At 67.5% G+C, this 57,671-nt stretch carries 44 protein-coding genes and 1 pseudogene (2 of these 45 cut by a window edge); 31 read left to right on the plus strand and 14 right to left on the minus strand.

The window, feature by feature from the left end:
* The 20 genes and pseudogenes from WHX56_RS15295 to WHX56_RS30485 all read left to right on the plus strand — a co-directional run.
* Positions 1–853 carry the 3' portion of a thiolase gene (locus WHX56_RS15295; protein ID WP_287756058.1) on the plus strand. It extends 320 nt beyond the left edge of the window, so only the last 853 of its 1,173 coding nucleotides appear in the window; the start codon falls outside the window, past its left edge; the stop codon is at positions 851–853.
* A gap of 32 nt (positions 854–885) precedes the next feature.
* On the plus strand, positions 886–1,572 hold the full coding sequence (locus tag WHX56_RS15300; protein ID WP_287756057.1) for a 3-oxoacid CoA-transferase subunit A: 687 nt from the start codon (positions 886–888) through the stop codon (positions 1,570–1,572).
* A complete protein-coding gene (locus WHX56_RS15305) occupies positions 1,562–2,230 on the plus strand; it encodes a 3-oxoacid CoA-transferase subunit B (RefSeq protein ID WP_338878277.1) in 669 nt (222 codons plus the stop codon). Before WHX56_RS15300 ends, WHX56_RS15305 begins: the two co-directional genes overlap by 11 nt.
* A 33-nt stretch (positions 2,231–2,263) precedes the next feature.
* Complete coding sequence (locus tag WHX56_RS15310) at positions 2,264–3,808, plus strand: acyl-CoA carboxylase subunit beta (protein WP_129240542.1); 1,545 nt, start codon at positions 2,264–2,266, stop codon at positions 3,806–3,808.
* A 10-nt stretch (positions 3,809–3,818) separates the two neighbouring features.
* Entirely contained in the window at positions 3,819–5,186 is a 1,368-nt protein-coding gene (locus WHX56_RS15315) for an acetyl-CoA carboxylase biotin carboxylase subunit (RefSeq protein WP_338878278.1), read from the plus strand.
* The gene (locus WHX56_RS15320) at positions 5,183–5,395 is read left to right on the plus strand and encodes an acetyl-CoA carboxylase biotin carboxyl carrier protein subunit (protein WP_129240540.1); all 213 of its coding nucleotides are present in this window, start codon (positions 5,183–5,185) and stop codon (positions 5,393–5,395) included. The genes WHX56_RS15315 and WHX56_RS15320 overlap by 4 nt, the downstream gene beginning before the upstream one ends.
* 40 nt (positions 5,396–5,435) lie before the next feature.
* Positions 5,436–6,464, plus strand: coding sequence for a tripartite tricarboxylate transporter substrate binding protein (locus WHX56_RS15325; protein WP_338878279.1), 1,029 nt, complete (start codon positions 5,436–5,438; stop codon positions 6,462–6,464).
* Positions 6,465–6,529: 65 nt separating this feature from the next.
* Positions 6,530–7,459, plus strand: a complete 930-nt coding sequence (locus WHX56_RS15330) for an SDR family oxidoreductase (RefSeq protein ID WP_129240538.1) — start codon at positions 6,530–6,532, stop codon at positions 7,457–7,459.
* 50 nt (positions 7,460–7,509) lie between these two features.
* A complete protein-coding gene (locus tag WHX56_RS15335; protein ID WP_129240537.1) occupies positions 7,510–8,358 on the plus strand; it encodes a MaoC/PaaZ C-terminal domain-containing protein in 849 nt (282 codons plus the stop codon).
* Positions 8,359–8,436: 78 nt separating this feature from the next.
* Positions 8,437–9,825 carry a multidrug transporter subunit MdtD gene (gene mdtD, locus WHX56_RS15340; RefSeq protein ID WP_422393592.1) on the plus strand — a complete coding sequence of 463 codons (1,389 nt, stop codon included), beginning with the start codon at positions 8,437–8,439 and terminating at the stop codon, positions 9,823–9,825.
* 257 nt (positions 9,826–10,082) lie between these two features.
* Entirely contained in the window at positions 10,083–10,349 is a 267-nt protein-coding gene (locus WHX56_RS15345; RefSeq protein ID WP_129240535.1) for a hypothetical protein, read from the plus strand.
* Complete coding sequence (locus tag WHX56_RS15350; RefSeq protein WP_422393593.1) at positions 10,346–11,755, plus strand: pilus assembly protein TadG-related protein; 1,410 nt, start codon at positions 10,346–10,348, stop codon at positions 11,753–11,755. The genes WHX56_RS15345 and WHX56_RS15350 overlap by 4 nt, the downstream gene beginning before the upstream one ends.
* Positions 11,752–12,363, plus strand: a complete 612-nt coding sequence (locus WHX56_RS15355) for a pilus assembly protein (protein ID WP_338878280.1) — start codon at positions 11,752–11,754, stop codon at positions 12,361–12,363. The genes WHX56_RS15350 and WHX56_RS15355 overlap by 4 nt, the downstream gene beginning before the upstream one ends.
* An 11-nt stretch (positions 12,364–12,374) precedes the next feature.
* Complete coding sequence (locus tag WHX56_RS15360; protein ID WP_338878281.1) at positions 12,375–13,148, plus strand: hypothetical protein; 774 nt, start codon at positions 12,375–12,377, stop codon at positions 13,146–13,148.
* A complete protein-coding gene (gene cpaB, locus WHX56_RS15365; RefSeq protein ID WP_338878282.1) occupies positions 13,145–14,002 on the plus strand; it encodes a Flp pilus assembly protein CpaB in 858 nt (285 codons plus the stop codon). The genes WHX56_RS15360 and cpaB overlap by 4 nt, the downstream gene beginning before the upstream one ends.
* Positions 13,999–15,363 carry a type II and III secretion system protein family protein gene (locus WHX56_RS15370; RefSeq protein WP_338878283.1) on the plus strand — a complete coding sequence of 455 codons (1,365 nt, stop codon included), beginning with the start codon at positions 13,999–14,001 and terminating at the stop codon, positions 15,361–15,363. The genes cpaB and WHX56_RS15370 overlap by 4 nt, the downstream gene beginning before the upstream one ends.
* Before the next feature lie 4 nt (positions 15,364–15,367).
* A complete protein-coding gene (locus tag WHX56_RS15375; protein ID WP_338878284.1) occupies positions 15,368–17,056 on the plus strand; it encodes an ATPase, T2SS/T4P/T4SS family in 1,689 nt (562 codons plus the stop codon).
* Complete coding sequence (locus WHX56_RS15380; RefSeq protein ID WP_338878285.1) at positions 17,053–17,898, plus strand: type II secretion system F family protein; 846 nt, start codon at positions 17,053–17,055, stop codon at positions 17,896–17,898. Before WHX56_RS15375 ends, WHX56_RS15380 begins: the two co-directional genes overlap by 4 nt.
* A gap of 12 nt (positions 17,899–17,910) precedes the next feature.
* Complete coding sequence (locus WHX56_RS15385) at positions 17,911–18,783, plus strand: type II secretion system F family protein (RefSeq protein ID WP_338878286.1); 873 nt, start codon at positions 17,911–17,913, stop codon at positions 18,781–18,783.
* A 65-nt stretch (positions 18,784–18,848) separates the two neighbouring features.
* Positions 18,849–19,010, plus strand: a pseudogene (locus WHX56_RS30485) (DUF192 domain-containing protein); the annotation flags it as partial.
* A 9-nt stretch (positions 19,011–19,019) separates the two neighbouring features.
* Here WHX56_RS30485 and WHX56_RS15390 read toward each other — a convergent pair.
* Positions 19,020–19,823 carry a BPSS1780 family membrane protein gene (locus WHX56_RS15390; RefSeq protein WP_338878287.1) on the minus strand — a complete coding sequence of 268 codons (804 nt, stop codon included), beginning with the start codon at positions 19,821–19,823 and terminating at the stop codon, positions 19,020–19,022.
* A 63-nt stretch (positions 19,824–19,886) separates the two neighbouring features.
* Complete coding sequence (locus WHX56_RS15395; protein WP_338878288.1) at positions 19,887–20,855, minus strand: homoserine kinase; 969 nt, start codon at positions 20,853–20,855, stop codon at positions 19,887–19,889.
* 214 nt (positions 20,856–21,069) lie between these two features.
* Here WHX56_RS15395 and dusA point away from each other — a divergent pair, with 214 nt between their 5' ends.
* Complete coding sequence (gene dusA, locus WHX56_RS15400; protein WP_244235006.1) at positions 21,070–22,050, plus strand: tRNA dihydrouridine(20/20a) synthase DusA; 981 nt, start codon at positions 21,070–21,072, stop codon at positions 22,048–22,050.
* A gap of 28 nt (positions 22,051–22,078) precedes the next feature.
* Here the strand turns inward: dusA and WHX56_RS15405 are convergent, their stop codons facing one another.
* Positions 22,079–22,537 carry a CBS domain-containing protein gene (locus WHX56_RS15405; RefSeq protein WP_129240525.1) on the minus strand — a complete coding sequence of 153 codons (459 nt, stop codon included), beginning with the start codon at positions 22,535–22,537 and terminating at the stop codon, positions 22,079–22,081.
* Between the two features lie 38 nt (positions 22,538–22,575).
* Positions 22,576–23,886 carry a YihY family inner membrane protein gene (locus WHX56_RS15410; protein WP_338878289.1) on the minus strand — a complete coding sequence of 437 codons (1,311 nt, stop codon included), beginning with the start codon at positions 23,884–23,886 and terminating at the stop codon, positions 22,576–22,578.
* Between the two features lie 17 nt (positions 23,887–23,903).
* Here WHX56_RS15410 and WHX56_RS15415 point away from each other — a divergent pair, with 17 nt between their 5' ends.
* The 3 genes from WHX56_RS15415 (at position 23,904) to WHX56_RS15425 (ending at position 26,672) form a co-directional block, all read left to right on the plus strand.
* A complete protein-coding gene (locus WHX56_RS15415; protein WP_129240523.1) occupies positions 23,904–24,275 on the plus strand; it encodes a DUF2069 domain-containing protein in 372 nt (123 codons plus the stop codon).
* Positions 24,272–25,753 (plus strand): protein adenylyltransferase SelO, encoded by a 1,482-nt coding sequence (locus tag WHX56_RS15420; protein WP_338878290.1) that lies wholly within the window; start codon positions 24,272–24,274, stop codon positions 25,751–25,753. Before WHX56_RS15415 ends, WHX56_RS15420 begins: the two co-directional genes overlap by 4 nt.
* 199 nt (positions 25,754–25,952) lie before the next feature.
* Complete coding sequence (locus tag WHX56_RS15425; RefSeq protein WP_129240521.1) at positions 25,953–26,672, plus strand: response regulator transcription factor; 720 nt, start codon at positions 25,953–25,955, stop codon at positions 26,670–26,672.
* A 14-nt stretch (positions 26,673–26,686) separates the two neighbouring features.
* On the opposite strand, the gene WHX56_RS15430 is transcribed toward WHX56_RS15425, so the two are convergent.
* Complete coding sequence (locus WHX56_RS15430; protein WP_338878291.1) at positions 26,687–28,222, minus strand: HAMP domain-containing sensor histidine kinase; 1,536 nt, start codon at positions 28,220–28,222, stop codon at positions 26,687–26,689.
* Entirely contained in the window at positions 28,219–30,192 is a 1,974-nt protein-coding gene (locus tag WHX56_RS15435; protein WP_338878292.1) for a bifunctional diguanylate cyclase/phosphodiesterase, read from the minus strand. The genes WHX56_RS15430 and WHX56_RS15435 overlap by 4 nt, the downstream gene beginning before the upstream one ends.
* A 523-nt stretch (positions 30,193–30,715) precedes the next feature.
* Between WHX56_RS15435 and WHX56_RS15440 the strand changes: the two genes are divergently transcribed.
* The 3 genes from WHX56_RS15440 to WHX56_RS15450 are packed head-to-tail and all read left to right on the plus strand — an operon-like array spanning position 30,716 to position 34,079.
* Positions 30,716–32,098 (plus strand): putative bifunctional diguanylate cyclase/phosphodiesterase, encoded by a 1,383-nt coding sequence (locus WHX56_RS15440; protein ID WP_129240519.1) that lies wholly within the window; start codon positions 30,716–30,718, stop codon positions 32,096–32,098.
* 36 nt (positions 32,099–32,134) lie between these two features.
* Positions 32,135–33,202: a chorismate synthase gene (aroC, locus tag WHX56_RS15445; RefSeq protein WP_129240518.1), complete on the plus strand. Its 1,068-nt coding sequence runs from the start codon at positions 32,135–32,137 to the stop codon at positions 33,200–33,202.
* 34 nt (positions 33,203–33,236) lie between these two features.
* Entirely contained in the window at positions 33,237–34,079 is an 843-nt protein-coding gene (locus tag WHX56_RS15450; protein WP_287756241.1) for a M48 family metallopeptidase, read from the plus strand.
* A 13-nt stretch (positions 34,080–34,092) separates the two neighbouring features.
* Here the strand turns inward: WHX56_RS15450 and WHX56_RS15455 are convergent, their stop codons facing one another.
* The 8 genes from WHX56_RS15455 to WHX56_RS15490 form a co-directional block, all read right to left on the minus strand.
* Positions 34,093–36,057 (minus strand): bifunctional diguanylate cyclase/phosphodiesterase, encoded by a 1,965-nt coding sequence (locus WHX56_RS15455; protein WP_129240517.1) that lies wholly within the window; start codon positions 36,055–36,057, stop codon positions 34,093–34,095.
* 17 nt (positions 36,058–36,074) lie between these two features.
* Positions 36,075–36,758: a transglutaminase-like cysteine peptidase gene (locus WHX56_RS15460; RefSeq protein WP_208742366.1), complete on the minus strand. Its 684-nt coding sequence runs from the start codon at positions 36,756–36,758 to the stop codon at positions 36,075–36,077.
* Positions 36,759–36,863: 105 nt separating this feature from the next.
* Positions 36,864–47,147, minus strand: a complete 10,284-nt coding sequence (locus WHX56_RS15465; RefSeq protein WP_338878293.1) for a retention module-containing protein — start codon at positions 47,145–47,147, stop codon at positions 36,864–36,866.
* An 84-nt stretch (positions 47,148–47,231) separates the two neighbouring features.
* On the minus strand, positions 47,232–47,888 hold the full coding sequence (locus WHX56_RS15470; RefSeq protein ID WP_338878294.1) for a response regulator transcription factor: 657 nt from the start codon (positions 47,886–47,888) through the stop codon (positions 47,232–47,234).
* A gap of 19 nt (positions 47,889–47,907) precedes the next feature.
* Positions 47,908–49,329, minus strand: a complete 1,422-nt coding sequence (locus tag WHX56_RS15475) for an HlyD family type I secretion periplasmic adaptor subunit (protein WP_338878295.1) — start codon at positions 49,327–49,329, stop codon at positions 47,908–47,910.
* Positions 49,330–49,336: 7 nt separating this feature from the next.
* Positions 49,337–51,502 carry a type I secretion system permease/ATPase gene (locus WHX56_RS15480; protein ID WP_422393594.1) on the minus strand — a complete coding sequence of 722 codons (2,166 nt, stop codon included), beginning with the start codon at positions 51,500–51,502 and terminating at the stop codon, positions 49,337–49,339.
* A complete protein-coding gene (locus WHX56_RS15485; RefSeq protein WP_129240511.1) occupies positions 51,486–51,701 on the minus strand; it encodes a hypothetical protein in 216 nt (71 codons plus the stop codon). Before WHX56_RS15485 ends, WHX56_RS15480 begins: the two co-directional genes overlap by 17 nt.
* A gap of 25 nt (positions 51,702–51,726) precedes the next feature.
* Positions 51,727–53,220, minus strand: coding sequence for a TolC family outer membrane protein (locus WHX56_RS15490; RefSeq protein ID WP_338878297.1), 1,494 nt, complete (start codon positions 53,218–53,220; stop codon positions 51,727–51,729).
* 529 nt (positions 53,221–53,749) lie between these two features.
* Between WHX56_RS15490 and leuC the strand changes: the two genes are divergently transcribed.
* From leuC to asd, 4 genes are all read left to right on the plus strand, one after another.
* Positions 53,750–55,153 (plus strand): 3-isopropylmalate dehydratase large subunit, encoded by a 1,404-nt coding sequence (gene leuC, locus WHX56_RS15495; protein ID WP_129240509.1) that lies wholly within the window; start codon positions 53,750–53,752, stop codon positions 55,151–55,153.
* Between the two features lie 23 nt (positions 55,154–55,176).
* Positions 55,177–55,827 carry a 3-isopropylmalate dehydratase small subunit gene (leuD, locus tag WHX56_RS15500; RefSeq protein ID WP_129240508.1) on the plus strand — a complete coding sequence of 217 codons (651 nt, stop codon included), beginning with the start codon at positions 55,177–55,179 and terminating at the stop codon, positions 55,825–55,827.
* Between the two features lie 30 nt (positions 55,828–55,857).
* Positions 55,858–56,934, plus strand: a complete 1,077-nt coding sequence (leuB, locus tag WHX56_RS15505; RefSeq protein WP_129240507.1) for a 3-isopropylmalate dehydrogenase — start codon at positions 55,858–55,860, stop codon at positions 56,932–56,934.
* Between the two features lie 205 nt (positions 56,935–57,139).
* Positions 57,140–57,671, plus strand: the 5' end (the start) of a protein-coding gene (gene asd / locus WHX56_RS15510; RefSeq protein WP_338878298.1) for an aspartate-semialdehyde dehydrogenase. 599 nt of this gene lie beyond the right edge of the window; the window shows 532 of its 1,131 coding nt (coding positions 1–532); its start codon is at positions 57,140–57,142; its stop codon lies off the right edge, out of view.

Genomic DNA, 57,671 nt, shown 5'->3' on the forward strand with positions numbered 1-57,671 from the left:
CCTGGTCTGTTATGGCAGCACGCAGCGCACGGCCAGGTTCAACCGCGCCGACCTGACCCGGGTGCGGAAGTTCCTGGATCCCCAGCCCCACGAAACGCCCTACGATCCGCCCATGCCGGCGGCCGCCTACGCGCTGGCGGCAAGCCGCCACATGCACCAGTACGGCACGACGCGCAAGCAGTTGTCGGAAGTGGCGGTCGCGGCGCGCAAGTGGGCGCAACTGAATCCCGAAGCCACGATGAGGGATCCCTTGTCGCTGGAGGACGTGGCCGGCGCGCGCCCGGTGTGCGATCCCTTTACGGTGCGCGACTGCTGCATGGTGAGCGACGGCGCGGGCGCATTCGTGATGACCCGGTCGGATCGGGCGCGGGACTGCGCCAAGCCGCCCGTTTACGTGCTGGGCAACGCCACCGCCGTGTGGAACCGCCAGGTGTCGTCCATGCACGACCTGACGGTCACGGCCGCGCTGGAGTCGGGCAGGCGCTGCTACGAGATGGCCGGCGTGGGCGCGAAGGACATGGATCTGGCCATGCTGTACGACGCTTTCACCATCAACACGATCCTGTTCCTGGAAGACCTGGGCTTCTGCGGCAAAGGCGAGGGCGGGGCCTTCGTCGACGATGGCGCGATCGCGCCGGGGGGGCGCCTGGCGGTCAACACCAACGGCGGCGGCCTGTCTTGCGTGCATCCCGGCATGTATGGCGTGTTCCTCATGGTCGAGGCGGTGCGGCAACTGCGCGGCGAGTGCGGCGCGCGCCAGTTGAAGGACCCGAACCTGGCGCTGGTGCACGGCAACGGCGGCACCTTGTCCAGCCAGTCCACCGCGATCCTCGGTTCGCGGCAGTCGCTGTAGGCGCGGTCCGGATCATTGTCCAGGGGAAATCCATGTTGAACAAAATCGTGCCCTCCTTGGAGGCGGCCGTCGCCGGGGTGGCGGACGGCTCCACGCTGCTGATCGGCGGCTTCGGCGCGTCGGGCGTGCCGACGGAACTGCTGCAGGCCTTGCTGGAGACGGGGGCGCGCGAGCTGACCATCGTCAACAACAACGCGGGCAACGGAGAGCCGGGCTTGAGCCAGTTGATCCGCGCCGGCAGGGTCCGGAAGGTGGTCTGTTCCTTCGCCCGTTCGTCGAACCCGAAGAAGCCGAACGCGGCCGCGTTCGGCGAATGGTATGCCGCCGGCCGCATCGAACTCGAGGTCGTGCCGCAAGGCACGCTGGCCGAGCGCCTGCGCGCGGCCGGCGCGGGAATCGGCCCTTTCTTCACGCCCACCGCCTATGGCACCCGCCTGGCGGAGGGGAAGGAAACCCGCAGCATCGACGGCCGCGGTTATGTGCTGGAACAGCCGCTGCCGGGCGACGTGGCGTTCGTAAAGGCCCAGTACGGCGATCGCGCGGGCAATCTGACCTACCGCTACGCCAGCCGCAATTTCGGCCCGGTGATGTGCATGGCCGCCCGGCTGGCGGTTGCCCAGGTCGACGAGGTCGTGCCCTTGGGAAGCCTGGCGCCGGAGCACGTGATGACGCCGGGAATTTTCGTGCAACGCATCGTCGAGTGCCGCAATGCCAATTGAAACCTTATCGCGCGAACGTATGGCGCAGATCGTCGCCGGCGACATCCCGCCCGCTTCCTACGTCAATCTGGGCATCGGCATGCCGACGCTGGTGGCGGATTACCTGTCTCCCGAGCGCGGCGTGGTCCTGCACAGCGAGAACGGCATCCTGGGCATGAAGGGCCTGGAGCCCGGCCAGGAGGTCGACGGCGATCTGCTCAATGCCAGCAAGGATCCCGTCGCGCTGGACACCGGGGCGTCCATCACCGATCACGTCGTGTCGTTCGCCATGATGCGCGGCGGCCACATCGACCTGACGGTGCTGGGCGCGTTCCAGGTGTCGGCCGACGGCGACCTGGCCAACTGGGATACCGGGCGCGAGGACTCGATCCCGGCGGTGGGCGGCGCCATGGACCTGGTGGCGGGGGCCAAGCGCATCTTCGTGATGATGCAGCACGTGGACCGGGACGGGCGGCCGAAGATCGTGCCTGAATGCACCTATCCGCTGACCGGCAAGGCCGTGGTCGACCGCATCTACAGCGACCTCGCCATCATCGACGTGGCGCCGGACGGCTTGCGCGTGCGGGCGATGGCGCGGGGCCTGGATTTCGCCACGCTGCAGGCGCAGACCGCCGTGGCCTTGACGCTGGACGATGCGTGGACCGAATTGGCGCCCTGAGCCGACAGGCAGGCGCCGCTATTGGAGGCGGTAATGAGTTGGACTCACGAGTTGGAAGAGCTGGAACGCCGCAAGGAATACTCCCTGCGCATGGGCGGTCCGGAGAAGATAAAGCGCCAGCATGACGCGGGAAAACTGGACATCCGCCAGCGCGTCGAACGGCTGGTCGATGGCGGTTCGTTCGTGGAAGTGGGCGGGCTGGCGGGCAGCGGCGAGTATGACGAGCACGGCCGCCTGACGAACGTGGTGCCGTCGAACGTGATCATGGGGCGGGCGACGCTGGACCGGCGGAACGTCGTGGTGGTGGGCGACGACTTTACGGTGCGCGGCGGGGCGAACGACGGGGCCGTCGGCGACAAGATGATTTTCGCCGAGCAGATGGCGTTCGACCTGCGCATCCCCCTGGTGCGCCTGATCGACGGCACGGGCGGCGGCGGTTCGGTGAAGAACATCGAGAAAATGGGCCACGCCCTGCTGCCCAAGATGAAGATATGGTCCTACGTGGCGCGCAACCTGGCCCAGGTGCCCGTGGTGTCGCTGGCGCTGGGGTCGGTGGCGGGGCAGGGCGCGGCGCGAGTCGCGGGCAGCCACTATTCGCTGATGGTGAAGGACACGTCGCAACTGTTCATCGCGGGGCCGCCGGTGGTGGCCAAGATCGGCCAGCACCTGAGCAAGAACGAACTGGGCGGAAGCGCCATCCACACGCGCAACGGCGTGGTGGACGATGAGGTGGATTCCGAGGACGAAGCCTTTCGGGCGGCCCGGCGCTTCCTGTCCTATCTGCCCGCCTCGGTGTACGAGGTGGCGCCGCGCGGCGAGATTCCGGCCGCTGCGGCGGACCAGGAGTGGCTGAGAACGGCCATACCGAAGGACACCCGCAAGGTCTACAAGATCCGGCCGATACTGGACACCCTGTTCGATCCCGGCAGCGTGTTCGAGATCGGACGGCATTGGGGCAAGGGGATCGTCGGCGGCCTGGCGCGCATCGACGGCTGGCCCGTGCTGTTCGCCGCCAGCAATCCCTACCACTACGGCGGCGGCTGGGACCGGCACACCGCCGAGAAATTCATCCGCCTGGTCGACCTGGCCGAAACCTTCCATCTGCCGGTGGTGAACCTGGTGGACATCGCGGGTTTCCAGATCGGCCTGGAAGCGGAAAAGGACGGCGTGATGCGCGCCGGCGTGCGGGCCTTGACCGCCGTTTCGCAGTCGACGGTGCCGTGGTTCTCGCTCATCATGCGGCGCGCCTTCGGGGTGGCCGCGGGCGGCCACCAGAACTCCAGCCGGTTCAACTTCCGCTATGCCTGGCCATCGGCCCAGTGGGGGTCGCTGCCCATCGAAGGAGGGCTGGAAGTGGCGTACCGCTCGGAGATCGAGGCGGCCGCCGATCCCGAGGCCAAGCGCGCGGAAATCGAGGCAAGGGTGCGCAGCCTGACGTCCCCGTTCCGCAGCGCCGAAGCCTTCGTGATCGAGGACATCATCGACCCGGCGGCCACGCGCGCGCGGCTGGTGGAATTCGCCAACCTGGCCGCGCCGCTGCGCCGGCCGGGGCAGGTGGCCACGGGATACCGGCCTTGAGGCGACGTCCATGAAAAAAATACTGATCGCCAACCGCGGGGCCGCCGCCGCGCGCATCCTGCGCGCCGTCAAGGCGCTGGGCCTGCGGTCCGTCGCGGTGTACTCCGAGGCGGATGCCGAGCTGCCCTACCTGCGGCAGGCCGACGAGCGTTTCTGCATCGGCCCGGCCCCGGCCCGGGACAGCTATCTCAACCAGGACGCGCTGCTTGGCGTCATGGCGCGCTGCGGCGCCGACGCGCTGCATCCGGGCTACGGGTTCCTGTCGGAGAATGCGGCGTTCGCCCGCCGCGTCGCAGCGGCCGGGCATTGCTTCATCGGGCCTTCCCCCGAGTGGATCGACGCGCTGGGCAACAAGGCGGCGGCGCGCGCGCTGATGCAGCGGCACGGGCTGCCCGCCGGCGGCAGCACCGGCATCCTGCCGAGGGACGACCTGGCGGCCGTTGGCCGGGCGGCCGAGGCGCTGGGTTTCCCGGTGCTGATCAAGCCCGCGGGCGGCGGAGGCGGCATCGGCATGGTCCCGGTCGAGGATGCCCGGTCCCTGCCGGCCTGCTGGGAGCGCGCCAGCGGCCTGGCTGAAAAGGCGTTCGGCGACGCTTCCCTGTATCTGGAGCGGTTCATCCAGGCGCCGCGCCATATCGAATTCCAGTTCCTGGCGGACAGGTACGGAAACGTCCTGTCCCTGTTCGAGCGCGACTGCTCCACGCAGCGTCGATACCAGAAGGTGATCGAGGAGGCCCCGGCGCCCTCGATCGACCGCAAGGCCGTGGCGGACATGGCGGACCGGCTGTCGGCGATCCTGGGCGGGATCGGCTACGACGTCATCGGCACGGTGGAGATGCTCTATACGCCGGAGAGCGGCTTCTCTTTCCTGGAGGTCAATACCCGGTTGCAGGTGGAGCACGCGATTTCCGAGGCCGTCACCGGCGTGGACATCGTGCAGGCCCAGATCCGGCTGGCCGCGGGCGAGACGCTGTCCGCCGTGGTCGGGCAGAAGCCGGTCTTGAAGGGGCATGCCATCGAGGCGCGCGTCTACGCGGAGGATCCGGTGCGCTTCCTGCCGTCGCCCGGCGTCCTGAAGACCTTCGAGCTGCCGGGCGGGCGGCCCGGCCTGCGGGTGGAAACCGGCTATGCCGCGGGCAACCGGGTTTCCAGCCACTACGACCCCATGGTCGCGAAGATCATCGCGCATTCGGACACCCGCGAAGCCGCCACGCGCGAGCTGATCGGCGCGCTGGAGAACACCCGGGTGGAGGGAATCAAGACCAATATCCCGATGATTCTGCAGGTCCTCCGGTCCGAGCGGTTCCAGGCGGGCGCGATGACCGTGGACGGTTTGCAGGCATTGATCTCAACCGAGGCAATAAAGGAGCGAGCATGAAGAAAATAGTGTCGAACGTGGCGGGCCGCGTGGTGGCTTGTTGCGTGGAGGAGGGCGCGCAGATCGGGCCGGGCGACGAGGCGTTCAAGGTCGAGTCCATGAAAATGGAAATTCCCGTCGAGAGCGAAGCAGCCGGCCGTATCGCCAAGGTTCTGGTGGCGGTCGGAGACGAAGTGGAAGAGGGGCAGGAGCTCGCATTGCTGGACTAAAGCGGGCCGCTCCGGAAAACAGACAACAAGCGAGGAGACAATGTTCAAAACGACTGATAGCGACGCGTCCGCAACCCTGGCGCGAAAGACCCCCCTGAAGGCGCTGGCGATCCTGGGATTGGCCTTGGCGCTGGGCACCGCGGGCACGGCCGGGGCGCAAGGCGCGCCGGCCTATCCCACCAAGCCGGTCACCATCAACGTTCCCTTCTCGGCCGGGGGGACGACGGACATCCTGGCGCGCGTGATCGGCCAGCGGCTGAGCGAGCGCTGGGGCGTATCCGTGGTGGTCGAGAACAAGCCCGGCGCCGGCGGCAACATCGGCACCGCGCAGGTGGCGCGTTCCGCGCCGGACGGCTACACGCTGGTGATGGGCACGATAGGCACCCACGCCATCAACCCCAGCCTGTACAAGTCCATGCCCTACGACGCGATCAAGGACTTTGCGCCGATCACGCGCACGGCCATGGTGCCCAACGCGCTGGTGGTGCCCAAGGACGCGCCGTACAACACCGTCAAGGAACTGATCGCCTACGGCAAGAGCCACCCCGGGAAACTCACCTTCGGCTCGTCCGGCCATGGCAGCACGCTGCACATGTCCGGCGAGACTTTCAAGATGATGACCGGGGTCGACATGGTGCACGTTCCCTACAAGGGCAGCACCCCCGCGGTGACGGACTTGCTGGGCGGGCAGATCTCCATGATTTTCGACAACCTGCCCTCGGCGCTGCCGCACATCAAGGCGGGCCGCCTGAAAGTCCTGGCGGTGACCTCGGCCCAGCGCAGCGAGCAGCTTCCGGATGTGCCGACCGTGGCGGAAGCCGGCGTTCCCGGGTACGAGGTCGTCTCGTGGTTCGGCCTGTGGGCGCCCGCCAGGACGCCGGACGGCGTCGTCGCGGAGATCAACAAGCAGGTGGTCGACATCATCCGGACGCCCGACATGCAGAAGCAGATCCGGGACCAGGGGGCGGTGCCGCAGCCGGACTCGCCCGCCGAATTCGCCGCCTTCATCGGCAGCGAAAGCAGGAAGTGGGCCGAAGTGGTGCGCCGCGCCAACGTAACGACCGAGTAGCACAACGATGTTCGCAGCCGAGTCCGCCGGCGTTTCCGGCGGACCGGCTCCAAGGAGACGGAAGCATGGAACGCATGATGGAAGGCAAGGTGGTGGTGGTGACCGGCGCGGGCGGCGGCATCGGCCGGGAAATCGCGCTGCAATTGGCGGCGGAAGGCGCGAAGGTGGTGGTCAACGACATCGGCGTCGCGCTCAATGGCGACAACCTGTCCGCGGACGAGGCGCCCGTGGCGCCCGCCGATGGCGTCGTGGCGGAGATCCGCGCCGCCGGCGGCACGGCGGTGGCCAACTTCGATTCGGTGGCGGCGCACGCGTCGGCCAACGCCATCATCCAGTGCGCGATGGACGAGTTCGGCCGCATCGACGGGGTGGTCAACAACGCGGGCAATCTGCGCGACCGCTCGTTCCACAAAATGAGCGAAGACGAATGGCGCTCGGTGATCGCCGTGCACCTCGACGGCACGTTCTTCGTCAGCCGTTCGGCGGCCGCGCATTTCCGCGAGCAGGAAGGCGGGGCGATGGTCCACATGACCTCCACCTCCGGGCTCATCGGCAATTACGGCCAGGCCAACTACGGCGCGGCCAAGCTGGGCATCGTGGCATTGTCCAAGATGATCGCGCTGGACATGGGCCGGTACAACGTGCGCTCCAACTGCATCGCGCCGTCCGCCTGGAGCCGCATGACCAGCTCGATCCCCACCGATACGCCGCAACAGCGGGACCGCGTCGAAAAGCTCAAGAAGATGGAGGCGGGCAAGATCGCGCCGATGGCCGTGTATTTGCTCAGCGATGCCGCGCGCGAGGTGAGCGGCCAGATATTCGCCGTGCGCGCCAACGAGATCATGCTGATGAGCCAGCCGCGCCCCGTGCGTTCGGTGCACTTCAGCGAAGGCTGGACGCCGCGGCGCATCGCCGAGGTCGCGATTCCGGCGATGCAGAAGCACTTCTATCCCCTGGAGCGTTCGCCCGACGTGATGAGCTGGGATCCCATTTGATCGCGCAGCGGCCGCGCAATCGATTTCCGGGCAACAGGGGGAGGGGCGCCATGCGCTTGAGTTACGAGCAATTGCTGAATTACGAGCTGCCGGAGATCAGGCAGCGCTACACCGCGCGCGACACGATGCTGTACGCGTTGTCGGTCGGCCTGGGGCAGGACCCCCTGGACCTTCCCGACCTGGCGCACGTGGGCAGGCAGCACGATCCGCTCGCGCTGCCGTGGATGGCCGTGGTGCTGGGTTACCCGGGCTTCTGGCTGAAGGCGCCCGAGATCGGGGCCGACACGGTGAAACTGCTGCATGGCGAGCAGGGAATGGAACTCTTCCATCCGATTCCGCCCGCGGGCGAACTGGTCGGCAAGACCCGGGTCGTCGAGGCCGTGGACAAGGGCGAGAAAGGATTGCTGCTGTATTCGGAAAAGTCGCTGACGGAGGCGGACTCGGGACGGCTCATCGCGCGGACGTTCGCGACCCACGTCCTGCGCGGCGACGGCGGCATGCCGAATGCCGGCAGGCAGGCGCGCCCCGCGCATGCCATGCCGGATTCCCCGCCGGACTGGACCGTGCAGTTGCGCACCCGGCCCGAGCAGGCGCTGATCTACCGGCTGAACGGCGACTACAACCCGCTGCACAGCGACCCCGAGGTGGCGCGGGCCGCGGGGTATCCCCGCCCGATACTGCACGGCTTGTGCACCTTCGGCATGGTGTCCCAGGCCGTATCCCGGCAGTTGCTGCCCGCGGCCGGAGGCACCCTGCGTTCGCTGTCCCTGCGCTTTTCCGGCCCCGTGTTTCCCGGCGAGACCCTGAAGGTGGAGATCTGGCGGGACGGATCCTTCCGGGCGCGGGTCGCCGAGCGCGAGGCGGTGGTGATCGACAACGGCCTGATGCGGGCCGCCTGAGCTTCTCCGGGGCGGCGCGGTGCCTGGCCCGCGCCGCTGTCAGCGGCGCGTCGGCATGGCCGCGGTACGATGCTCGCCATGCCGAAGCCCCCCTCACAGCAAGCCCTGCTCTGGGTCGTCGCGGCCTGCTTTTTCATGCAGACGCTCGACACGACCATCGTCAACACCGCGTTGCCGGCGATGGCCCGCAGCCTGGGCGAAGAGGCGCTGGCGCTCAAGCCCGTGGTCGTGGCCTATACCTTGACCATGGCCATGCTGACGCCGGCGTCGGGCTGGCTGGCCGACCGCTACGGCACCCGCCGCGTCTACCTGGCCGCGATCCTGGTCTTCGCCGTCGGTTCCATTTTTTGCGCATTGGCGCAGACCCTGGCGCAGTTGACCATTGCCCGCGTCGTGCAGGGAGTGGGCGGCTCCATGCTGCTTCCTATCGGCCGGCTGGCGGTGCTGCGCACGGTGCCGGGCGAACAGTACATTTCGGCCCTGGCCTTCGTCTCCATCGCGGGGCAGGTCGGGCCCATATTCGGGCCGACGCTGGGCGGCCTGCTGGTGCAGGCCGCGAGCTGGCACTGGATCTTCATGATCAACGTGCCCATCGGGATCGCGGGCCTGTTCGCGGTCCGGCGCTACCTGCCCGAAGACGCGTTGAGCGGCGTGGCGCCTTTCGACGTGCTGGGCTGCGGCCTGCTGTCCCTGTGCATGGCGGCTTTCTCGCTGGCGCTGGACCTGCCCGCCGGCGAGGGCCGCATGGGGTGGTCGGCCGCGCTGTTCGGCGTCAGCGCGCTGACGGTGCCGCTTTACATGATCCACGCCAGGCGGCGCGAGAATCCGCTGTTCAAGCTGCGCCTGTTCGGCGAGCCCAACTTCAGCGTGGGGCTTGCAGGCAATCTGGCGTGCCGGATAGGCAGCAGCGCGGTGCCTTTCCTGCTGCCCCTGCTGCTGCAACTGCAACTGGGCTACACGCCTCTGCAATCCGGCCTGATGATGCTGCCCGCGGCCATCGCGGGAACGGTGTCCAAGCCCTGGATCGCGCCGCTGGTGCGGCGTTTCGGCTATGACGCGTTCCTGCTGGTGAACACGGTGCTGGTCGGCGCGTCGATCATGTCGTTCGCCGCCATTTCCCCGGGCTGGCCCCTGGGGCTGCAGGTGGCGCAGCTTGCCTGGTTCGGGGCGACGAATTCCATGCAGTTCGCCGCCATGAACAGCGTGACGCTCAAGGGACTGAGCAAGCGGGACGCGGGCAGCGGCAACAGCCTTTTTTCCATGGTCCAGATGCTGGCTATCGGCCTGGGCGTCACCATAGGCGGCGGGCTTGTCGACCTGTTCTCGGGCGAGGGCAGCGCCGCCCTGGGCAGGGCGTTTTCGCTGAGTTTCCTGAGCGTGGGGGCGATCACGCTGCTGTCGGCCTGGATTTTCCGGCGCCTGGACATGTCGGGCCTGCGCGCGTCGGGCGGCAGGGCGGCCGGGTAGCCCGCAGCCGCGCGCCGCTGCGCGGCCGGAAATGGAAGAGCGCCCCAGCTCATGGTGAGTCTGAGGCGCTCCTGCCAGGCTTCGCACGCGATGGGTGTCAGACAGCCCGGCAACTCCAATCTACTGCCGGCCGGCAGGGTGGGCAATAGGGAAAACCCGGGAGGGCGACACTTTTGCCCGCCTCGGTATCCGCGAATTGCCGCACCCGCCCCGGAAATCGACACTGAAGCCTACTTTCACTGTGTCGGAGAGCGGATATGTCGGGGTTTCGGAAGCGTCAGTTGGGGCAGGGCATGACCGAATACATCGTGGTCGTGGCCCTGGTCGCCGTGGCGGCCATTGCGGTGTACCAGTATTTCGGGCAGGTGGTGCGGTCGCAGACGGCGGCCATGGCGCGCGAACTTGCAGGAGAAGACGGCGGCACCGAGGCGCGCGCCGCGCAGCAGGCCGCGAAAAAAGCGGCGGCGCAGACCAAGGCCCGTTCGCTCAAGTCCTTCACCGGCAACGCCGCGGACGCCAAGTGACCGTGCCCACCCGCCCGTCGCCCGTTCAGCAGCAAGGCCAGGCGCTGGTGCTGGGCCTGCTGATGGCGGCGATGGCCGCCGCGTCCCTGGTCGTTCTTTACAACCTGGGCCAGACCGTGGAGTCGCGGGCGCGGCTGACGCATGCCGCGGATGCCGCGGCGTACAGCGGCGCGCTCGAACAGGCCCGCGCGCTCAATGCGCTGGCCTACGTCAACCGGACGCAGATCGCCCATCAGGTGGCGATGGCGCACCTCGTCACGCTGGCGGCGTCCGCGCAGTATGCCCGCACGATGCGGGCGCAGCGCAATCGAGGCAACCCGCCCGCGGGCCTGATCGCCATGCTGTTCGGCCCGGACATGGGGCTTGCCTATCAGGCGGCGCGGGCCGTTCCCGATGCCGAACAGCGGCTGGCCGCCGCATTCGAGCAGCACGACCGCATCGTCCACCAGGTGCTGGAAGCCGCGGCGGGCTCCGCCGTCGCCGAACTCGCCGGGTCGCGCGAACGCATCATGCGCAAGGTGTTGTCCGCCAACTTTCCGGAAACGGCGCCGGGCGGCGGCGGGTGGCGGCAAGGTCCCACGCTGCGCCTGCTGTCGGACGGATGGCCGGGCTATGTCGAGCGCAGCCTTGCCACGCGCAAGGCGGGCTTGCGGCCGGCCGTCGAGCAGGCCTCGGATCGCTACGCGTTCCTGGACAGCCGCAGCGCCACCCGCCGCAATGCCTGGATGGTCAACCCTCGCTGTCCGCTGCATCGGCATGAACTGCGGCGCCGCGGATCCACCTGGCTGGGTCCCGACGGGCGCTGGGGCGCCCTGGACACCCAGTCGTACCACGCGCTGCGCTCCAACCGCTGGGTCGGCTGCTACTACCGCGAATACGCCATGGGGTGGGGTACGGCGCAGGGCGAGAAAAGCAGGGCGCCCGAGGGGCTGGAGTACGTAGAGGAACCGCCTCTCGATTTTTCGCAGCAGGATTTCTGGCGTTGGGTCGAGCAATCCACTTCCTGGGACATTTTCAGCGGCGCGACCAATCCCATGGCCAACTCCTATGCCATGGCCGGCGCGCAGCGCTGGCCGGGCAGGGGCTTGCCCGCCTATCGCGAGGTCGCGCTCGCGCGCCACCGCGATCCGCTGCGTTTCGCCGTGGCGGTCAGGCTGGCGGGGGCCGCCTTGAAGACCACCGACGCGGACGGCCCGATCGCGGCGCCCACGGGCCGGTTCGGCTACGCCGCATTGGGCCGGGCGGGCGGCGTCACCGTGGCCTCGGCCGCCGAAACCTACTTCGTCCGACCGGAACGGCGGTCCGATGGCCGCGCCGAGCTTGCGACGCTCTTCCGGCCCTATTGGCAAGCGCGGCTGTCCGCCGTCACGCCGCAAGAGGCCGCCCAGGCAAGGGAGGCCCCATGAAGCCGTTTCCATCGCGGCAACGCGGCCAGGCCGTGGTCGAAGCGTTGCTGATGCTGCCGCTGCTTGCCTTGTTGCCATGGGCCGTATCGTGGATCGGCGGACTGCAATTCTCGGCGCAGGAAATGGCGCAGGCCAGCCGCAAGGCCGCGATGGCGGCCGCCTTGGGGCAACCCGTGCAAGACTCGGGCGTTGTGGCGGCGAGGGGCCTGTCGGGCGCCGCGCGGCCTCTGGCCGGGGTCGCGCCGCCGCGGCTGGCCGCGTTGCAGGACGCCTGGTTTGGCGCGGGCCTGCAACTATTGTCCGCGGAGGCCAGCACGGCGTGCCAAGGCGGGCGGGAACCGCTGCGGATCGCCCGCCGAACGTACGTGGCCAGCGGAGCGGGCCATGCGCACGGGGACGCCGATGCGCAACGCCGGATCGGCCAGGCGCCGGAGTCCTGGCGCCGGGCAGCGGACGGCTCGTTGGGCCAGGCCCGGCGCCTGAATCCTCTTGCCGATCGCATGGACGGCCCGTGGCGGCGCCCGCGCTTGTCGCTGGACTGGCTGTCGGCCTGGCAGGACGTGGTGCCGGCCGACCGGCTGGGTTCACGCGGAGAACGGACCAAATGAATGCGCGGCCTTTGCCTCTCTCTTTCATCGGATGCTGCGCCAACGGGCCGACGCGGCGGCGTCCTGCTGCCTTGCGCGCGGCGGGCCTGTTGCTGGCCGGCGCGCTTGCCTGCGCGGCGGGCGCCTGGCCGGAATCCGCGGCGGGGGCGGACCTCCCGGCAAGCGCCGACGGCAGGGCCGGGCCGGCGCGGGCCTCGTCCGGTCCGGCTTCGTTGGCGGCGCTGCGTCTTCCCGCCGGATCCCGGCACGAACTGCTGGGGGAAGGCGTGTGGCTGCATGGCGCGCCGGCGCAGGTGCTGGTGTTCGATGCGCCGCGGAGCGCTCCGGAGCTGATCCGTTTTCTTTCGGGTCAGCAGCCGGCCTTGGCGGACCTGAACGTTCTGCCCGGGCAGGCGATCCTGTCGGGGCAGGTCGGGCACGAACAATGGGTCGTCCAGATGGAAGGCCTGGGGCCGCGCCGCACGGCCGGCAGCATTTCCGCGGTCGATACCCGCGCGGCAACCGGCCAGCCGGGGCCTCCATGGCTGCCGGCCGGCGCCCGGCTCAGGCTCGATATCGCCGTGCTGGACCAGGGCGTCAAGGTCTCGGAACGCATCTGGCAATACGACCTGCCGCCCGAACGAATGGCGCCGCGCCTGGAGGCCGGCTTGAGGCAGGACGGCTGGCTGCGTTCTCCTGCCGGAGGCGAACCGCAATGGTGGTCCCGCGGGGCGGCGCGCCTGCGCATTTCGCTGGTGCGGCTGGATGCCGGCAGCGGGCTCCTGGCCAGCGGGTGGGCGCCATGATGGGCCGCCTCGCCATGGCCGCGCAGCGGCTGCGCAGAACCGGCGTCTACGCATTGGCCCTGGCCGCGGGGCTGGTGTCGGCGTGGGCGGTGCGCGAGCATGTGCAGCAACGGATCCAGGTACTGGAGGCCGAGGCGCGCGTGCCCCAGGTCAGCCGCCTGGTCGCGGCGTACGACCTGCCCGCGGGCACCCGGCTCGACGAAACGCATCTGGCCGTGCGCGAGATCCCCGAGCAATGGGCTTCCCGCGCCAGCATCGACCCGCTGGAGCTGGCGGCCGTCCTGGGCGCCACCTTGCAGGCCGACGTCGCCAACGGCGAACCCTTGCTGCGCGCCCATCTGACGTTCACCGCGCCGGTTCCGGCGCTGGCATCCCGGCTGCAGGCCGGGCAGCGGGCGCTGACCGTCGCGGCGGCCGACCTGGGCGGCCTGGGCGAGATGCTGCGCCCAGGGGACGCCATCGACATCTATGTCAGCTTTTCGCACCGCCAGCGGGAACTGACGGTGCCGGTGCTGCAAGGCATGCGCGTGCTGGCCGCGGGCGGCGAAGCCGAGGGCGAGGCCAGGGGGGCCGGCAACATCACGCTGGCCGCCAGTCCCGACGAAGCCATGCGCTTCGTGGCGGCGCGCCAGGCGGGCGCGCTCACTGCCCTGCTGCGCCATCGCGACGATGCGGCGGCGGTGGGCCGTGTCGCACAAAGCGATCTTGCGTCGTTGATCGGGCTGGACCCCGAGCCCAAGGCTCCGCCGGGCGTGGCCATTCTTTACGGGGATCGGCTGGACGGACAGGCCGGCGGGTTCTTGCAGGATGCCGCGGGCGAGCCCCTCGCGGGCGTTCAAGGGGGGCGTCCATGATCCGCATCGTTGCAGCACTGGCCGCGCTGGCGCTGTGCCTGGCCGGCGCGCCCGCGCGGGCGGCGGCCGAAGCGCTGGAATTGCAGGTGGGCGAAACGCGGGTGCTGTCGCATCCGGGCGTCCGGCGGGTTGCCATCGGCAATGGCCAGGTGCTCGGGGCCATCGCGGCGGAGGGGCGCGAGGTCGTGGTGTTCGCCCGGGCCGAGGGCGTGTCGTCGATGCATGTCTGGACGGGCCCGGGCCAGGCTAAGGCCTACGAATTGCGGGTCGTCCCGGCGGGGGCGCCGCGCCTGCGGGCCGAGGTCCAGGCCTTGCTGGCCCGCATTCCGGGCGCGCGCAGTTCCGAAGTGGGCGGACGCATCCTGATCGAAGGCGACGATCTTTCCGACGACGACCGCTCCCGGATCGCCGCCTTGGCCGAGCGCTATCCCGCCGTGCTGGATTTCACGGGGCAGGTGGGATGGGACCGCATGGTGCTGCTGGACGTGCAGGTGGTCGAGATTCCCACTTCCAGGCTGAAGGAGATGGGCGTGCGCTGGGACGGCATGAGCCAGGGCGGCATCAATGCGGGCCTGGCATGGGACGCGGGCTCGTTCGGACGCATGAAGCGTCCGGGCGAAGCCGTGATCGAGACCGCCGGCCCGGCCTCCGCCGCGGCCGGCTACTTCGGCGTCAATGCGCTGCTGTCGGCGCGCATCGCGGCATTGGCCCAGAGCGGCGAGGCCGTCATGCTGGCCCAGCCCCAGTTGCTTGCGCGCAGCGGCGCCAGCGCGACCTTTCTGGCCGGAGGAGAGGTGCCCTACGCGTCGACCGATTCCCGCGGCAATTCCACCACGCTGTTCAAGCCCTACGGCGTGTCGCTCAGGATCACGCCCCGCATCGACCGCAATGGTGTCATCCGCTCCCTGATCGAGGTGGAGGCCAGCTCGGTGGACACGTCCTTGAGCGTGCCCGGCGGGCCGGCGCTGCGGACGCGCCGCGCGTCCACCGAATTTAACGTGCGCTCCGGCAACACGCTGGTCATCGGCGGGTTCCTGTCGCGCGAGCGCGCCACCGAAATCGACGGCCTGCCCTGGCTGCAGGACATCCCCGTCCTGGGCGCCCTGTTCTCGTCGCGCCGCTACCAATTGCGCGAAACCGAGTTGGCGATATTCGTGACGCCCAAGATCATTTCGCAGGGCGAGCCGGCCATGGCGGACCGGGTGCGGCGAGGCCGCGACGCGCTGGAGGCGGCTTTTCCCGAACCGCCCCGGCTGGGGACGGCGGCGCCTGCCGCCGCCCAGGGCTGGGATCCCTATTCGGGCGCGGGTTCCCAATGGGCCGCGCAGGAAGCCGGCGCCCCGGCCCCGCACAAGGAGTGATGCCATGCTCGACATAGAAATGACGTACGAGGACGCGGCGGTGCGCAGGATGACGGCCGCGGCGCCGCTGCTGGTCGGCAGGGGCGCGCATTGCGGCCTGCGCATCGTGAACTGGCGGGTGGGGCGGCAGCATGCGCGCCTGCTCCGCGAAGACGTTGGCATCGTTCTGGAAGACCTGGGCACGCTGGCCGGCACTCTGGTCAACGGCGCCAGGGTGGTGCGCCATGCGCCCGTGCTGCCCGGCGACGAGATCCTGATCGGCCCCTGCCGGTTGCGCGTGTCGCTGTCGCCGGCGGGCCCGGCCGCTCCGCACGAGGCGCGGGCGCTTCCGAGCCCCGCGGCCATCGGGCGCGCGCCGGCCGAAGCCCTCCCGGATCCTTCGCCCGCGCCGGCGCAGCCCCGGCCGCCGCAGCACCGGCTGCAAGAACGCCGCCGTCTTCATGCCGCCCTGCTGGATGCGCTGGACCTGCGCCGGCGCGACGTGGCGGGCATGAGCGACGGCATGCTGCGGGCCGAGGCCGAGCGGCTGCTGACGCATATCGTCGCGACGGACGCGGACCTTCCTCCGGGCGCGGACCGCGCGGCGCTGTGCCGCGAGGTGCTGGATGAAGCGGTCGGCCTGGGGCCGCTGGAACCCTTGCTGGCCGCAAGCGACATCACCGAGATCATGGTCAACCGCTATGACGAGATCTACGTAGAGCGCGGCGGCCGGCTGTCGCGCCACCAGGCGGCATTCACCAGCGAGCAATCGGTGCGCTGGGCCATCGAGCGCATCGTCACGCCCTTGGGCCGGCGCATCGACGAGAGCTCCCCCATGGTCGATGCCCGCCTTTCCGATGGCTCCCGCGTCCACGCCATCATTCCGCCCGTCGCGATGAAGGGGGCCAGCCTGACCATACGCAAGTTCCCGCGGCAGCGTCCGCGGATGCCCGACCTGATCGCGGCGGGTTCATTGAGCGGCGCCATGGCGCAATTCCTGGCGCTCTGCGTGCGCACGCGCAAGAACCTGGTGGTCTCCGGCGGGACGGGCTCCGGCAAGACGACGCTGCTGAACATCCTGTCCAACGAGATCCCGGACGGCGAACGCATCGTCACCATCGAAGACGCGGCGGAACTGTGCCTGAACCACGATCACCTGGTCGCGCTGGAAGCGCGGCCCGCCAACCAGGAAGGCCGAGGACGCATCGACATCCGTGAACTCGTGCGCAACGCGCTGCGCATGCGGCCCGACCGGATCGTCGTCGGCGAGTGCCGCGGCCCGGAGGCGTTCGATATGCTGACCGCCATGAACACCGGCCACGAAGGGTCGTTGACGACCCTTCATGCCAACTCCCCGCGCGACGCCCTGGGACGGCTGGAATCGATGATCCTGATGGCCGGCCTGGACTTGCCGCTGCCAGCCGTGCGCGAACACATCGCCGCCAGCGTGGACATCGTCGTGCAGCAGGCGAGGCTGGCGGACGGGCAGCGCATCGTGACGTCTATCGCCGAAGTCGCCGGCATGGAAAGCGGGCGCATACAGCTACAGGACCTGTTCCGCCACGACCGCCGCCATGGTTTCGCGGGGTGCGGCGCCTTGCCCGGCTTTGCGCGGGAATGGACGGAAAGCGGGGCGGCCTTCGACGCGGCCTGGTTCTCCGACGCCGCCGGCCGGGAAGCCGGCGCATCGGCTTTTGCGCAGGGGTTGCCGTGATCTGGCTGGCGGCGGGGGGCGCGATGGTCTGCGCGGTCGTGCTGGCGTGGCGGGCGCAAGGCTGGTTCGCGCCCGCGCTGCGGCGCTACCGGGAGGTCTACACGCAGGAAGCGGGGCTTCGGCTGAGCGAAGTCTTCCTGTTCATCGACCCTGCCCAGCTCTGGGCGGGCGCCGTGGCGTGCGCGGCCCTGGCCGCCGCATTGGCCTTTTCCCTCACGGGCAGCGGCGTCGCGGCCGCCCTGGGCGCGGCGCTGGCCTCGCGCGTGCCGCGCGGGCTCGTCGATGCACTGCGGCGCCGGCGCGCGCGCCGTTTCGAGCAGCAGTTGCCGATGGCCTTGCTGATGCTGGCGTCGGCCTTGCGTGCCGGCGTGGCGCTGGCGACGGGCCTGCGCCACGTCGTCGAGCAGAGCGGCGCGCCGCTGGCCCAGGAGTTCGGGCTGATGCTGCGCGAACAGCGCATGGGCGTGCCCTGGGATACCGCGCTGGGAAACCTGCACGGCCGCATGCCCGCCGATTCCACTTCGCTCGTGGTGGCGGCGATGCGCATCGCCGCGCAGACGGGCGGGAACCTCGCCGAGGCGCTCGAGAGTATCGCCCATACCCTGCGCGCCAGGCTGCAATTGCAGGCGAAGCTGCTGGCGCTGACGTCGCAGGGCCGCTTGCAGGCCTGGATCGTGGGCGCGCTGCCCGTGGCGCTGCTTGCCGTGCTGGACCGCCTGGAGCCCGAGATCATGGGCTTGCTGTGGCGCACGCCCATGGGATGGTCGGTGCTGGCCGTCGTGGCCGTGCTGGAGGTTGCCGGCGTGCTGCTGATCCGGCGCATCATCCGGATCGATATCTGACGGGAGACCGCCGTGTGGCTATATCTGGGACTGTTGACCGCCGGGTTCGGCGCGGGATGGCTGGCGTGGGTGATCCTGCAGCCGCTGCTGCTGGAAAACCAGGGCGCTTCCGCTACGCTGCCCTGGTGGTGGCGGGCGGCCTGGCCGTGGGTATCGGCCGTGGCGCCGCTGGCGGGCCCGTTGTGCACGTGGCGCTGGCGCTTGCGCCTGACGCGCGCCATCGAGCAGGCGTCGCTGCCGGCCGGGATCGGCTATGCGCATCTGGCGGCGCTGTGCTGGAGCGCGGCCGTGGCCGCGGGCGGGGTGGCCGCCGCTGGCGCCATCGCCATGACGCAGGCGCGGCCCTGGGAATGGGGGCCGTGGGCGGCGTTGGCCGCGCTGGCGGCCGGCGCCGCGCCCGGGCTCTGGCTGCGGGATCTCGGCCGCAAGCGCCGCCGCAGCATCGAACGCGATCTGCCTTTCGTGTTCGACATGATGACGCTGTGCGTGGAGGCGGGGCTGAGCGTCCAGGGGGCCTTGCAACTGGCGGCGCGGAGCGGGCCGCCGGGCGCCTTGCGCGATGCGCTGGCGGACGCCTTGGCGGAGATGCGCGCGGGGGTCTCCAGGACCGCGGCGATCAAGGCCCTGGCCGAACGCAGCAACAGTCCGCTTGCGCGCAACTGGGCCGCCGCCGTGGCGCAGGCCGAGGCCCTGGGGATCAGCCTGGGGCCGGTGCTGCGGGCGCAGGCGGCGCAGTGCCGCGGCGACCGTCACGCGCGCGCGGAACAACTGGCGATGCAGGCGCCGGTGAAAATGCTCCTGCCCCTGATCGGCTGCATTTTCCCGTGCACGTTCATCGTGCTGGCGTTTCCGATCGCGGTCCAGTTGCTGCAAAGCGTGCAATGAACGGCCGGACGCCCTTGCCGCGCGGCCGTCTCAGGCTGCTGAAGGTCACGCGGTGGCGCGGCCGGATGCGGGGCCTGCTGGGCAGGCCGCCGCCGGGGCCGCGCTCAGGCATTTTGCTGACGCCCTGCGCGGGCGTGCACACCTTCGGCATGCGCTATGCCATCGACGTGGCGTTCGTGTCGGCGGCCGGAAGGGTGGTGGGGGTGCGCAGGGCGCTGGCGCCCTGCCGCGCGGCCTTATGCCTGGGCGCTGTTGCCGTCGTCGAGATGCGCGCCGGTGTTCTCGATGCCGAATACGGAGGTGTAGGCGGGATAGAAGCTGCAATACAGTACGCCGCCCGCCGCGATATTGAACGGGATCTGCAGCGTGCCCGCGAACTGGGGCGACAGGCCGATGGCCACCAGCAGGCCGGCGCAGAGGTCGATGAACAGGAACACCAGGACCCAGGTGGCGCCGTAGACCAGGAACGGCAGCTTGTTGCGCCAGCAGGCGATGCCGGAGAAGAACAGCGCCTGCACCAGCCGCAGCCCGTGCCAGGCGACCAGGACCGGCGCATGCCAGAAGAGGGCCGCGATCACGACGTAGACGATGGCGAAGAGCGCCAGGGGAACGGCCATCGCCGACAGGATGGGCTCCATGCTTTTTTCGACGGACGCGATGCGCATTCCCTCGACCATCGCATCGGTGAAGGGCAGGAAGATGACGAGGCCGGCCACCATGCACAGCGCGGCATACAGCAGCCCCATCAGGAACAGCTTCCTGAAGACGCCGGGTTGCTTGAGCGGCTTGGCCCACATCGAGGGCAGCATGATGCGGTCTGCCTCGACGTGCTTGCACGCCGACAAGGTCATCAGGGTAATGATGGGCATCAGCGCCACGACCAGGATGGGCCCGACGGGCGGCGTCGCGGTGGCGAAGATGACCAGGAGGCTGATGGCCATGGCCCAGGTGAACATGGCCAGGGGTTGCTTGCGGAACAGACGGAAACCGTCTCGAACCCATTGCCAGCCGGATGCCGCGGGTAGGAATGCTGCTTGCATGGCTCTCTAGAAGGGGAATCTCTCAAAAGGGGACGCGATATGCCATTATGGGGGGCAGGACGGTTACGGCAATATGGGCAGTCCCGGGCGGTGGCGCGCCTGCAACACTCTTTCGAAGTGCCGGGGATCGTGCGGCTTGAGGGTTTGCGCCGGCCGGGGCAGGAAAAAGTCGTACAGGCGCGAGATCCAGAAGCGCAGCGCGGCCGCGCGCAGCATCAGGGGCCAGGCCTCGCGTTCGGCATCGGTGAAGGGCCGCTCGGCGGCGTAGGCGCGCAGCCAGGCCTCCACCAATTCGGGGACGAACTCGCCCGTGTCTCGCTCGATGCACCAGTCGTTGATGCTGACCGCCACGTCGAACAGCCAGGTGTCGCAGCCGGCGAAATAAAAGTCGATGATGCCGCCCATGAGCGGATCCTCGAACGTGCCGGCGAACAGCACATTGTCGCGGAAGAGGTCGCAGTGGGCCGGGCCGGTCGGCAGCGCCTGCCAGGCCGGGGTGGCCGCGGCGGCCTCCTGGGCGGCCAGTTCCGAGCTCAGCAGCCCGGCCTGGGCCGGTTCCAGGAAGGGCATGACCTTGGGCGCGGTTTCCAGCCACCACGACAGCCCGCGCAGGTTGGGCTGGCGCAGGGGGAAGTCCCGGGCGGCCAGGTGGGCGCGGGCCAGGGTGGCGCCGGCCAGGGCGCAATGCGCCGCGCCGGGGGCGGGCTCGTAGCCGCCGGGCAGCCGCGAAACGATGGCGCAGGGCTTCCCGTGCAGGGTCGTCAGGCGGGTGCCGTCCCGCAGGGTCTGGGGACGGGGCACCGGAACGCCGCGTTCGGCCAGGTGGTACATCAGTTCTATATAGAACGGCAACTGCGCGTGGGTCAGGACCTCGAACAGCGTCAGCACGTACTCGCCGCGGGTCGTGTGCAGGAAATAATTGGTGTTTTCGATACCCGCCGTAATCCCCCGCAGCGAAACGAACTCGCCCAGGTCGAAATGCGCCAGGAGGGCGCGCGCGTCGTCGTCGGATACGGGAGTGAATACGGCCATTGATATGCGGGAGTTAAGGGTTAACGGACGCTCGGACATAGCCTGTGCGGCGGCGCAATTTTAGACCACATGGCGGGCGGGGCTTTCCGCCGGCCGGAAGGCGCGCGGAACCGGCTGCCGGACATAATCCCGCCAAGCACCGTAAAATACCGCATCCCCTTGTTTTGTAGAGCGATTCTTGGACTCCCCCGACTGGCGGCTGTGCGTCGCCCCCATGATTGATGTGACCGACCGCCACTGCCGCTATTTCCATCGGCTGCTGGCGCCGCGCGCGCGCCTTTACACGGAAATGATCACGACCGGCGCGCTGTTGTACGGCAATGTCGAGCGTCACCTGGATTTCGACGAGGCCGAGCATCCCGTGGCGCTGCAGTTGGGCGGCAGCGAGCCGGATGCCCTGGCCCAGTCGGCCCGGCTGGGCCGGCAATGGGGCTATGACGAGATCAACCTGAATTGCGGATGCCCCTCGGAACGGGTGCAGAAGGGCGCGTTCGGCGCCTGCCTGATGGCCGAACCCGCGCTGGTGGCGGATTGCATGAAAGCCATGCAGGACGCCGTGGACATCCCCGTGACCGTCAAGCACAGACTGGGGCTGGATTACGACGAATCCTATGATTTCGTCCGCGATTTCGTCGGCAAGATCTACGATACGGGATGCCGGGTGTTCATCGCTCATGCCCGCAATGCGGTGCTCAAGGGCCTGTCGCCCAAGGACAACCGCGAGATCCCGCCCCTGCGCTACGACGTGGTCAAGCAGCTCAAGCGCGATTTTCCGGATTGCACCTTCGTGCTCAACGGCGGCCTGGCCGATGCCGCGCAGTCCGTGCGCGCCGCGGACGATTTCGATGGCGTCATGCTGGGCCGCGCCGCCTGGCACACGCCGCGCGTGCTGTCCGAGGTTTCCTTGCAGTTGTGGCCGTCGTTGCGGCTGCCGAGCGACGCGCAAGTCGTGGACGCCATGACCGCATATGCCGAGCGCCAGGTCGCGCGCGGCGTGCCCCTGCGCGTGATGACGCGGCCCATGCTGGGGCTGGTGAACGGGCAGACGGGGGCGCGACGCTGGCGCCGCATGCTGTCGGATCCGGCCCTGCTGGCGGCGAACAGGCCGGAACTGATCTACGACGCGTGGCGCAGCCAGCGGCATGCGCCCGATGTGCGCGGCGCCGCATGCGAGGCGGCGCCGGCAGGAGCGTGACCGGCGGCGCGGGCCGCCAGCGCGCCCGTCAGGACTTGGCCGGTTCGGCGCTTTCGGTCGGCCAGTCGCGGATATAGGCCTTCAGCATATTGTTTTCGAACTGCTGCGCCGCCACGATGGCCTGGGCCATGTCGTAGAACGAAATCACGCCCATCAGGGTGGGGCCGTCCATGACCGGGATGTAGCGCGCGTGCTTTTCGAGCATCAGGCGCTGCACTTCCTCGGCGCTGGTATTGGGCGACACACTGACCGGCGCGTCGTCCATGATGGAGCGGATGGTGGTTTCGCCGGCGCCGCCATGCGCATGCATGTGGCGGATGATCTCGCGGAACGTGAGCATGCCGGTCAGCGTGCCGAATTCCATGATCACGAGCGAGCCGATATCCTGCTCGCTCATTGTCTGCACGGCCTGGGACACAGGCATGTCGGGCGACGCCGTATAGAGCGTATCGCCCTTGACGCGCAAAATTTCGCTGACCTTCAACATCGGTTCCTCCTGGGCGGACTGCGCCCGAATGCTATTTGCTATTTCTTGTTCGCTTCCAATTGCAATATCGGAGCGATTCCATTTTCAGTATTCTGCGCTTCTCCGCAGACTTCTTCCAGCGTGGGCGTATTTTGCTGGGAAATCACGGCGGACGCGACCCGCAGTATTTCCGGATCGTTGCGGACCCGGGGCTGCGCGCGGTCCAGCAGAAAATGGTCCACCACGGGCGCCATCGAGGTTTTCTGCGCATCGCAGGTCAGCACCCAGTTGTCTTCGGGCGTGCGCGTCGCCAGCCCCATGCCGCTGAGCGTTTCCAGCACTTCGTTCAATTCGTCCTGGTGCAGGCGCAGTTGCGAAGCCAGCACGTTGGCGGGCAGTCCGGGCGGATTGGCGGCCTGCGCCTTGCGCAAGGCGCGCAAGGCATCCAGGGCGTCGACGAAAGGCGCGCCGGGATAACGGTTGATTTCCCAGCGGCCCAGGCGGATCAGCGGCGCGCTGGACGCCAGCGTGGCGCCCAGCAGCACGGCCAGCCACGACAGGTAGATCCAGAGCAGGAAGATCGGCAGGGTGGCGAAGGCGCCGTAAATGACGGTATAGGTGGGAAAGCGCGTCAGGTAGTAGGCGAAGGCCGACTTCATGATTTCCAGGGCGATCGCGGTCACACAGCCCCCGACCAGCGCGTCGCGCCACAGGACTTCGCGGTTCGGCACCACCACGAACAGCGCGGCGAAACCCAGCGCGGTCAGGATCAGCGGGATGGCGGACACGGCGACGCTGACGATTTCCGGCACGTCCCGCACCAGCCCCAGCGACTCGCGCGCCACGAACGACGTCGCCCACAGGCTGGCGCCGGCCACGACCGGCCCCAGCGTGATGAGCGCCCAGTACACCAGCGCGCGCTGCCGCAGCGGCCGCTGGCGCGACACGTGCCAGATGTCGTTGAAGGCCTTGTCGATCGTCATGATCAGCAGCAGCGAGGTGATCAGCAGGAACGCGCCGCCGATGGCGGTCAGGCGCGAGGCCTGGCGCGCGAACTGGTTCAGGTAGTCCATGATGTTGTCCGAAACGGACGGGGGCATCAGGCTGTTGGTGAGGAAATCCTCGAGCGCGACGCGGAATTCCTGGAACACCGGAAAAGCGGTGAACAGCGACAGCACCACGGCCAGCATGGGCACGATGGCCAGCACGGTCGTGAAGGTCAGGCTGGAGGCGACCTGGAGCAGTTTTTCTTCGCCGGCGCGTTCGGCGGTGAAGCGGACGACGCGTCCGGCCCTCGCGCCCCATGAAGAGCGCGATGTCGAGGGCTCGGTGGCCGCCGGCGCGGCGGCGGGCTCGGCGGGGCGATTCATCAGGCGATAATAGCAGCATGAACCCTGAACTCAACCCCCGTTTGCGCCTGCTGGCCTCGGTTTCGCTGTTTGCGCTGATCGTACTGTGCGTTACCTGGGAGACCGTGGTGGCGCCGGTGCGGCCCGGCGGTTCCTGGATGTTGCTGAAGGCCTTGCCGCTGGCGTTCCCGCTGCGCGGCATCCTGCGCGGCAATCTCTATACCTATCAATGGGCGTCCATGCTGTCGCTGCTCTACCTGATGGAAGGGGCGGTGCGCGCCATGTCCGACCCGGCCCCGCTGTCCGTCGGGATGGCATGGGGAGAGATCCTGCTGTCCTCGGTCTTCTTCCTGAGCGCCATTTTCTATGTGCGGCCCGCCAAGCGGGCCGCCAGGAGGCAACGCGCATGAGCGCCCATTCGCTGTCCGAGCTTCGCGCGGTCAACTCGTTCGCCGCCTTGCCCGCGGTTTTTCATACCCGTCTCGCGCCCCAGGCCCTGAACAATCCGCGCCTGCTGCATGCCAATGCCGATGCCGCGCGCCTGATCGGCCTGGATCCTTCCGTCCTGTCCACCCCCGAATTCCTGGGCGTGTTCTCCGGCGCGCAGCCGCTGCCCGGCGGCGACACCCTGGCGGCGGTCTACAGCGGCCACCAGTTCGGCGTCTGGGCCGGCCAGTTGGGCGACGGGCGCGCCCACCTGCTGGGCGAGGTCGAAGGGCCGGAGGGCGCCTGGGAACTGCAACTGAAGGGGTCCGGCATGACGCCGTATTCGCGCATGGGCGACGGCCGCGCGGTATTGCGGTCGTCCGTGCGCGAATACCTGGCCAGCGAAGCCATGCACGGACTGGGCGTGCCCACGACGCGCGCGCTGGCGCTGGTGGTTTCCGATGATCCGGTCATGCGCGAAACGGTCGAGACGGCCGCCATCGTGACGCGAATGTCGCCCAGTTTCGTGCGTTTCGGCTCGTTCGAGCACTGGTCGTCGCGCCGCCAGCCCGATCAGCTCAGGATCTTGACGGACTACGTCATCGACCGCTACTACCCGGAATGCCGCGAGGCGGGGAACGGCGAGCCCGCAGACGCCGACGTCCTGAACCTGCTGCGCGCGGTCACGCGGCGCACGGCCCGCCTGATGGCGGACTGGCAGGCGGTCGGGTTCTGCCACGGGGTGATGAACACGGACAATATGTCCATCCTGGGGCTGACGCTGGACTACGGCCCTTACGGTTTCATGGACGGCTTCCGCCTGGGGCACGTCTGCAACCATTCCGATACGGAAGGGCGGTATTCGTGGAACCGCCAGCCCTCCGTGGCCTTGTGGAACCTGTATCGCCTGGGCGGCAGCCTGCATGCGCTAGTGCCGGACGTCGAGGGCCTGCGGGCCGTGCTGGACGAGTTCGAGCCGGCGTTCACGAGCGCCTTCCACTCCCGGATGGCCGCCAAGTTGGGCCTGGCCGCGTGGCGGCCCGACGACGAGCCGCTGCTGGACGACCTGCTCAAGCTGATGGACGCCAACCAGGCCGATTTCACCCTGAGCTGGAGGCGCCTGGCCGATGCGGTCTCGGGGCAGCGCAGCCCGTTCGAGGACCTGTTCATCGACCGCCCGGCCGCGTCGGCCTGGCTGGACCGGCTGCTGGCTCGCCATGCGCAGGACGGGCGGCCCCCCGCCGAGGTGGCCGCGGGCATGAATGGCGTCAATCCGCTCTATGTGCTGCGCAATCATCTGGCGGAGGAGGCGATCCGAGCGGCGAAATCGGGCGACGCCGGTGAAATCGATACCTTGCTGAAGCTGTTGCGCAATCCCTATGTAGAGCAGCCGGGCCATGAAAAATATGCCGGATTGCCGCCGGATTGGGCGGGCGGCATCGAAGTCAGTTGCTCATCCTGAATACTGCGCGCCGGCCGGAAAGCAGATTTTCCCGTGACTTACGCGAAAATAACTATTTAGAAAAGGAATATCGCAGTTTTTTTCACTGCAATCATTCGTTTCCATTGTAAAAGTCGTAAGATTGTTGCCAACGGGACACCCGGGGACAAAGCGTCCACGGGGCATTTGTCGATACTCTTCAATATAAAGCACTCTAAATATGGCTGGCGCAGATGGTTTGCTGTGTATCGGTCTGCTTGAGGATGACGCCGATTTCCGGGAGGAATTGGCGTTAGGCTTGGGTGGCTATGGTTTCCGGGTGGCGTTTGCCTGTGATAATGCGGCGGCGTTTTATCGGCGGTTGCAGGAGCAGCCATGCGATATCGTCATTCTTGACGCCCATCTTCCCGGAGAAGACGGTTTTTCGGTTGCAACCCGCCTGCGCGCCCTGAGCCCGGTGGGCATCGTCATGCTGACCGGCCGCAGCGCGCTGGAAGACCGGGTGCGCGGCCTGGAAGGCGGCGCCGACGTCTATATGACCAAGCCCGTGGACCTGCTGGAGCTCAGTTCGGTCATCCGCAGCCTGGCCCGGCGGATGCGCCTGGCCAAGGCGCCTCGGCCGGCGGACGGAGAAACGCGCGCCTCGGCGGACAGTTCGTGGTCCTTGCAGGACGGCGGCTGGATCCTGGTGGCGCCGGATGGGGCGTCGTTGCATCTCAGCGCCCAGGAACGGACCTTCCTGATCGCGCTGATGGACGCGGCCGGAAGCGCGGTCAGCCGGCAGGTCCTGGCGGAATTGTTCCTGCCCGACAGCCCGGGCGGCTTTGAATTGCGCCGCATCGACGTGCTGGTCAGCCGCCTTCGCGCCAAGGCGCAAAGCGCGGGCCTCAAGCTGCCGGTGTTGTCGGTGCGCGGCCAGGGTTACGTTTTTGCCGCTTGAACCGGCAGCCGGCGTCAGGCCGCCGGCGCGCCGGCCGGCAAGGTGACGACGAAGCGCGTGCCCACGCCGACCTTGCTCTGCATGGTCAGTGAACCTCCCTGGTTCTGGCAGATGCGCCGGGCCAGATAGAGGCCTATCCCCATGCCCTGCGTTTCCCGGTGCGCGGCGCGCCGGAAATGCGGCTCGAAGATGCGCGTCTGCTCTTCTTCCCCGATGCCCGGACCGCGGTCGGTGACGGCGACCCAGGCCATCGCGACGCCGCCCGCGCGGGTTTGCCCGGTTTCGATGCGGACCGGCTCATTTGCCGGCGAATATTTGATGGCGTTGTGGATCAGGTTGCGCACCACCACGCTGGTCAGCGGGCGGTCGCAGTAGACGGGCAGCGGCGCTTCGGCCTGCAGCACCAGCGCGTGGGCGGTGTCCGGCCGCATCGCGGCCACGACGTCGCGCGCGAGTTCGGCCATGTCCGTCTGCTCGCCGCGGGGCGTCCAGGCCTGTTCGCCCAGCCTGTCCTGATTCAGAAGCTGGTCCATCAGTTCGGTCATCCGGCCGACCGAGCGGTGGATGCGCGCCAGGCGGCCGCCCACTGTGTCGCCGCCGTCGGCGAGAATCATGTCCAGCGACTGGGCCGCCGCGCTGATGGTGGCGAGCGGCGCGCGCAGTTCGTGCGAGATCAGCGCGTTCATCTGGCGCTGCGTATCGAGCGCGCCGGCCAGTTCGGCCAGCCTGAGTTCGCCTTGGGCGAGATGCGCCGCGTCGGCGGGGCCGGGGCCGCCGCGCCCCGCAAGGGGCTGGGGGCCAGCCTGCCTGCCGATGGCCAGAAGGAGCAGGGCGCCCGACACCAGCAGCAGCCGCGCGAGTTCGAACGCCGCGCCCGCGCCATCGGCGCCTTCTTGCCTCAAGGCGTCGTGGCCGAGTATCCACGCCGACACCCCGTACACAACAGCCAGGGCCAGCGCCGCCGCGCTTCCGGGGCCCCTGCGCGCGGCGCGCGACAGGAACCAGCCGGCCAGCGGGAGGCTGGCGATGGCGCAGGCGCCCGCGATCGCGGCGGAGAGAGTGCCGTTGCCGGGCCCGTAGGCGAAGATCAGCGCCAAGGCGGCGGCGACCGCCAGCACGATGCCGGCCCAGCGGCAGGCCGCGGCCAGCCGCTGGGCGGTGGGCGACCCCGACAGGAACGGGACGGTCAGCGCAAGCAAGGCGGCATAGGAGCCGGCCTGCAGCGCGCCGGGCGGCAGCAGGGAGGGCGTGGCGCGGAACAGGCCTTCGACCAGCATGAACGCCAGGCCGGCGCCATGCGCCGCGTTGCGGGTGGCCGCCCAGGCGAGGGCGCAGGCCAGGCCGCAGGCCATCGCCACCCCCGCCGTCAGGCCCAGGTGGATGTCTTCATAGGGATTGCCTGGCGCGTAGGCCAGGGCGGCGGCGGGAAAGAGCAGCGCGTACAGCAGTATTCCCAGCCGCGGCGGGAGGGCTTGCCGTCCGGCGCTTGCGCGGCGGGCGCGGCAGCGGCGAAAAAGCCGGCGGATGCGAAGAGGAGATCCTTCCGTCAACTAGAAACCCATGGATGTTCGGATGCGAGGTCGTGAGCCTGCGCGAAGTTTACGACAGCGCCGCGTATCGCGTGGACGCCAAGGCCTTCCAGGATGTTCTGCGTCGCGATGTCGGGCACGTCTTCCGCGTAGACCTCCATGCGCAGCGTCGTGGCCGTCGCGACCACGGTCGCGGCCAAGTGCCTGCTGCCCGGGCTGTGCAGCAGGCCGGTAATGAAGCCGCCGCTCAGTTTCAGGTAGGACAGGGGAAACTCGTGCAGGCGCTCCATGGCGCCGAACTGCTGCGACAGGCGCGCCACGCCCACCCGGCCGCCGGCGGCCGCGGCGATGCCGCAGAGCTGGCGCAGTTCCACTTCGTGTTCCACGAGCGCCGCCGCGTCGACCTCGATAATGAGGCGGGGCGTCAATGCCGGACGGTCGGCCAGCATGCGTTCCAGCCGGGACAGGAACGAGGGCTGCGCGAGCGACGCCAGCGTTATGGGCACCGCCAGCGCGCCCGCGCGGGCATACAGCCAGTCCAGTCCCAGCCGCAGGGCCTGCACGTCGCATTCCGCTGACAGCCCGAGCCGGACCGCGGGCGGCATGAAGATCGACGCGGGCACCGGATCGGCATCGGCGGTATCGTGCAGGGTCAGGCTGGCTTCCTGGTGCAGCAGGGCGCCGGACATATCGTGCAAAGGCTGCACGGACAGCGAGAACCGATGCTGCTCCAGCGCCGTGACCAGGGCGTCGTGCCAGCTATATTCGCCGATGTGGGTGCTGTCGGGGGCGCGGTTGGCCGGCGTGATCTGGTCGTCGTCGGCGCTTTCGGCGCACATCAGCGCGTGATCCAGGCGGGCGAGGATTTCGCTCATGTTGTCCCCGGGCGCATACGCGGCCATCGCCAGCGCCCAGCGGCACCACCCGTGCTTGTCCATCGGCACGCGCAGCGAGCGCAATTCGCGCCGCACGCGCTCGGCCAGCAGGCCGGCTTGCGGCGCCGAGGCGCGGGGCAGCAGCAGCGCGAAATCGGATCCGCTCAGGCGGGCAAGGAATGCGTCCTGGCTGCCGAACTCGGCCACCAGCTTGTGCAGCCGGTCGGACGACGAGCGCAGCCACTGGTCGGTGAACGCGCGGGAAAGATGCCGGTTGATCTGCGCCAGGTCGCGCTGGCGGAACATCAGCAGGTGGCCGCCCGTCTCGGATTCCTTGTCCGTCAGCGCCAGCCTGAATTGTTCGACGAAGTACCGGCGGTTGCGCAGGCGGGTGACGGGGTCGCGGTAGACCTCGCTTTGCAGCGATTCGATCCGGGCGTTCTGTTCCTGCACCGTGGCGGCGACCATGCGCTGCGCATCGACCAGCGCCTGGTCTGCGCTGGCCGGCGCGCCGTTGCCGTCCAAGCTCGCATCGTTGCCCGGCGCCAGCGCGCGCGCGCGTTCGCGGACGTCCCGCGAGGCTTGCGCCTCCGTCCGCCGGGCCAGGTTCAGGGCGAACAAGGTCCAGAGGGCGCCCGCGGCCAGCACCAGCCCGAGCACCCGCACGCCGCCTCGCCACAGCGTGTCGCGCGCCTGCCGCGAATCCGCCTGGACGGTGACGATGCCCTGCACGCCGCCGCCGGCGGCCGTGAAGGGGCGCGACACGGCGGGCGCCTCCATGTCCAGCCAGGCGTTTCGCCAATCGTGTTCCCGGCCCGGCGCGTCTTCCGGCCCGGCTTGCCGTTCCAGGACGGGGCCGCCCTGTTGGTCCGCGATGCGCACCAGCGCGTACTGGCCCCGCCCGAACATCTCGTCCGCCAGCGCGGCCCGCTCTTCGGCGCTTCCGCCGGAACGCGACAAGGTCCAGGCGAGCAGGCTGGCGCCTTCTTCGCTGCGCTGCGCCAATTGCGTTTGCAGGTATCGGTGCGCAGCCATCATCCCCAGCGCCTGGGCGCCGAGCAGGACGAGGCCGATCAGGACGGCAGTGAAAAAAAGGGGCCGGCGGAAAGTGGACATGTATTTGAAGGTTCCCTACCTGCCCGGCGCGGCGCCCCGGGCGGAGCTGCCCAGTGTCCGGTCGACGGGGGCATCGGACAAGGAAGCGTCCGACAAAACCTGGATAAGAAACGTGACACACGTTACCAATACATCAGCGATGCCTTCTGTACTGTAATTCTACATGTCACATAACGTACCGAATATTACTAAATCTGCCCCAGGACCGGCCAAGCTGTGCAATTATTTCGAACCCGGCCGCCTTCCGAGTGACAACTATCGAGACAAGGCGTATTAATTTTTCGGGTTCCGCTGTCGTAGTAGTAAGGACGAAGCATGCCGCAAGGAGCCGGGGAACGCTATGCTTGAGCCGCTTTCCCCGCCCGCGAGCACTCAAAGAACCGTAGGAATACAAGGAAAACGAGGCGCGTTGCCTCCGAAGTGTGGCGTTTTTTTGCGAAACTAATGCATAATTTAAAAAATGTTACAGCCCTTGGGTTCCATTCCGAACCGCAACGCCGGGGGCTTATGGATAGGGGGCTCCGTGCGTGAGAGTTACCTGCTCGCACTGTGCCTGGTGCTGGCGGTCGCGCTTGTGGCGCTATGCCTGATCTTCATGCGCAGGGAGCGCGCGTTTCGTCGCCGCCTGACGCGCGATGCGTTGACGGGCGTCCTCAGCCAGCAGGAATTGCACCGGCGCGCGCGCGCCTGGCTCGACGGCGCCGGCGAGCGTTCGCGCAGGGGCGCGTTCTTCCTGGTCGCCTTCGAACAGTACGCCGAGATCAGCGCCATGTTGCGCGCCGGGGAAGACCAGGCCTTGCTGGTGCAGGTGGCCGGCCGGCTCAGCCTGATCGCGCGGACCCTGGGCGGCATGGTGGCGCGCACGGGCGCGGACGCATTCACGCTCTGTGTGCCCGAAGTGAACGAGGAAGGGGCGGCGCAGGTATCGGCCAAGCTCCTGGAAGACCTGAGCGCGCCCTACGAACTGGGCGGCCGTCCGCTGATCGCCGTTTTCCGCGTCGGCGCGGCCTTGTATCCCGAACACGGGCGTAGCGTGGAAGAATTGCAGCGCTGCGTGCAGGTGGCCCTGGTGCCGCTGAAGGACCGCGGCGGCCCCGGCTGGAGCCTGTTCGATTTCCGCATGCTCGCGCGCCAGCGCGACCGGCAAGGCCTGGAAAACGACTTGCGCCTGGCATTGACCACGCCGGACATGGAGCAGTTCGAACTGTATTACCAGCCGGTCTGCGACAGCGGCACGGGCGTGGTCCAGGGATGCGAGGCGCTGTTGCGCTGGCATCACCCGGTGCTGGGCAGCGTGTCGCCCGCCGTGACCATCGAGCTGGCCGAGCGCAGCGGCCTGATCGTGCAACTGGGCGCCTGGATACTGGAACGGGCATGCACCCAGGCGGCGCAGTGGCCCGCGGCCTGGCGTGTGCACGTGAACCTCTCGGTCAAGCAAATGGACGAGGACGGCCTGGTCGAACTGGTGTCGAACGTGCTGGCCGGGGCCCATCTGGCGCCGCGCAAGCTGGTGCTGGAGATCACGGAGTCCATCTTCATCCTGCACTATGAGCAGCACGTGAAGATACTGAATGCGCTGCGGGCCAAGGGCATCGGCGTGGCGCTGGACGACTTCGGCTGCGGCTATTCCAGCCTGAACCACCTGCGCTCGCTGCCCATCGACTGGGTAAAGATCGACCGCAGCTTCATTTCCGCGCTGGAATCGGACGCCGGCAGCCGCGAGGTCGTGTCCGCGCTGTTCGGCCTGTGCCAGGCCATGCATCTGCCCGTGGTGGCCGAAGGCGTCGAAACCGAGGGCCAGCGCGAGATCCTCAAGTCCCTGGGATGCCGGGTCATGCAGGGATTCCTGCTCGGACGTCCCGCGCCGGCGTCGGAAATCCAGGCTTTGGCTTCGGCGGTGTCATAATCGGGGTTGCTTGCAAACCCGACCCGTTGACTCCCTATGCCCGGCAATACCCTAGGTACTCTCTTTACCGTCACCAATTTCGGCGAATCCCACGGACCCGCCATCGGCTGTGTCGTGGACGGTTGTCCTCCCGGGCTGGCCCTGGACGCTTCCGACATCCAGCTAGAGCTGGACCGCCGCCGTCCCGGCACCTCGCGCCACGTCACGCAGCGCCAGGAAGCCGACCAGGTCGAGATCCTGTCGGGCGTGTACGAGGGGATGACGACGGGCACGCCGATCGGCCTGCTGATCCGCAATACCGACGCGCGCAGCAAGGATTACTCCAACATCGCCGACACCTTCCGGCCGGGCCATGCCGACTACGCGTACTGGCGCAAGTTCGGCGTGCGCGATCCGCGCGGTGGCGGGCGTTCGTCGGCGCGCCTGACCGCGCCCACCGTGGCCGCGGGCGCCATCGCCAAGAAATGGCTGGCCGAGCAATATGGCGTCAAGGTCCGCGGCTACATGAGCCAGCTCGGACCGGTCGCCATTCCCTTTGTGTCCTGGGACGAAGTCCCCAATAACCCGTTCTACGCGCCCAACGCCGAGGTCGTCCCGGAACTCGAAGCCTATATGGACCAGTTGCGCCGCGACGGGGACTCCGTCGGCGCCCGCATCGAGGTCGTGGCGGAGAACCTGCCCGCGGGCTGGGGCGAGCCGATCTACGACCGCCTCGACGCCGACATCGCGCACGTGATGATGGGCCTGAACGCGGTCAAGGGCGTATCGATCGGCGCGGGCTTCGACAGCATCGTCCAGCGCGGCTCGGAACACGGCGACGAGATCTCGCCCGACGGCTTCCTGACCAACCATGCGGGCGGGGTGCTGGGCGGCATTTCCACCGGCCAGCCCGTCACCGTGTCGCTGGCCATCAAGCCCACGTCCAGCATCCGGGTCGAGCGCCGCTCGGTGAACCGCGCCAACGAGCCCGTCATGGTGCAGACGCTAGGCCGCCACGATCCTTGCGTCGGCATCCGGGCAACGCCCATCGCCGAGGCGATGCTCGCGCTCGTGCTGATCGACCATGCCTTGCGCCATCGCGCGCAATGCGGCGATCCGGTCTGATACGCTGGCGTTCTTCGAATACCTGGAGGCCGACATGATCCGGAAACGTTATCCGTTGCGCAGCGCGGGCGCGGCGCTCGCGCTGGCCGCCCTGGCCGGCTGCACCGGCATGAACACCACGCAGTCCGGCGCGATCGGCGTCAATCGTACGCAATACATGTCCAGCATGGTGCCGTCGCAGGCGCTGGAACAGGAAGCGAACCAGCAGTACGCCGACATCCTCAAGCAGGCGCAGGCCAAGGGCCAACTGGACCGCGACGCCCAGCAACTGGCGCGCGTGCGCGCCATTTCGCAGCGGCTGATCGCGCAGGCGCCCGTGTTCCGGCCGGATGCCTCCAGTTGGAAATGGGAAGTGCACGTGCTGTCCAGCGACGAGGTCAACGCCTGGTGCATGCCGGGAGGCAAGATCGCCGTCTACACGGGCCTGATCTCCAAGATCAAGCCCACCGACGATGAACTGGCGGCGGTGCTGGGCCACGAGATCTCCCACGCGCTGCGCGAACACGCGCGCGAGCGGGTATCGCAGCAGATGGCCACGAACCTGGGGCTGTCCGTGCTGTCGATCGCCACGGGGTCCAGCGCGGCGTCCGATCTGGGCGGGCAGCTCACCAGCGTGATGTTCACGCTGCCCAACAGCCGCACGCACGAAACCGAGGCCGACCGGATGGGCGTGGAGCTGGCCGCCCGGGCGGGCTACGATCCGCGGGCAGCCGTGACCTTGTGGCAGAAGATGGGCGCCGCCGAACAGGGCAGCGCGCCGCCGGAGATCCTGTCGACCCACCCGTCGGCGGCCTCGCGCATCAGCGATCTCCAGGCCGCGGCGCAGCAAGTGCTGCCCCTATACGAACAATCCAAGGGCAAGGCCGCCGCCCGCTGAACCCGCGGCGCGCCTACGCCCCGCCCGGGGCGGTCTTGACCCCCGGGCCCCGCATGATGCCGATGCCCAGATTGGCCAGGATCCGCTGGGTTTCGGCGTCGGGAACGTCCTCGGCGTAGACCGCGATATCCAGGTCCCGCGCGGTTTCCAGCACCGACGCGGTCAGTTGCTGGCTGCCGGGGCTTTGCGACATGCCGCCCACGAAGCCTCCGCCCAGTTTCACGTAGGACAAGGGCAGGGTGTGCAATTGCGCCACCGCTCCGAACTGTTGCGCCAGGCGGCGCACGCCGATGTGCGCGCCGAACTCCGAGGCGACGCGGGCCAGCGTGGCGATCTGATCGTGGCATTCGACCAGGCCGTGGGCGTCGATTTCGAGGTACAGGCGGCGCGCCAGCGGCCGGTGCTCCGTCAGCAGCAGGGCCAGTTGGCGGAAGAACTTCTGGCCCCGCAGCGAGGGCAGGGCGACCCGCACGGCCAGCTCGCCCGGGTTGGAAGCCAGCCAGTCCAGCGCCAGGCGCACCGCTTCCAGGTCGCAATCGGCCACCAGGTCCAGGCGCACGGCCGGCGGGATGAACAGCGTCGCCGGGATGGGCTCCTCGTCGTCGGCGGTGCGCAGCATCAGCATGGCCTCGATGCGGACCGTGCTGCCGTCGGTGGCCAGCAGGCGTTCGGTGGCCAGCTCGAAACGACGGTCTTCCAGGGAGGACAGGATGGCGTCCTTCCAGGCGCGTTCGCCGGATTCCGAGGGTGACTGCATGTCGGTCGCGCCCGCGATCACGACCTGGTCGTTGCCGGCGCTCTCCGCCCGCATCAGCCCGAAGTCCAGGCGCGCGAGCACCGGGCCGGCCTGGTTGCCGTGGCCGTAGTCGGTCATGGCTTGCGCCCAGCGGCACAGGTGTCCCTCGCCGACCGGAATACGCGAAGCGTGCAGGTCCGCCCGCAACTGTTCGGCGACCATCATTGCCTGCGGCGCCGCGCAGCCGGGCAGCAGCAGGGCGAAATCCGATCCATTCAGACGGGCCAGCAGGGGCGCGGCCACATGCATGCGCTTGAGCGTGCCGGCGATGCGTTCGCAGGCCGCGCGCAGCCATTGGTCGATGAATTCCCGGGGCATGTGGCGGTTCAGGTCCGCCAGGTCGCGCTGGCGGAAGACCAGGATGTGGCCGCCGTCGACGGCGCGCCCGGCAATGGCCGGCGGCGCTTCCAGCGCGCGGCGGAATTCGTTGACGAAGTACTTCCGGTTCGGCAGGCCGGTGACCGGATCCTGGTTCAGTTCCAGCTCCAGCGACTCGATCTTGGCGTTCTGTTCTTCGGCGCTGGCGTAGACGCGTTCGCGGGTCTGGTTCAGGGCCTGGACCACGCCGGACAATTCGGGCACGCGCGCCTCGACCTGCCCGGACGGCGACTCCTGGCCGATGCTGCGCACGTGGTCGCTGATTTCGCGCAGCAGGCGGTTCTTGATCCACCCCACCAGCAGAAACGCGAACACCGCCCAAAGAATGCCCGCGCCGATCACCAGCGCGATCATTTTCAGGCTGCTGCGCCACAGGGCTTCCCAGGCATAGGCGTCATTGGCGACCAGCGTGACCTCGCCGATCTGGCGCCAGCCGTCGCTGACCGCATGGGTGGCCGGTTCCGGGTTCAGCGGCGCCAGCGACTGGAACCACGCCGGCACCGACGCCGCGGTGGCCGTGGACCGGCGTTCGATCAGGACCTTGCCTTCCGGATCGGCCAGGCGCACGAGCGAGAAATGCCCGCCGTCGTACAGCGCCGACACCAGCAGTTCCTGGACCACGGGATCATTGTTGGCGGGTTGCGAGAGCGAAAGGGCCAGCGACACGGCGGCGTCGGTGCTCTGCACCTGCAATTGGCCGGACAGGTACTCGCGGGCGGCATTCACGCTGAGCGCCAGCGTGCCCAGCAGGATGACGCCGATCGCGAGGGTAACGCTGAGCAGTAGCTGTCGAAGTATGGACATGGTCTTGTTTCCGGAAATCAGGGGCGCACGCCTTCCCGTTCCATGCGTTGAAGTAGATCGCGCCAGCGGCTGAGGCGGTCAACCGGGGCGGCGGGCTTGCCGTCGACATAAACGCCGTCGGCGTTGAAACTGAACACCGGCGTCAGGTCGCGGCGCTGCGTGGCCGGGAGGATGGTGGAGATCAGGCTGTCCAGTACCAGCGGCACGGCGTTCGGGGTCTCGTAGTAGCCCAGCACCATGTGGGCGACCTGGCTGCTGCTGGCGGCGCCGCCGATGCGCGCGCGCACGTAGATGAAGCGCAGCTTGTTGGCCGGGACCCCCAGCGCCAGCAAGGTGAAATATTTGCCGATGACATAGTCTTCGCAGTCGCCCGCGCCTTTGCCCAGCGATTCCAGCGGCGTGGCCCAATAGTCGGCCTGCTTCCAGATCGTGGCGTCCTCGCCCGACAGCAGGGCGCGGTTCCAGAAGTCGTTCGCCAGCGCCAGCGTTTCCTTTTCCTGGGCGGGAGCGGCGCCGCGCATCAGTTGCAGCCAGCTCGACACCGCCTTGGCGCCTTTCGCGCCATAGCGGCTGGCCGACAGGCTTTGCAGCCGGTCGGCATTCACCTCCAGGGCGGAGCTGCCGCCCCAGCCGCAAGCCAGGCATAGCAAAACCAATCGGCACAGCTTCAGCGTGCTTTGGTAACGGCGGGTCGATGGCATGAAACGGATTTTCACATTTTTCCGGACACCTTAGGCGTGCCCTGGGAAAAAATGTGCTGCGCCGCGCGGGGAAGGCCGAGGCGCCGGCCTTCCCCCGCCTACTGCTTAGTGGTGGTCGACGTTGAGCTTCCCCTTTTGCAGCAGGTCGTTGATGATGGCCTGGTTGTTCAGGGCCTGTCCGTGGGCGTCGTGGGTGAGGTCGACGTTTTCAAGCACGATCTTCTGATCCGCGCCCTGGCCGATCTGGCCCTTGGTGTTGATCTCGATCACCGTGTTGCTGCCCTCCTGCTTGAAGTTCAGGTACTGCGTCAGGTTGCTGTCCTTTTCGCCCACGAGCAGATCCTTCAGGTCCAGGACATCGCCGCCGTCGGCCGGCTTGTCCAGCGAGAAGTCCTTGATCCGGTCGACCGCCGGGTTGGACGTCGTGCCCTGGTCATTGAACTCCCAGCGGAAGATGTCGGAACCGTCGCCGCCGATCAGGGTGTCGTTGCCCTTGCCGCCGATCAGCACGTCGTTGCCCTTGCCGCCGTCGAGCGTATCGTTGCCATCGCCCGCCAGCAGGATCTCGGCCTTGTCGGTGCCGACCAGGTGGTCTCCCGCCTGATAAGTCACCGAAACATTGGCGCTATCGCTGTGGCCATCGGCCGTCTGGATCGTGTAGGAGCCATTTGCGACGTTGTCCGTGACGGGATGGGCGTGGGAATAGTCGACGGTCATCGTGAGCAGATAGTCTTCCGCTCCGGTGCCGCCCGAGCTCGATCCGTTGTCGTCCACGTTGACGATGTGGATTTCGTAGCGGTTATCCGCCGTGGCGACGATGGTGTCGCCGCTTTGCAGGACTTTGTAGGCGCCCGTGCTTCCTTCCAGGCGATATTCGACGCGGATCCAGTTGGCCGGCAGGTCGTGGTTCAGCGTGAGGATTTCGCCGGCCATCAAGGCGATGGTGATTGTGTCCTGGTCGTTGCCGCGGCTATCGCCGACCTTGCCCAGATAGCCGTCCACCTTGAGCTGCGCCCGATCCTGGCCGATTTGCGCGAAATCGCCGCGGTTGACCGTCAGGAACTTGTTCGCATTGTTGGTGTTGCTGGTGCCATCGAAGTCAAGCTTGGCGACCGAGCGCGCCGAGAAGTCCGCTCCCTTGTCTTTCCAGCCCGTATTCACGGTCAGCGGCCCCATCGTCAGCGCGCCGGTGCCGCGCACGTCGTTGGCCAGCAGCGATCCCGACTGCACCGCAAGCTGCGTGCTCAAGATGTTGGTGATGATGCTGTCGTTGACCGCGTCCGGCGCCTGGTAGGCCGGCGCCGTCACATTCAGGGTGAGGCTGGAGCTTGCCGTGTCGCCGTCGCCGTCCTTCACCGTGTACTGGATGGTGTCCGTGCCCGCGCTTTGCGGCTGATAGCGATAGTCGCCCATATTGTCGCCGGCCAGGTCGATGGTGAACTTGCCGTGCGAGGTCGTCACGGTCAGTTCGGACGTGGCCGAATTGAAGGTGTAGTTGGCGCCGGAGGGGGCCGTCACCTTGTTGGTCGCCGCATCGTAGTTGTACGTCTTGCCCTCGATGACCAACTGCGTAATGCGCGCGCCGTCCAGGTCGGCGCCCAGCGTGCCGCCCGTGGCGATATCGCCGGTGATGGGCGGCGCGATGGTGCCTTCGATCGCCGCATCCAGACCGTTCAGGTTCTTTACCAGGATAGTGTTGCTATCCGCCGGCTGATCCGGGTTGTAGGAAACCGGATCGATATATTTGCCGGTGGCGCTGGTGCCCAGGCCGATGCCGTACGAATTGATCTGGTTATCCGTCAGGAACTTCTCCCACGTCGCCTGCAGGCTGGAGTTGACGGAGCCGTTCTCGGGTTCTCCATCGGTGAAGAAGTACGAGATGTTCTTGACATTGGCGCCTTCCAGCTTGCCCGAGTCAGAGTTGTTCCACGCATTCATTGCGGTATTCAGCGCCGCCTGGTAGTTGGTGCCGCCGCCGTAGCTCAGCCCATCGACCAGCGCCTTGGCTTCCGCCAGGGTCATCCAGCCGCTGCCCTTCTGGTTCGCGGAGGAATTGAATTCCACGATCATCACGCGCACGTCGCCGGCCTCGCCGTACTGGTCCAGCAGCTTGTTGACCGAGGATTTCAGCACATCCAGGCGCGACAGTTCCTTGTTGCCGTTCTTGACGCCGCTGCCGTAGTTCATGCTGCCCGACGTATCCAGCGTCAGCATGATGTTGGTGCCCTGAGACGACAGCGCCGAGGTTTCGGCGATCGGCTTGAGTTCGGGCGCCGTGTCGGTGATCAGCACGCCCAGGTCGCCCGTGGCCTTGCCGCCGAACTTGTCTTCCACCGTGATCTGGAAGTGGTCCTGGACGTTGGTATCGTCGCCGGTATGTTGCTGCGCGCCGCTGGTCTGGTAGGTGTAGGTCACCTTGCCGGTCGCGGCGTCGTAGCCCGTGAGGGTCAGCGTGCCCTTGCTGGTGGTCAGCGTGACCGGGTTGTTCGCCAGATCCGCCAGGCGTTCGAGGGTAAGCGTTGCATCCGCATTGCCCGCGCCGTCGAGGGTGATCGACTTCAGCCCGGCCGCCGCGGTGATCGTGAAGGAACCGCCGTCGACCGCCTGCGCTTCCGATACGCTCAGCACGCCCGGCGCGCCGGCGTTGTTGTCTTCGATGACCAAGGTGGGGCCCGCCGGCTCCACGCCGCCGACCTGGAACTGGCCGGTGGCGTAGTCGCCATCGGCGTCCGTGACGCGGTACGTGAAGTCGATCAGGTCGTTGGCCGTGCCGTTCATGGGCTGGTACTGATAGAACTCCCACTTGCCGGTGGCCGGCGTCAGGCGGATCTCGAACACCAGGTTGCCCGAGGCGTCCAGCCCCTGAATCAGGTTGCCGTTGGAGGCCACGTTGGTCGTGATGGCGCCGCCGTCGCGCGTGGTCAGCCCGCTTTCCACGCCCGTCAGTTGCAGCGTGCCGGGGCCGTCTGCGCCATAGGCGTATTGCAGGGTGCCGTCGGCATAGGCGATGGCATGGACGTCCTCGCTGCCCAGGAACGTTATGCCCGTCACCGTGAAGTCGCTGTTGTCGCTGGACGAATTCTTGTGATTGTCGGTGGCCGAGACCACGATCGTGTCGAAGCCGCCTTCCTCGACCCGGAAGTTCGCCGCGTAGTCGCCGCCATTCTGGTCGGACGTGAAGGTGCGTTCGGCGATCAGCACGCCGTCGCGATAGAAGCGGGCGATGCCGCTTTCCACTTCACCCCCATACATCGCCGCGAAATCGATGGTCGCGCCGTAAGCGATCTTCCCGCCGGTGAGGTGGATCGTCAGTTCTTCCGACGCGCCCTGGCCGTTCAATTCACGGTAGTCCACCTCGTTGGCGATGTTGTGGTACGGCGATCCCGTGCTCGCCACGCCCAGGCCGGAAGTGCTCTGGTTGACCTTGGCATCGGTGAGCGTGAGATCGGAGCTGGAGGTGAAGCCCTTGGCCGAGACCTCCACGGCGCCGTTGCCGAATGTGAATTTCCATTGGCTGTCGCTGCTGGAGCTGCCGGCAAAGGATACCGTGCCGGTGTAGACGTCCGGGATGCCGGTGGATTCCACATTGACGGGCGAGTTCTGCTGAACCACGGGCGAATCGTCTTCGATCGTGACGTTCAACGTGGTGGAGACGGGCGGATTGACGCCGTCGGCCACCTTGACGTCCACGGACAGGCCGAGGGTGTCTTCGCGGGTCGTGTCGGGATGATCGACCGGTTCGAGCATCTGGACCGTGTACGCGCCCGTATTGTCGATCTTGATGACGATCGCGTCGGTCGCGCCGGCGCGGCCGGTCAGGGTATGGCCATTGTCCGACAGCGTCCAGACGATGGGCACGCCGTTGGAACTGAGCTCGCCGTTGGCGGGCGCCACCAGCGTGATGGTATAGGCCGCGTCGCCGTTATCGTCGGTGATGTTCAACTGGCCGTTGGCCTGCGCCGAGTCGGTTGTGTCCGACGTGCCGTTGCTGTCCTTGATGCCGCCGCTCAATCCTTCCTCGGATACCGAGGTGGAGGCGCTTTCAACTACCGGCGGCTTGTTGATGTCGACAATGGCGGCATTGCCGCTGTCCGAGATGCCGGAGGGCAAGGGCGTGCCGCTGGCGGTCTGGCCGGAAAGCGTGGCCGAGAGCGTCATGCTCTCGGTGCCTTCATAGATGCCGTCGGCGATAGTGGGCACCTGGATCACGATGCCGCCGGTGGTGCCGGCCGGGACGGTGATGCTGTAGGTGCCGTCGGCATTGGCGGTGACGGTGGCGGGTACGCCGCCGATGGTGACGGTGGGCACGCCTACGTCATCGGTCTCGATTTCGCCGCCCAGTTTGAAAGTCAGCGTGGTATCGGCGTCGACGGATTGGCTCAGGGCGACGTTGAAACTCGCCGTATTGCCTTCGGTCACGCTACCCGCGTCGGACACGTCGAGCGTGGGCACGTCCTTGCCGTTGCCCTCCGTATCGACGATGGTGGCGGCGCCGGTGTCGGTAATGTCGCCAGGCAGCGCGACGCCGCTGGCCGAGCTGCCGGTCAGGGTGGCTTCGAGCGTCAGATCCTCGCGGCCCTCGAAGACATTGTCGTCGGTGGTGGGTACGGTCACGACGATGCCGCCGGTGGTGCCGGCCGGGACGGTGATGCTGTACGTGCCGTCGGCGTTGGCCGTGACGGTGGCGGGCACGCCGCCGATGGTGACGGTGGGCACGCCCACGTCGTCGTTCTCGATTTCACCGCCCAGCTTGAAGGTCAGCGTGGTGTCGGCGTCGACCGGGTTGGTCAGCGCGACGTTGAAGACGGCGTCGCTGCCTTCGTTGACGTCGCCCGCGTCGGAGACGGTGATAGCCGGAACGTCGGCGCCCGGATTCGGGTTGGACGGATCGGTGCTCTCCGTATCGACGATGGTGGCGGTGCCGGTGTCGGTAATGTCGTTGGGCAGCGCGACGCCGCTGGCCGAGTTGCCGGTCAGGGTGGCTTCGAGCGTCAGGTCCTCGCGGCCCTCGAAGACGTCGTCGTCGGTGGTGGGCACGGTCACGATGATGCCGCCGGTGGTGCCGGCCGGCACGGTGATGCTATAGGTGCCGTCGGCATTGGCCGTGACGGTGGCGGGCACGCCGCCGATGGTGACAGTGGGTACGCCCACGTCATCGTTCTCGATCTCGCCGCCCAGCTTGAAGGTAAGGGTGGTGTCGGCGTCGACCGGCTTGGTCAGCGCGACGTTGAAGACGGCGTCGCTGCCTTCGTTGACGTCGCCCGCGTCGGAGACGGTGATCGACGGCACGTCGGCGCCCGGGTTCGGGTTGGACGGATCGGTGCTTTCGGTATCGACAATGGTGGCGGTGCCGGTGTCGGTAATGTCGTTGGGCAGCGCCACGCCGCTGGCCGAACTGCCGGTCAGGGTGGCTTCCAGCGTCAGGTCTTCGCGGCCCTCGAAGACATTGTCATCGGTAGTGGGCACGGTCACGATGATGCCGCCGGTGGTGCCGGCCGGGACGGTGATGCTGTAGGTGCCGTCGGCATTGGCCGTGACGGTGGCGGGCACGCCGCCGATGGTGACAGTGGGTACGCCCACGTCATCGTTCTCGATTTCGCCGCCCAGTTTGAAAGTCAGCGTGGTATCGGCGTCGACGGATTGGCTCAGGGCGACGTTGAAACTCGCCGTATTGCCTTCGGTCACGCTACCCGCGTCGGACACGTCGAGCGTGGGCACGTCCTTGCCGTTGCCCTCCGTATCGACGATGGTGGCGGCGCCGGTGTCGGTAATGTCGCCAGGCAGCGCGACGCCGCTGGCCGAACTGCCGGTCAGGGTGGCTTCGAGCGTCAGGTCCTCGCGGCCCTCGAAGACGTCGTCGTCGGTGGTGGGCACGGTCACGACGATGCCGCCGGTGGTGCCGGCCGGGACGGTGATGCTGTAGGTGCCGTCGGCATTGGCCGTGACGGTGGCGGGCACGCCGCCGATGGTGACAGTGGGTACGCCCACGTCATCGGTCTCGATCTCGCCGCCCAGCTTGAAGGTGAGCGTGGTGTCGGCGTCGACCGGCTTGGTCAGGGCGACGTTGAAGACCGCTTCGCTGCCTTCGTTGACGTCGCCCGCGTCGGAGACGGTGATAGCCGGCACGTCGGCGCCCGGGTTCGGGTTGGACGGATCGGTGCTTTCGGTATCGACGATGGTGGCGGTGCCGGTGTCGGTAATGTCGCCCGGCAGCGCGACGCCGCTGGCCGAACTGCCGGTCAGGGTGGCTTCGAGCGTCAGGTCTTCACGGCCCTCGAAGACATCGTCGTCGGTGGTGGGCACGGTCACGACGATACCGCCGGTGGTGCCGGCGGGGACGGTGATGCTGTACGTGCCGTCGGCGTTGGCCGTGACGGTGGCGGGTACGCCGCCGATGGTGACCGTGGGCACGCCCACGTCGTCGGTCTCGATTTCACCGCCCAGCTTGAAGGTCAGCGTGGTGTCAGCGTCGACCGGCTTGGTCAGGGCGACATTGAAGACCGCGTCGCTGCCTTCATTGACATCGCCCGCGTCGGAGACGGTGATAGCCGGAACGTCGGCGCCCGGGTTCGGGTTGGACGGATCGGTGCTTTCGGTGTCGACGATGGTGGCGGTGCCGGTGTCGGTAATGTCGTTGGGCAGCGCGACGCCGCTGGCCGAGTTGCCGGTCAGGGTGGCTTCGAGCGTCAGGTCTTCACGGCCTTCGAAGACATCGTCATCGGTGGTGGGCACGGTCACCACGATGCCGCCGGTGGTGCCGGCCGGCACGGTGATGCTGTAGGTGCCGTCGGCGTTGGCCGTGACGGTGGCCGGCTGGCCGCCGATGGTGACGGTGGGCACGCCCACGTCATCGGGCTCGATGTCACCGCCCAGCTTGAAGGTCAGCGTGGTGTCGGCGTCGACCGGCTTGGTCAGCGCGACGTTGAAGACGGCGTCGCTGCCTTCGTTGATGTCACCCGCGTCGGAGACGGTCAGCGCGGGCACGTCAGCGCCCGAACCGTGGTCGTCCACGATCACGGCGTTGCCGGTGTCGGTGATGTTGCCCGGCAGGGCGATGCCGCTGGCGGACTCGCCCGTCAGCGTGGCCGTCAACGTCAGGTCCTCACGACCCTCGAAGACATTGTCGTTCGTGGTGGGCACGGTCACGACGATGCCGCCGGTGGTGCCGGCCGGGACGGTGATGCTATAGGTGCCGTCGGAATTGACCGTGACGGTGGCGGGCACGCCGCCGATGGTGACGGTGGGCACGCCCACGTCATCGGTTCCGATTTCGCCGCCCAGCTCGAAGGTGAGGATGGTGTCCGCATCGACCGGCTTGGTCAGGGCGACGTTGAAGACCGCATCGCTGCCTTCGTTGACATCGCCCGCGTCGGAGACGGTCAGAGCGGGCACGTCGGCGCCCGACCCGTGGTCGTCCACGATCACGGCGTTGCCAGTGTCGGTGATGTTGCCCGGCAGCGCCACGCCGCTGTCCGAACTGCCGGTCAGGGTGGCTTCCAGCGTCAGGTCCTCGCGGCCCTCGAAGACGTCGTCATCGGTGGTGGGCACGGTCACGACGATGCCGCCGGTGGTGCCGGCCGGCACGGTGATGCTGTAGGTGCCGTCGGCATTGGCCGTGACGGTGGCGGGCACGCCGCCGATGGTGACAGTGGGTACGCCCACGTCGTCGTTCTCGATTTCGCCGCCCAGCTTGAAGGTGAGCGTGGTGTCAGCGTCGACCGGCTTGGTCAGGGCGACATTGAAGACCGCGTCGCTGCCTTCATTGACATCGCCCGCGTCGGAGACGGTGATCGACGGCACGTCGGCGCCTGGGTTCGGATTGGACGGATCGGTGCTCTCCGTATCGACGATGGTGGCGTTGCCGGTGTCGGTGATGTTGCCCGGCAGCGCCACGCCGCTGGCCGAACTGCCGGTCAGGGTGGCTTCGAGCGTCAGGTCTTCACGGCCCTCGAAGACGTCGTCATCGGTGGTGGGCACGGTCACCACGATGCCGCCGGTGGTGCCGGCCGGGACGGTGATGCTGTAGGTGCCGTCCGCATTGGCCGTGACGGTGGCGGGCACACCGCCGATGGTGACGGTGGGCACGCCCACGTCATCGGGCTCGATCTCGCCGCCCAGCTTGAAGGTCAGCGTGGTGTCGGCATCGACCGGCTTGGTTAGCGCGACATTGAAGACCGCTTCGCTGCCTTCGTTGACGTCGCCTGCGTCGGAGACGGTGATAGCCGGCACGTCGGCGCCCGGATTCGGGTTGGACGGATCGGTGCTTTCGGTGTCGACGATGGTGGCGGTGCCGGTGTCGGTGATGTTGCCGGGCAGCGCCACGCCGCTGTCCGAGCTGCCGGTCAGGGTGGCTTCGAGTGTCAGCGCTTCACGGCCTTCGAAGACATCGTCGTCGGTGGTGGGCACGGTCACGACGATGCCGCCGGTGGTGCCGGCCGGGACGGTGATGCTGTAGGTGCCGTCGGCGTTGGCCGTGACGGTGGCGGGCACGCCGCCGATGGTGACGGTGGGCACGCCCACGTCGTCGGTCTCGATCTCGCCGCCCAGCTTGAAGGTGAGCGTGGTGTCGGCGTCGACCGGCTTGGTCAGCGCGACGTTGAAGACGGCGTCGCTGCCTTCATTGACATCGCCCGCGTCGGAGACGGTGATCGACGGCACGTCGGCGCCCGGGTTCGGATTGGACGGATCGGTGCTTTCGGTGTCGACGATGGTGGCAGTGCCGGTGTCGGTGATGTTGCCGGGCAGCGCCACGCCACTGTCCGAGCTGCCGGTCAGGGTGGCTTCCAGCGTCAGGTCTTCGCGGCCCTCGAAGACATTGTCGTCGGTGGTGGGCACGGTCACCACGATGCCGCCGGTGGTGCCGGCCGGGACGGTGATGCTGTAGGTGCCGTCGGCATTGGCCGTGACGGTGGCGGGCACGCCGCCGATGGTGACGGTGGGCTCGCCCACGTCGTCGGTCTCGATCTCGCCGCCCAGCTTGAAGGTGAGGGTGGTGTCGGCATCGACCGGCTTGGTCAGCGCGACGTTGAAGACGGCGTCGCTGCCTTCATTGACATCGCCAGCGTCGGAGACGGTCAGAGCCGGCACGTCGGCGCCCGGGTTCGGGTTGGACGGATCGGTGCTTTCGGTATCGACGATAGCAGCGGTGCCGGTGTCTGATATGCCCGGCGGCAGTTGGGCGCCGTTGGCGGCCTGGCCGCTGAGGGTCGCTTCCAGGGTCAGGCTCTCGCTGCCTTCGAAAGTGTCGTCGTCGGTAGTGGGCACGGTCACCACAATGCCGCCGGTCACGCCTGCGGGAAGCTGGAAGCTGTATGTGCCGTCCGCATTGGCCGTCACCGTGACGGGCACGCCGCCGATGGTGACGACGGGCACGCCGACGTCGTCGGTCTCGACCTGGCCGCCGATTTTCAGCGTGATCGTGGTTTCGCGATCCAGATCGATCGTATTGCCCAGGCTGATATTGAAAGTCGCGGCGTCGCCTTCGTTGACCGTACCGGCATCGGAGACCGAAATCGTCGGCACATCGAGCACGCCGGTGATGGTGACCGTGACCGTCGCCGTGGAGGCGGCGCCGGAAGGATCGGTAATCGTGTAGGAAATGGTGGAGGTCGCCGTCTCGCCTTCGCCCAGCCCCTTGTATTCGCCATTGGGATTGAAGACGTACGATCCATCGGGATATACGGTGAATACCCCGCCATTCGATCCCGGCACGGTGAGGCCGGCGCCCGTCATCGGCCGGCCGTTCACGGAGACCAGCGTCAGCGCGTCGCCGTCGGGATCGGAGTCGTTCGCGAGCAGATTGCCGCGGATCGCATCGTCCTGGCGGGTGGCGATGGCATCGTTCTGGGCCAAGGGCGGCGTGTTCGCCAGCCCCCCCTGTCCATCCCCATCGTCGTCGCCGCCGGCGCCGGTCGCGGACATGCGGGGCAGGACGTCGTCGCCGCGGGCCGGGTTCGGATAGGCCAGGTCCAGCGGGCTGGTGGTTTCAAGAATGCGGGCCAGGCGCACGAAGCTGCTGCCGCCGGCATCGCCGCCGCCGGCCACGATGGCCGCGGTGGGATCCAATTCATCGAACGGGTCGCGGCCGTCGCGCAGGGCGGCCAGGAGGCGGTCGGAGTCGGTGCCGGTGGGAGGCGCCACCGCGGCTTCGGACGGGTCGGCCAAGGGGCCGCCGATGTCGCCGTTCACCGCCACCTCGCGGCCTTCGCCGATGACGATCGGCATGCCGTCGCCAACCTGAAGCGAAACCGAGGCGCCCGAGGCAGTGACCACGTCGCTGCCCGCGGGAACGCTGCTGCCCTGGTGCAGTTCGGTCAGGGATCCGTCGCTATTGCGTATCCACGCGCGACCGGTGATTTCGTTGACGACTGCGGGTGAGGTGTTGGCCATGTCGGTTCCGTTTCAGGGAGTTATCCAAGATGGCCAAATACTAGATTGCGCCGCCGGCGCGGGATATTGTCCTCAAGGACAGTATCAGGAGGGAATTTTCATCCGGCTGTCGGCGGGAGCGGAAATGCCATGGACGAGCAGGGCCAGTTGCAGGCGGTCGGTCACGCCCAGCTTTTCGAAAACGGCGGACAGGTGGGCCTTGACCGTGCGTTCCGTGATGCCCAGCGCCTCGGCGATCGGCGCGTTGGCCTGGCCGTTGGCGGCATAGCGCGCCACCGTCATTTCCCGTTCGGTCAGCAGGCCGCCGTCCCAGGACTGCGAGTCCTGGGCGCGTTCGGCGACCAGCTTGAGCAGCCGCGATACCAGCGACCTGCCCATCCAGATGCCGCCGGACGCGACGACTTCGAGCGCCTGCGACAGCGCCGCCGCGGGCGCGTAGCCATGGCAGTAGCCGTGGGCGCCGGCGCCCAGCACCCGGGTGCCTTCCTCGTCGTTCGGGCTGGGGCTGGCGACGACCACGTGCAGGTCCGCCAGGGAGGTGGCCCAGATGGGATCCTGCCAGGACGGCAGCCGGGGCAGGCCGGTATCCAGCACCGCCAGCGTGCGGCCCTGCTCGCGCCAGCGCTGCAGGTCGGCCAGGCCGCGACCGCGGGCAGCCAGCCAGCGCGCCGGATCCAGGGCGCGCCAATGCTGCCACAGCAGGTCGTCATGCGTAATCAACAGGACGGGAACGGGTTTCATAAGGCCTTGCAGCCCTCCTTTAACGTTCGGTAAAGGCATTCGCCTTGGCGCGCAATATGGGCTTGAGCAGGTATTGCAGTACCGTGCGCTTGCCGGTCAGGATATGAACCTCCGCCACCATCCCGGGGATGATGGGCAACAGCTTGTCGCCTACCGTGCTGCGGTCCGTGCGGACGCGCACCACGTAGTAGGAATTGCCTTTCTCGTCGGTCACGGTATCCGCGCCGATCTGTTCCACCTTGCCTTCCAGGCCGCCGTAGATGGCGAAATCGTAGGCGGTGAATTTCACTTCCGCCTGCTGGTCGGCGTGCAGGAAACCGATGTCGCGCGGCTGGATGCGCACTTCGAGCAGCAGGGTGTCGTCCTTGGGCACGATCTCGATGATGTCCTTGCCCGGCTGCACCACGCCGCCGATGGTGTTGTTGAACAGCGTCTTGACGGTGCCGCGCACGGGCGCGCGGACTTCGGCCAGCTTGACGCGGTCGGCCAGCGCCAGCTTGCCCTGGCGCAGGGTCGAAAGCTTGGTGTTGGTCTCGGACAGTTCGTTGCGGGCCTGGTTGCGGATATTGAGTTCGGTTTCCTGGATCTTGCTTTCGGCTTCCTTGATCGAGGCCTGGAAGCGGTCGATCTGCGCTTCCGCGCCTTTCTGTTCGCCGCAATAGCGGGCCACGTCGCGCTGCAGGCGCAGCAGGTCGACTTCGGAGACGGCGCCGCTCTTGAGCAGCGGGCGGGTCACCTGCAATTCACGCGAAGTCAGTCCGCAACTGGCCGCGGCCTGGTCGCGCTTGGCGATCGTTTCGCGCAGGTCTTCCTGGCGCTGCTTGAGCTGTTCGCGGGCCACGTTGACCGTGGCGTTCAACTCCGTGGTGCGCGCCTGCCACGCATTGCGTTCCATTTCCAGCAGCCCGGGCGCCTGGGCGAGCACCTCTTCGGGCGCCGAGAAGGGCTCGCCGGTGGCCAGCGCCTGCAGCCGCGCCGCCTTGGCGAGCAAGGACAGGTATTCGGCGTTGTTCTCGCCCAGGGACGACGCGAAGCGGGTGGAGTCGATCTTCAGCAGGACTTCGCCGGCTTCGACTTCCTGTCCCGGCCGGACCAGGATTTCCTCGACGATGCCGCCGTCCAGGCTCTGGATGATCTGGACCTGGCGAGACGGCACGACCTTGCCCTCGCCCCGGACGACTTCGTCGATGCTGCCGGCGCCGGCCCAGAAGAGCAGCGCGCCGGTGGCCAGCAGGCTCACCCACAGCAGGATGCGCGACCCCCGGGCCTGCGATTCCTGGATGACCCACTCGGCGTTGCCGACATAGTCGGAACGATGCCGGCGCTTGCCCTTTTCGGCGCCGTCCAGCAGGCGGTCGAAAAAGAATACGAAGACATTGCGCAGCTTGCGCCACAGGCTTCCAAACAGGCCGTGCCCGGTTTCGGCTGGGTTGTTCAGCATGGTTTCCTCAGCCCCCTCGTCCAACGCGTCCTTGACGCAGGGCTTCGACCACTTGTTCCTTGGGGCCGTCGGCCACGATGTGGCCGTTGTCGATCACGATCAGCCGGTCGACCAGTTCCAGCAGGGCGGTGCGGTGCGTGACCAGCAGGATCGTCTTGGTCTCGCTGGCCTCGCCCAGGCGCTTGCGCAACTGGGCTTCGCTCTGGTGGTCCATGTTGCTGCTGGGCTCGTCCAGCAGCAGGATGGGCGGATCGTTGATCAGGGCCCGGGCCACCGCCACCGACTGGCGCTGGCCGCCGGACAGCGATTCGCCGCGTTCGCCGATCACCATGTCGAACCCGTTGGGGTGCAGGTTGGCGAAATCGGAGACGCCGGCCAGGTTCGCGGCCGCCAGGATGCTGGCGTCGTCGGCATAGGGCGCGCCCATGGCCAGGTTGTGCTTCAGGCTGCCGTAGAAGAGCAGCGGGTCCTGCGGCACGTGGCCGATGGCCCGGCGCACGTCGGCCGGATCGATCTGCCGCACGTCGACGCCATCCAGCAGGACCGCGCCTTCGGTGGGCTGGTACAGCGCCAGCGCCAGCTTTTCCAGCGTGGTCTTGCCGGAGCCGATGCGGCCGATCACCCCGACCTTTTCGCCGGGCTTGAGCTTGAACGACACCTTCTTCAGCGCCGGCTGCGCGGCGCCGGGGTAGGTGAAGGTCACGTCGCGGAATTCGAGGCCGCCGTGAAAGACGGGGCGGTGCAGGAACTCGGCCTCGGCCGGGCGTTCGATCGGCAGCTTCATATAGTTGTCGATCGAGCCCAGCGAAGTCCGGGCGTTCTGGTATTGCATCAGCAGGCCGGCGACCTGCCCCAGCGGCGCCAGGCAGCGGCCGGCGATCATGGACGCGGCGATGATGCCGCCCATGGAAATGGCGGATTCCTGCGCCTGGTAGACGCCGATGATCACCACCGAGATCGACACCATCTGCTGGACGGCCTGGACGAAGCCGACCGTGGACGACGAAATCAACTTGAGCTTGCCGCCGGTCTGGGCGATGTATTCGGTCGCGCGTTCCCAATTGCGCTGGATCGCGCCCTGGGCATTGAGGGTCTTGACGGCTTCCAGGCCGGTCAGCGCCTCCACCAGGGTCGCGTTGCGCTGCGACGAGGCCTGGAACGACGACATCGTCAGTGATTCCATGCGGGCCTGCGCGGCAAGCGACACCAGCAGGATCAGCACGATCGCGACCAGCGGCGGCAGGATCATCCAGGGGGAGATCCAGGCCAGTGCCAGCAGGAACAGCAGGATGAAGGGCAGATCCACCAGCGTGGTGATGGTGGCCGAGGCGATGAAGTCGCGGATGGATTCGAACGAGCGCAGGTTCGCGGCGAATGAGCCCACCGATACCGGCCGGCCTTCCAGCCGCAGGTCCAGCACCCGTTCCATGATCTGCGCGGACAGGCGCACGTCGACCCGCTTGCTTGCGCTGTCCACCACGTGCGAACGGGCCGTGCCCAGGATCATGTTGAAGATCACGACCAGCGTGATGCCGATGGCCAGCACCCACAGGGTCTCGACGGCGTTGTTGGGCACGACGCGGTCATAGACGTTCATCGTGAACAGGGGCATCGCCATCGCGAAGACATTGATCAGCAGGGCGGCGATCAGCGCATCGCGGTACAGGCGCCGGTTTTCCATGATGGCGGCCCAGAACCAATGGCGCTCGCGCACCTTGGAGACCTCGGGCGCGCGGGCGTCGAAGCGGAACTGCGGGCGCACGAAGCACACCAGCCCGGTGTACTGCGCCGCCAGTTCGTCGGCGCCCATCTCCATGGAACTGCCGCCCAGCTCGGGGTGGCTGACGACGTAATTGCCGCCGTCTTTCTTCAGCAGCAGGCACGCGCGTTCGCCATGCAGCAGCAGGATCGCGGGCAGCAGGTCCTGCGAGATGCTGTCCAGCGTGCGCTTGACCACCCGGGCGGACAACTGCGCGCGCGCGGCCGCGCGGGGCAGCAGCGCGGGGGTCAACCGGTGTTCTTCCAGCGGCAGGCCCGCGGACAGCGCCTGGGCAGTGGCCGTCACCCCGTGCAGGCGGGTTACTTCGACCAGGCAGTCCAGCAGCGGGTCGTCGTGCGCGGCGCGGGCGTCCGCCCGCCACTCCCGGGCGGCCAAGTCAGATAACTTGTCCATCTTCGTCATCGAGCAGGTCCAGGTGTTCCGAGAGTCGCGCGCGCTGTTGCTTGCGCTGGGTGAGTTTCTGTTGGGCCTGTATCGGCAGGTCCGTCAAACGCAAGGTGCCATTGGCGATCAGCGCGTCGATCAGGTCTTCCAGGACGCGGACGAAGTCCGCGTCCAACTGCGAGAAGTCGTTGCCCTGTTTCTTCGGCATGGGGTCTCCTTGCGCCAGGGCCGGTTCAGGGTTTGGCGCTGGGCGCGTTCATCGGGATGAGCGTGGGCGGCAGCGTGCCTTCGTTGTATTGCACGCGCACGGGAGCCAGGCGGGCCGTGTCGGGAACCGTCGAATTGCAGAGCTTGATCACTTCGTCGGAAACCGCCAGCTTGCCGTTTTCCTCGGGCATTTCGTTGCGCGCGGGCTGCAGCGCCAGGGCGGGCAGCAGCGCGTGCGACAACGCCAGCCAGCGGTACTGCGCGAGCTGGAGGTCGTACAGGCCGTTGGTCAAGGCGCGGCGCGATTCGAACAGTTCGTTTTCGGTGTCCAGCAAGTCCAGCAGCGAACGCTGGCCGATCTGGAACTGTTGGCGATAGGCTTCGCGCACCTTCGTGGTGGCCACTTCGTGGTCGCGCAGGAAGGGCAGCTTCTGGCTCAGGCTGACGACGTTGTTCCAGGCCACGGCCAGATCCTGCTGCACGTTGCGGCAGGTGTAGTCGCGGATATCGCGCGCGGCGTAGGACTGCGCGGCGGTCTGGCGCACGCGGGCCGAATCGGCGCCGCCGCGGTACAGGTTGTAGCTCATGACGACCTGGACGCTGGAACTCTGGATGTCGCGGTTCTGGGGCGTCGGGTCGTTCTGGTCGCGGCCCGTGGAGGCCACGAATTCGAATTTCGGAGAAAACGCGCCCTTGGACGAGGCCACGCCGGCCTCCGCGGCCTGCAGGCCGGCCTGCTTGGACAGGAAGCTGGGGTTGCGGCGCAGCGATTCATTGAAGTCGGCCGGCTTGACCGGCAGCTTGCCGGTGATGTCGGGCGGCGGCTGCATCGATTCGGGGGGCAGGGCGCCGGTCACGCGCTGGAAGCGCTGCTGCACGTCCAGCAGGTTGGCGGTCTCGGTCATCAGGTTGGTCTGGGCCAGGGCCAGGCGTCCGCCGGCCTGTTCCAGGTCCACCCGGCGGCCCACGCCCGATTCGGTGCGTTCGTTGATCTGCTTGAGCGTTTCTTCGTGCAGCGAATAGTTCTGGCGGGCCAGCAGTTCCATGTCGCGGTAGCGCTGCAGGTCGATGTAGGCCTGCACGGCGGCAAGCGCCGTGCCGTCGCTGGTGGCGAGCAGGTCATAGAACTTCGCCAGTTTGTCGAAGCCCGCCTGCTTGACGTCGTTGCTCGTGCGGAAGCCGTCGAATATCAACTGGCGCAACTCGACGCTGTAGCCGGGGCGGCTCCAGTCCTGCGAACCCACGCCGGGCACGTTGTTGCGGTACTCGCGGCCCAGATAGCCTTGGGCGTTGATCTGCGGGAAGAAGGCCCCGCGGGCGACGTTCTGGCCTTCAAGCGACGCCTGGAAATCATGGTACTTGGCCTGGATTTCCGGGTTGCCCAGCAAGGTCTGCTCGACGATCTGGTTCATCGTGACCGCGGGCTGCGCGGCAGCGGGAGCGGAAGACTGTGCAAATGCCGCAGGACCGAATGCCAGGGCAAGGACCGAAGTCGTGCTTTTAAGCAAAAACGAAGCCATAGTGATTATTCGCGAGTCGAGTTGAGAATGAATGGCCGCCATATTGTGTGGAAATGTCAGATTTGACGAGTCAATATTTGTTAACTATTGACGAAGTTTCCGGGGCGGTTTTGTGGGTTTCTTCGCGCATCATCTCTTAATTTAATTGAACTTGCACGAAATTCGCTATGGCGGCTATTAATATGTTGATTTAATGCTGGATTAATGCGGTTTATTTCGTTTTATTTCGTTAATAGATTAGCCATGGCGTGGCGAGATTATATCGGTTTGATAATTTTGTATCTGTTTTTGCACGCCGAATTTGTATCTGTGATTAATCGGCCACGGTTTGGGCGCGGGCTTGCGGCAGGGGCGTCCAGGGCTGTGCCGGAGGCCCAGCATGGTAGTGTTGGTACTGGTATATGTGGTGTAGTTGTACTAGGTTCAGACCCTGTGCATAATTCCCTCATGCCGCAGTGGCCGGCGCGGGAGCGTTTTGCTTTCAACCGCGCGAGGCACGAGCCGGACTGTCTATTAGCAGAGCGCATCCATGGCCCAAACCCTTTACGACAAACTCTGGGACGCCCACGTCGTCCACCAGGAATCAGACGGCACCTGTCTGCTCTATATCGATCGCCACCTGGTGCATGAAGTCACCAGCCCGCAGGCGTTCGAAGGCCTGGCGATCGCCGGCCGCAAGCCGTGGCGCACCGGCGCCAACCTGGCGGTGGCGGACCACAACGTGCCCACGCTGAATCGCGCCCAGGGTATCGACGACCCGATCTCCCGCCTGCAAGTGGATACGCTGGACGCCAACTGCGAAAAGTACGGCATCACCGAATTCCGCATGACCGACCTGCGCCAGGGCATCGTGCACGTGATCGGCCCGGAACAGGGCGCGACCCTGCCCGGCATGACGGTGGTTTGCGGCGATTCGCATACCAGCACGCACGGCGCGCTGGGCGCCCTGGCCTTCGGCATCGGCACGTCCGAAGTCGAGCACGTGCTCGCCACCCAGACGCTGCTCATGAAGAAAGCCAAGAGCATGCTGATCAAGGTCGAAGGCGAACTGCCCTTCGGCTGTACGGCCAAGGACGTGGTCCTGCACATCATCGGCATCATCGGCACGGCCGGCGGCACCGGCCACGCCATCGAATTCGCCGGCAGCACGATCCGCGCCCTCTCGGTGGAAGGCCGCATGACGGTCTGCAACATGGCCATCGAAGCCGGCGCCCGTTCCGGCATGGTGGCGGTGGACGACAAGACCATTGAATACTTCCGCGGCCGTCCCTTCTCGCCCACGGGCGTGCTCTGGGACCAGGCGGTCGGCTACTGGCGCACGCTGCGCACCGACGAGGGCGCCAAGTTCGACTCCGTCGTCGAGGTCAACGCCCGCGACATCAAGCCGCAGGTCACCTGGGGCACGTCCCCGGAAATGGTGCTGCCGGTGGATTCCCGCGTGCCGGACCCCGACCGCGAAAAGGACGACGTGCGCCGCAGCGGCATGGAGCGCGCCTTGCAATACATGGGCCTGAAGCCCAATACGCCGCTGACCGATATCCGGGTGGACCGGGTGTTCATCGGTTCCTGCACCAATTCCCGCATCGAGGACCTGCGCGCCGCCGCCGCCGTGGCGCGCGGCAAGCACGTGGCGTCCAACGTGCGCCAGGCCATGGTGGTGCCGGGCTCGGGCCTGGTCAAGCAGCAGGCCGAGCGCGAAGGGCTGGACAAGATCTTCATCGACGCCGGCTTCGAATGGCGCGAGCCGGGCTGCTCCATGTGCCTGGCCATGAACGCCGACCGGCTCGAACCCGGCGAACGTTGCGCGTCGACCTCGAACCGCAATTTCGAAGGCCGCCAGGGGCAGGGCGGGCGCACGCACCTCGTCAGCCCGGCCATGGCCGCGGCCGCCGCGGTGGCCGGCCATTTCGTCGACGTCCGCACCTTCCGTTAAGCGTTAAGCACCGAGTAGACATCATGCAAGCATTCACCACTCACGAAGGCCTGGTCGCCCCGCTCGATCGCGAAAACGTCGACACGGACCTCATCATTCCGAAGCAGTTCCTCAAGTCCATCAAGCGTACCGGCTTCGGGCCGAACCTCTTCGACGAATTGCGCTACCTGGACCACGGCGAACCGGGCATGGACAACAGCAAGCGTCCGCTGAATCCGGATTTCGTGCTGAACCAGCCGCGCTACCAGGGCGCGTCCGTGCTGCTGGCGCGCAAGAACTTCGGCTGCGGCTCCAGCCGCGAGCACGCGCCCTGGGCGCTGACGCAGTTCGGCTTCCGCGCCATCATTGCGCCGTCCTACGCGGACATCTTCTTCAACAACAGCTTCAAGAACGGCCTGTTGCCCATCGTGCTGTCCGAGCTCGAAGTGGCGCGCCTGTTCGACGAAGTGAAGGCCTTCCCCGGCTACAAGCTGCGCGTCGACCTCGACCGGCAGGTCGTGGTGGCGGCGGACGGCCGTGAAATGGGCTTCGACATCGAACCCTTCCGCAAGTACTGCCTGCTCAACGGATTCGACGATATCGGCCTGACCCTGCGCCAGGCCGACAAGATCCGCGCTTTCGAGGCGGAGCGCCTGGCCCGCCATCCGTGGCTGGAAAGCCGCCCCATCGCCTGACGCCTTTATCAATCACAGGATTGTTTTCGTATGACTCATAACATCGCAGTCTTGCCGGGTGACGGCATCGGCCCGGAAATCGTCGAACAGGCCGTGCGCGTGCTGACGGCGCTGGACGTCTCCTTCGACATCAAGGAGGCGCCCGTGGGCGGCGCGGCGTTCGACGCGTTCGAGCACCCGCTGCCGCCGGCGACGCTGAAGCTCGCCAAGGAATCGCACGCCGTGCTGTTCGGCGCCGTGGGCGACTGGAAGTACGACAGCCTGCCCCGCGAATTCCGTCCGGAACAGGCCATCCTGGGCCTGCGCAAGGCGCTGGGCCTGTTCGCCAACCTGCGTCCGGCCATTCTTTATCCCGAGCTGGCCAGCGCGTCGTCGCTCAAGCCCGAGATCGTGTCCGGCCTGGACATCCTGATCATCCGCGAACTGACCGGCGACATTTATTTCGGCACGCCGCGAGGCGTCCGTTCGTCGCCCGACGGCGCGTTCGCGGGCGAGCGCGAAGGCTACGACACCATGCGCTACGCCGAATCGGAAGTGCGCCGCATCGCGCGCATCGGCTTCGAATCGGCCCGCAAGCGCAACAAGAAGCTGTGCAGCGTGGACAAGGCCAACGTGCTGGAAACCTCGCAGTTCTGGCGCGACATCGTCATCGAAATCGCGCGCGACTATCCCGACGTGGAACTGTCGCACATGTACGTGGACAATGCCGCCATGCAGTTGGTGCGCAACCCGCGCCAGTTCGACGTCATCGTGACCGGCAATCTCTTCGGCGACATCCTCTCTGACGAAGCGGCCATGTTGACCGGATCGATCGGCATGCTGCCGTCGGCCTCGCTGAACGCCGGCGGGCAGGGCCTGTACGAACCCAGCCACGGTTCCGCGCCCGACATCGCCGGACAGGGCATCGCCAACCCCCTGGCCACCATCCTGTCGGCCGCCATGCTGCTGCGCTATTCGCTGAACCTGGCGCCCCAGGCCGACCGCATCGAAGCCGCGGTGCGCCGCGTGCTGGCCGACGGGCTGCGCACCGCCGACATCTACGAGCCGGGCACGACCAAGGTCGGCACGGCCGGAATGGGCGACGCGGTGCTGAAAGCGCTGGCCTGATCCGCACCCTCCCGGCAAAGGGCCGCCGGCGGGCGGCCCTTTGTTTTTCCTGTTGCGCAGGCGCCGCGCAAGCCTGCCCCCGCCTATTGCGGCCCCTATTTTTTATAGCTGCGCCGCAACATCTCTCCGTGCATTCTGATAAATTGTTGAATTGCACGGCTTTTTCTTCCCCGGACCTTGTCTCCACCTTTAAAGAGCGATTGAAATGAATCAAGCAGTAGGCCTTGTCGGCTGGCGCGGTATGGTCGGCTCGGTGCTCATGCAACGCATGCGCGACGAGAACGACTTCGCACTGATCGAACCGGTGTTTTTCTCCACCAGCAACGCTGGCGGCGCCGCGCCCACTTGGGCCGATGGCGCGGGCCCGCTGCAGGACGCCTACAACATTGACGCTCTGAAAAAACTGCCGATCATCGTCACGGCGCAAGGTGGCGACTACACCTCCGAGGTCTACCCGAAGCTGCGCGGCGCGGGCTGGAACGGCATCTGGATCGACGCGGCAAGCACGCTGCGCATGGCCGACGACGCCATCATCGTGCTGGACCCGGTCAACCGCCCGGTCATCGACGCGGCGCTCAAGCGCGGCGTGCGCAATTTCGTCGGCGGCAACTGCACGGTCAGTTGCATGCTGATGGGCCTGGCCGGCCTGTTCAACAACGATCTGGTCGAATGGATGACGACCATGACGTACCAGGCCGCTTCGGGCGGCGGCGCGCAGCACATGCGCGAACTGCTGA

The organism is Achromobacter veterisilvae, from assembly GCF_037619525.1.
GTDB lineage: Bacteria > Pseudomonadota > Gammaproteobacteria > Burkholderiales > Burkholderiaceae_B > Achromobacter > Achromobacter veterisilvae.

Excerpts from the sequence above, each read along its gene's own strand:
- WHX56_RS15325 (WP_338878279.1), top strand. The coding sequence starts at position 5,436 with ATGTTCAAAACGACTGATAGCGACGCGTCCGCAACCCTGGCGCGAAAG.
- WHX56_RS15390 (WP_338878287.1), bottom strand. The coding sequence starts at position 19,823 with ATGCAAGCAGCATTCCTACCCGCGGCATCCGGCTGGCAATGGGTTCGA.
- WHX56_RS15305 (WP_338878277.1), top strand. The coding sequence starts at position 1,562 with ATGCCAATTGAAACCTTATCGCGCGAACGTATGGCGCAGATCGTCGCC.
- WHX56_RS15470 (WP_338878294.1), bottom strand. The coding sequence starts at position 47,888 with ATGAAACCCGTTCCCGTCCTGTTGATTACGCATGACGACCTGCTGTGG.
- WHX56_RS15315 (WP_338878278.1), top strand. The coding sequence starts at position 3,819 with ATGAAAAAAATACTGATCGCCAACCGCGGGGCCGCCGCCGCGCGCATC.
- leuB (WP_129240507.1), top strand. The coding sequence starts at position 55,858 with ATGACTCATAACATCGCAGTCTTGCCGGGTGACGGCATCGGCCCGGAA.
- WHX56_RS15410 (WP_338878289.1), bottom strand. The coding sequence starts at position 23,886 with ATGAATCGCCCCGCCGAGCCCGCCGCCGCGCCGGCGGCCACCGAGCCC.
- WHX56_RS15300 (WP_287756057.1), top strand. The coding sequence starts at position 886 with ATGTTGAACAAAATCGTGCCCTCCTTGGAGGCGGCCGTCGCCGGGGTG.
- WHX56_RS15355 (WP_338878280.1), top strand. The coding sequence starts at position 11,752 with ATGAAGCCGTTTCCATCGCGGCAACGCGGCCAGGCCGTGGTCGAAGCG.
- WHX56_RS15375 (WP_338878284.1), top strand. The coding sequence starts at position 15,368 with ATGCTCGACATAGAAATGACGTACGAGGACGCGGCGGTGCGCAGGATG.
- WHX56_RS15485 (WP_129240511.1), bottom strand. The coding sequence starts at position 51,701 with ATGCCGAAGAAACAGGGCAACGACTTCTCGCAGTTGGACGCGGACTTC.
- WHX56_RS15480 (WP_422393594.1), bottom strand. The coding sequence starts at position 51,502 with ATGGACAAGTTATCTGACTTGGCCGCCCGGGAGTGGCGGGCGGACGCC.
- leuD (WP_129240508.1), top strand. The coding sequence starts at position 55,177 with ATGCAAGCATTCACCACTCACGAAGGCCTGGTCGCCCCGCTCGATCGC.
- aroC (WP_129240518.1), top strand. The coding sequence starts at position 32,135 with ATGCCCGGCAATACCCTAGGTACTCTCTTTACCGTCACCAATTTCGGC.
- mdtD (WP_422393592.1), top strand. The coding sequence starts at position 8,437 with ATGCCGAAGCCCCCCTCACAGCAAGCCCTGCTCTGGGTCGTCGCGGCC.
- WHX56_RS15415 (WP_129240523.1), top strand. The coding sequence starts at position 23,904 with ATGAACCCTGAACTCAACCCCCGTTTGCGCCTGCTGGCCTCGGTTTCG.
- WHX56_RS15330 (WP_129240538.1), top strand. The coding sequence starts at position 6,530 with ATGGAACGCATGATGGAAGGCAAGGTGGTGGTGGTGACCGGCGCGGGC.
- WHX56_RS15345 (WP_129240535.1), top strand. The coding sequence starts at position 10,083 with ATGTCGGGGTTTCGGAAGCGTCAGTTGGGGCAGGGCATGACCGAATAC.
- WHX56_RS15450 (WP_287756241.1), top strand. The coding sequence starts at position 33,237 with ATGATCCGGAAACGTTATCCGTTGCGCAGCGCGGGCGCGGCGCTCGCG.
- WHX56_RS15460 (WP_208742366.1), bottom strand. The coding sequence starts at position 36,758 with ATGCCATCGACCCGCCGTTACCAAAGCACGCTGAAGCTGTGCCGATTG.
- WHX56_RS15335 (WP_129240537.1), top strand. The coding sequence starts at position 7,510 with ATGCGCTTGAGTTACGAGCAATTGCTGAATTACGAGCTGCCGGAGATC.
- WHX56_RS15370 (WP_338878283.1), top strand. The coding sequence starts at position 13,999 with ATGATCCGCATCGTTGCAGCACTGGCCGCGCTGGCGCTGTGCCTGGCC.
- WHX56_RS15490 (WP_338878297.1), bottom strand. The coding sequence starts at position 53,220 with ATGGCTTCGTTTTTGCTTAAAAGCACGACTTCGGTCCTTGCCCTGGCA.
- WHX56_RS15465 (WP_338878293.1), bottom strand. The coding sequence starts at position 47,147 with ATGGCCAACACCTCACCCGCAGTCGTCAACGAAATCACCGGTCGCGCG.
- WHX56_RS15475 (WP_338878295.1), bottom strand. The coding sequence starts at position 49,329 with ATGCTGAACAACCCAGCCGAAACCGGGCACGGCCTGTTTGGAAGCCTG.
- WHX56_RS15455 (WP_129240517.1), bottom strand. The coding sequence starts at position 36,057 with ATGTCCATACTTCGACAGCTACTGCTCAGCGTTACCCTCGCGATCGGC.
- dusA (WP_244235006.1), top strand. The coding sequence starts at position 21,070 with ATGATTGATGTGACCGACCGCCACTGCCGCTATTTCCATCGGCTGCTG.
- WHX56_RS15435 (WP_338878292.1), bottom strand. The coding sequence starts at position 30,192 with ATGTCCACTTTCCGCCGGCCCCTTTTTTTCACTGCCGTCCTGATCGGC.
- cpaB (WP_338878282.1), top strand. The coding sequence starts at position 13,145 with ATGATGGGCCGCCTCGCCATGGCCGCGCAGCGGCTGCGCAGAACCGGC.
- WHX56_RS15310 (WP_129240542.1), top strand. The coding sequence starts at position 2,264 with ATGAGTTGGACTCACGAGTTGGAAGAGCTGGAACGCCGCAAGGAATAC.
- WHX56_RS15320 (WP_129240540.1), top strand. The coding sequence starts at position 5,183 with ATGAAGAAAATAGTGTCGAACGTGGCGGGCCGCGTGGTGGCTTGTTGC.
- leuC (WP_129240509.1), top strand. The coding sequence starts at position 53,750 with ATGGCCCAAACCCTTTACGACAAACTCTGGGACGCCCACGTCGTCCAC.
- WHX56_RS15405 (WP_129240525.1), bottom strand. The coding sequence starts at position 22,537 with ATGTTGAAGGTCAGCGAAATTTTGCGCGTCAAGGGCGATACGCTCTAT.
- WHX56_RS15420 (WP_338878290.1), top strand. The coding sequence starts at position 24,272 with ATGAGCGCCCATTCGCTGTCCGAGCTTCGCGCGGTCAACTCGTTCGCC.
- WHX56_RS15425 (WP_129240521.1), top strand. The coding sequence starts at position 25,953 with ATGGCTGGCGCAGATGGTTTGCTGTGTATCGGTCTGCTTGAGGATGAC.
- WHX56_RS15395 (WP_338878288.1), bottom strand. The coding sequence starts at position 20,855 with ATGGCCGTATTCACTCCCGTATCCGACGACGACGCGCGCGCCCTCCTG.